This window comes from Roseburia intestinalis L1-82 (assembly GCF_900537995.1).
GTDB classification, from domain to species: domain Bacteria; phylum Bacillota; class Clostridia; order Lachnospirales; family Lachnospiraceae; genus Roseburia; species Roseburia intestinalis.
In genome coordinates this window covers 3738015-3795685 of sequence record NZ_LR027880.1, presented here as the reverse complement: position 1 = coordinate 3795685, position 57671 = coordinate 3738015, and the positions used below count along the sequence as shown (strand labels likewise).

General features: G+C 42.5%; 48 protein-coding genes (2 of these 48 cut by a window edge). 40 read left to right on the top strand and 8 right to left on the bottom strand.

Annotated features, from left to right (window positions below; all coding sequences use genetic code 11):
* A protein-coding gene (locus RIL182_RS17775; protein WP_006856231.1) for a hypothetical protein crosses the window boundary here: on the top strand, window positions 1–206 show its 3' portion. Its footprint begins 154 nt before the window's first position; the window shows 206 of its 360 coding nt (coding positions 155–360); its start codon lies beyond the left edge, outside the window; the stop codon is at window positions 204–206.
* Window positions 207–297: 91 nt separating this feature from the next.
* On the top strand, window positions 298–1266 hold the full coding sequence (locus tag RIL182_RS17770; protein ID WP_044998725.1) for a helix-turn-helix transcriptional regulator: 969 nt from the start codon (window positions 298–300) through the stop codon (window positions 1264–1266).
* Window positions 1267–1323: 57 nt separating this feature from the next.
* Here the strand turns inward: RIL182_RS17770 and RIL182_RS17765 are convergent, their stop codons facing one another.
* Complete coding sequence (locus RIL182_RS17765; RefSeq protein ID WP_006856233.1) at window positions 1324–1659, bottom strand: helix-turn-helix domain-containing protein; 336 nt, start codon at window positions 1657–1659, stop codon at window positions 1324–1326.
* Between the two features lie 186 nt (window positions 1660–1845).
* Between RIL182_RS17765 and RIL182_RS21810 the strand changes: the two genes are divergently transcribed.
* The 7 genes from RIL182_RS21810 to RIL182_RS17730 all read left to right on the top strand — a co-directional run bounded on the left by RIL182_RS21810 (window position 1846) and on the right by RIL182_RS17730 (window position 10041).
* Complete coding sequence (locus RIL182_RS21810) at window positions 1846–3732, top strand: hypothetical protein (protein WP_243128710.1); 1887 nt, start codon at window positions 1846–1848, stop codon at window positions 3730–3732.
* A gap of 29 nt (window positions 3733–3761) precedes the next feature.
* Window positions 3762–4124: a hypothetical protein gene (locus RIL182_RS17755; RefSeq protein ID WP_006856235.1), complete on the top strand. Its 363-nt coding sequence runs from the start codon at window positions 3762–3764 to the stop codon at window positions 4122–4124.
* Between the two features lie 561 nt (window positions 4125–4685).
* Complete coding sequence (locus RIL182_RS17750; RefSeq protein WP_006856236.1) at window positions 4686–5408, top strand: hypothetical protein; 723 nt, start codon at window positions 4686–4688, stop codon at window positions 5406–5408.
* Window positions 5409–5777: 369 nt separating this feature from the next.
* Window positions 5778–6551, top strand: a complete 774-nt coding sequence (locus RIL182_RS17745) for a flagellar biosynthesis protein FlgM (RefSeq protein ID WP_243128709.1) — start codon at window positions 5778–5780, stop codon at window positions 6549–6551.
* Window positions 6552–6994: 443 nt separating this feature from the next.
* Window positions 6995–7798 (top strand): flagellar biosynthesis protein FlgM, encoded by an 804-nt coding sequence (locus RIL182_RS17740; protein WP_243128708.1) that lies wholly within the window; start codon window positions 6995–6997, stop codon window positions 7796–7798.
* A gap of 25 nt (window positions 7799–7823) precedes the next feature.
* The gene (locus tag RIL182_RS17735; protein ID WP_006856241.1) at window positions 7824–8966 is read left to right on the top strand and encodes a phosphoribosyltransferase domain-containing protein; all 1143 of its coding nucleotides are present in this window, start codon (window positions 7824–7826) and stop codon (window positions 8964–8966) included.
* Window positions 8967–8991: 25 nt separating this feature from the next.
* The gene (locus RIL182_RS17730) at window positions 8992–10041 is read left to right on the top strand and encodes a cysteine protease StiP family protein (RefSeq protein WP_044998729.1); all 1050 of its coding nucleotides are present in this window, start codon (window positions 8992–8994) and stop codon (window positions 10039–10041) included.
* 121 nt (window positions 10042–10162) lie between these two features.
* Here the strand turns inward: RIL182_RS17730 and RIL182_RS17725 are convergent, their stop codons facing one another.
* On the bottom strand, window positions 10163–11125 hold the full coding sequence (locus RIL182_RS17725) for an HpcH/HpaI aldolase/citrate lyase family protein (protein ID WP_022112394.1): 963 nt from the start codon (window positions 11123–11125) through the stop codon (window positions 10163–10165).
* 216 nt (window positions 11126–11341) lie between these two features.
* On the opposite strand from RIL182_RS17725, the gene RIL182_RS17720 reads away from it, so the two are divergent.
* The 7 genes from RIL182_RS17720 (at window position 11342) to RIL182_RS17690 (ending at window position 20233) form a co-directional block, all read left to right on the top strand.
* On the top strand, window positions 11342–11932 hold the full coding sequence (locus RIL182_RS17720) for a rhomboid family intramembrane serine protease (RefSeq protein WP_006856244.1): 591 nt from the start codon (window positions 11342–11344) through the stop codon (window positions 11930–11932).
* Between the two features lie 15 nt (window positions 11933–11947).
* Window positions 11948–14224: a YceG family protein gene (locus RIL182_RS17715; RefSeq protein ID WP_006856245.1), complete on the top strand. Its 2277-nt coding sequence runs from the start codon at window positions 11948–11950 to the stop codon at window positions 14222–14224.
* A gap of 15 nt (window positions 14225–14239) precedes the next feature.
* Complete coding sequence (locus tag RIL182_RS17710; protein WP_006856246.1) at window positions 14240–15394, top strand: toxic anion resistance protein; 1155 nt, start codon at window positions 14240–14242, stop codon at window positions 15392–15394.
* 48 nt (window positions 15395–15442) lie between these two features.
* Complete coding sequence (locus tag RIL182_RS17705) at window positions 15443–16024, top strand: TerD family protein (RefSeq protein WP_006856247.1); 582 nt, start codon at window positions 15443–15445, stop codon at window positions 16022–16024.
* A gap of 117 nt (window positions 16025–16141) precedes the next feature.
* Window positions 16142–16756: a TerD family protein gene (locus RIL182_RS17700; protein WP_006856248.1), complete on the top strand. Its 615-nt coding sequence runs from the start codon at window positions 16142–16144 to the stop codon at window positions 16754–16756.
* Between the two features lie 37 nt (window positions 16757–16793).
* Window positions 16794–19430 (top strand): cation-translocating P-type ATPase, encoded by a 2637-nt coding sequence (locus RIL182_RS17695; protein WP_006856249.1) that lies wholly within the window; start codon window positions 16794–16796, stop codon window positions 19428–19430.
* A complete protein-coding gene (locus tag RIL182_RS17690; RefSeq protein WP_006856250.1) occupies window positions 19427–20233 on the top strand; it encodes an HAD hydrolase family protein in 807 nt (268 codons plus the stop codon). The genes RIL182_RS17695 and RIL182_RS17690 overlap by 4 nt, the downstream gene beginning before the upstream one ends.
* A gap of 51 nt (window positions 20234–20284) precedes the next feature.
* Here the strand turns inward: RIL182_RS17690 and RIL182_RS17685 are convergent, their stop codons facing one another.
* Together RIL182_RS17685 and RIL182_RS17680 are read right to left on the bottom strand one after the other, a co-directional pair.
* Window positions 20285–20989: an AIM24 family protein gene (locus RIL182_RS17685; protein ID WP_006856251.1), complete on the bottom strand. Its 705-nt coding sequence runs from the start codon at window positions 20987–20989 to the stop codon at window positions 20285–20287.
* A gap of 31 nt (window positions 20990–21020) precedes the next feature.
* Complete coding sequence (locus RIL182_RS17680) at window positions 21021–21743, bottom strand: TerD family protein (protein ID WP_006856252.1); 723 nt, start codon at window positions 21741–21743, stop codon at window positions 21021–21023.
* Between the two features lie 127 nt (window positions 21744–21870).
* Between RIL182_RS17680 and RIL182_RS17675 the strand changes: the two genes are divergently transcribed.
* The 18 genes from RIL182_RS17675 to RIL182_RS17585 all read left to right on the top strand — a co-directional run bounded on the left by RIL182_RS17675 (window position 21871) and on the right by RIL182_RS17585 (window position 43866).
* Window positions 21871–22173 carry a hypothetical protein gene (locus RIL182_RS17675; RefSeq protein WP_006856253.1) on the top strand — a complete coding sequence of 101 codons (303 nt, stop codon included), beginning with the start codon at window positions 21871–21873 and terminating at the stop codon, window positions 22171–22173.
* Window positions 22174–22423: 250 nt separating this feature from the next.
* Window positions 22424–22888 carry a YaiI/YqxD family protein gene (locus RIL182_RS17670; protein WP_006856254.1) on the top strand — a complete coding sequence of 155 codons (465 nt, stop codon included), beginning with the start codon at window positions 22424–22426 and terminating at the stop codon, window positions 22886–22888.
* Window positions 22875–25445, top strand: coding sequence for a glycoside hydrolase family 2 protein (locus RIL182_RS17665; RefSeq protein WP_006856255.1), 2571 nt, complete (start codon window positions 22875–22877; stop codon window positions 25443–25445). The genes RIL182_RS17670 and RIL182_RS17665 overlap by 14 nt, the downstream gene beginning before the upstream one ends.
* A gap of 312 nt (window positions 25446–25757) precedes the next feature.
* Window positions 25758–26579: a hypothetical protein gene (locus tag RIL182_RS17660; protein WP_006856256.1), complete on the top strand. Its 822-nt coding sequence runs from the start codon at window positions 25758–25760 to the stop codon at window positions 26577–26579.
* Window positions 26580–26798: 219 nt separating this feature from the next.
* Window positions 26799–28094 (top strand): phosphopyruvate hydratase, encoded by a 1296-nt coding sequence (gene eno, locus RIL182_RS17655; protein WP_015560170.1) that lies wholly within the window; start codon window positions 26799–26801, stop codon window positions 28092–28094.
* Between the two features lie 378 nt (window positions 28095–28472).
* Complete coding sequence (locus RIL182_RS17650; RefSeq protein WP_006856258.1) at window positions 28473–29177, top strand: ABC transporter ATP-binding protein; 705 nt, start codon at window positions 28473–28475, stop codon at window positions 29175–29177.
* Between the two features lie 15 nt (window positions 29178–29192).
* Complete coding sequence (locus RIL182_RS17645) at window positions 29193–32297, top strand: FtsX-like permease family protein (protein ID WP_006856259.1); 3105 nt, start codon at window positions 29193–29195, stop codon at window positions 32295–32297.
* Between the two features lie 76 nt (window positions 32298–32373).
* Complete coding sequence (locus RIL182_RS17640) at window positions 32374–32976, top strand: cytidylate kinase-like family protein (protein ID WP_044998753.1); 603 nt, start codon at window positions 32374–32376, stop codon at window positions 32974–32976.
* A 3-nt stretch (window positions 32977–32979) separates the two neighbouring features.
* On the top strand, window positions 32980–33855 hold the full coding sequence (locus tag RIL182_RS17635; protein ID WP_006856261.1) for a magnesium transporter CorA family protein: 876 nt from the start codon (window positions 32980–32982) through the stop codon (window positions 33853–33855).
* Window positions 33856–34013: 158 nt separating this feature from the next.
* Window positions 34014–34844 (top strand): ABC transporter ATP-binding protein, encoded by an 831-nt coding sequence (locus tag RIL182_RS17630; RefSeq protein WP_006856262.1) that lies wholly within the window; start codon window positions 34014–34016, stop codon window positions 34842–34844.
* Window positions 34825–35682 (top strand): ABC transporter permease, encoded by an 858-nt coding sequence (locus RIL182_RS17625; RefSeq protein ID WP_006856263.1) that lies wholly within the window; start codon window positions 34825–34827, stop codon window positions 35680–35682. Before RIL182_RS17630 ends, RIL182_RS17625 begins: the two co-directional genes overlap by 20 nt.
* Before the next feature lie 122 nt (window positions 35683–35804).
* Complete coding sequence (locus tag RIL182_RS17620; RefSeq protein WP_243128707.1) at window positions 35805–36812, top strand: ABC transporter substrate-binding protein; 1008 nt, start codon at window positions 35805–35807, stop codon at window positions 36810–36812.
* 211 nt (window positions 36813–37023) lie between these two features.
* Window positions 37024–37257 carry a hypothetical protein gene (locus RIL182_RS17610; protein ID WP_242655502.1) on the top strand — a complete coding sequence of 78 codons (234 nt, stop codon included), beginning with the start codon at window positions 37024–37026 and terminating at the stop codon, window positions 37255–37257.
* Between the two features lie 20 nt (window positions 37258–37277).
* The gene (locus RIL182_RS17605; protein WP_044998757.1) at window positions 37278–39521 is read left to right on the top strand and encodes a glycoside hydrolase family 31 protein; all 2244 of its coding nucleotides are present in this window, start codon (window positions 37278–37280) and stop codon (window positions 39519–39521) included.
* Window positions 39522–39598: 77 nt separating this feature from the next.
* Window positions 39599–40096, top strand: a complete 498-nt coding sequence (locus tag RIL182_RS21395; protein WP_006856268.1) for a hypothetical protein — start codon at window positions 39599–39601, stop codon at window positions 40094–40096.
* Window positions 40097–40317: 221 nt separating this feature from the next.
* Window positions 40318–42843, top strand: coding sequence for a hypothetical protein (locus RIL182_RS17595; RefSeq protein WP_006856270.1), 2526 nt, complete (start codon window positions 40318–40320; stop codon window positions 42841–42843).
* A gap of 198 nt (window positions 42844–43041) precedes the next feature.
* Window positions 43042–43296 (top strand): HPr family phosphocarrier protein, encoded by a 255-nt coding sequence (locus RIL182_RS17590; RefSeq protein WP_015560179.1) that lies wholly within the window; start codon window positions 43042–43044, stop codon window positions 43294–43296.
* Window positions 43297–43320: 24 nt separating this feature from the next.
* Window positions 43321–43866, top strand: coding sequence for a DUF6465 family protein (locus RIL182_RS17585; RefSeq protein WP_006856272.1), 546 nt, complete (start codon window positions 43321–43323; stop codon window positions 43864–43866).
* Window positions 43867–44034: 168 nt separating this feature from the next.
* On the opposite strand, the gene RIL182_RS17580 is transcribed toward RIL182_RS17585, so the two are convergent.
* The 4 genes from RIL182_RS17580 to murC all read right to left on the bottom strand — a co-directional run bounded on the left by RIL182_RS17580 (window position 44035) and on the right by murC (window position 49178).
* Window positions 44035–45213 (bottom strand): ribose-phosphate pyrophosphokinase, encoded by a 1179-nt coding sequence (locus RIL182_RS17580; protein ID WP_006856273.1) that lies wholly within the window; start codon window positions 45211–45213, stop codon window positions 44035–44037.
* Between the two features lie 90 nt (window positions 45214–45303).
* A complete protein-coding gene (locus tag RIL182_RS17575; RefSeq protein ID WP_006856274.1) occupies window positions 45304–46284 on the bottom strand; it encodes an ATP-binding protein in 981 nt (326 codons plus the stop codon).
* Between the two features lie 69 nt (window positions 46285–46353).
* Window positions 46354–47475, bottom strand: a complete 1122-nt coding sequence (locus RIL182_RS17570) for a DnaD domain protein (protein WP_015560182.1) — start codon at window positions 47473–47475, stop codon at window positions 46354–46356.
* A 323-nt stretch (window positions 47476–47798) separates the two neighbouring features.
* Window positions 47799–49178 carry a UDP-N-acetylmuramate--L-alanine ligase gene (murC, locus tag RIL182_RS17560; RefSeq protein WP_006856277.1) on the bottom strand — a complete coding sequence of 460 codons (1380 nt, stop codon included), beginning with the start codon at window positions 49176–49178 and terminating at the stop codon, window positions 47799–47801.
* Between the two features lie 266 nt (window positions 49179–49444).
* On the opposite strand from murC, the gene RIL182_RS17555 reads away from it, so the two are divergent.
* The 6 genes from RIL182_RS17555 to mfd form a co-directional block, all read left to right on the top strand.
* On the top strand, window positions 49445–50719 hold the full coding sequence (locus RIL182_RS17555) for a glucose-1-phosphate adenylyltransferase (RefSeq protein ID WP_172606723.1): 1275 nt from the start codon (window positions 49445–49447) through the stop codon (window positions 50717–50719).
* Complete coding sequence (gene glgD / locus RIL182_RS17550; RefSeq protein ID WP_006856279.1) at window positions 50716–51834, top strand: glucose-1-phosphate adenylyltransferase subunit GlgD; 1119 nt, start codon at window positions 50716–50718, stop codon at window positions 51832–51834. The genes RIL182_RS17555 and glgD overlap by 4 nt, the downstream gene beginning before the upstream one ends.
* Before the next feature lie 50 nt (window positions 51835–51884).
* Entirely contained in the window at window positions 51885–52151 is a 267-nt protein-coding gene (spoVG, locus tag RIL182_RS17545; protein WP_006856280.1) for a septation regulator SpoVG, read from the top strand.
* 1295 nt (window positions 52152–53446) lie between these two features.
* Complete coding sequence (locus tag RIL182_RS17540) at window positions 53447–54190, top strand: sugar phosphate nucleotidyltransferase (protein ID WP_006856282.1); 744 nt, start codon at window positions 53447–53449, stop codon at window positions 54188–54190.
* A gap of 60 nt (window positions 54191–54250) precedes the next feature.
* On the top strand, window positions 54251–54829 hold the full coding sequence (pth, locus tag RIL182_RS17535; protein WP_022113338.1) for an aminoacyl-tRNA hydrolase: 579 nt from the start codon (window positions 54251–54253) through the stop codon (window positions 54827–54829).
* An 11-nt stretch (window positions 54830–54840) separates the two neighbouring features.
* A protein-coding gene (mfd, locus tag RIL182_RS17530) for a transcription-repair coupling factor (RefSeq protein WP_006856284.1) crosses the window boundary here: on the top strand, window positions 54841–57671 show its 5' portion. It continues 700 nt past the right edge of the window; the window shows 2831 of its 3531 coding nt (coding positions 1–2831); it begins with the start codon at window positions 54841–54843; the stop codon falls past the right edge of the window.

The following is a 57671-nucleotide window of genomic DNA, read 5'->3' as shown; positions in this document are numbered from 1 at the left end:
TCAGAATCTTAGCTTTTAAAGAAATTTTGAATGCAAAAGAAGAACTGCATGTTGATTTTAAAGCAGATGGGATCATTCCAGTTGCAGACTGTGGTGAGAATGATTTTATTGTGTACCATTTTAAAGAAACATTCTGGTCTAAATTTAACATTATTGATGAGATATCTTTTAAGAAAGAAAAAAGTATCGAAGCATTGATAAAATAAGGGTGAAACAATATTCTGGCTGCAGAAAACAAAATAAAAGTATTAAGGATAGATATGATAATGTTTTGAGATGAAAAATGGAGATGAGGTTATGGAAAAAAAGGAGCCGATAGATAAAAGATCAAAAGCAGATCGTGTTCTGCGGATGTACGACCTTTTGATGCGTGGTAAAGTGATTAACAAAGCCGCTGCTGGACAAAAGTTCGGTGTGGATGAAAAAACGATTCAAAGAGATTTAGATGACATCCGCTGTTATCTGAACGAACGTGTCAATGATTTTGGTATCCAGAATGAGCTGATCTATGACAGAAGGAAGAATGGTTATCGGCTTGAGCAGGAAGAAGGAATGCGTTTTTCCAACGAGGAAGTGCTTGCTATTACCAAAATATTGTTAGACAGCCGTGCATTTACCAAAGACGAAATGATGCAGATGTTAGATAAGCTGATCGAGTGCTGTGTGCCGCCGCAGAACCAGAGCCTTGTCAGTGAACTGATTGCCAATGAGCGTTACCATTACATTGAACCGCAGCATCACAGGGTATTCATTGATAAGATGTGGCAGATCGGACAGGCAATTCATGAGAAAAAATGCATTGAGATCGGTTATGAGCGTACAAAAGATAAAAAAGTTGTGAAGCGGAAGGTAGAACCGCAGGCAATCCTTTTTTCCGAATTTTATTTTTATCTGGCTGCAAATATTGAAGGGATCGATAAAGAAAAAGCATTTGATGTGGCAAATGATGCGTTTCCAACCATTTACCGGATCGACCGGATCCTAGAACTTCAGGTGTTGGATGAACACTTTAATATTCCGTATAAAGACCGGTTTGAGGAAGGAGAATATCGAAAACGAATACAGTTCATGTATGGCGGGAAATTACAGCGTACGAAGTTCTGGTATAAAGGAACCAGTGTGGAGGCGATATTAGATCGCCTGCCGACTGCAAAGATCCTGAAGGAGGAAAACGGAAAGTTCTTAATTTCGGCTGAAACATTTGGCAAGGGCATTGATATGTGGCTGCGAAGCCAGGGAGATTATGTTGAAGTTGTAAAAAATTAAAAAAGTTTTTGAGATGGACAGATGGTGTCTTAGGTACAAGCTATAATAAAAGAAAAATTATTCACCGGATAAACGTAAAAATTCATCCATAAATTGTTGTACTAAAGCACGGGAGGAAGGATTGATCGAACGATATTTTTTTAAAAAGGCAAGCTCATCTTCATTGAGAGCCGTCTCGGACACTTCCTCTACTTTATGGGCACACGAAGAATAGCCAATCAGATAATCAACAGATACGTCAAAAATATCTGCCATGGCTTCTAACATGTCGATATTCGGTTCATTGGTATTATTTTCGTACTTACAGATGGTCTGCTGGCTGACGTTCAATTTATCAGCAAGAGCCTGCTGGCTTAACCCCATCTTTAGTCTCAAATCTTTTAATCGATTCATGATTTGTAATCTCCTAGGTAATACTTTTATTTTATCAGTTGAGAAGAAATATATACAACGCGGGAAAAGGGTTGAAATATACATTTTAATAGAGTGAAATAAAAATGTTACAGAGTATTTATCAAATATCTAAAAATATTAATTGAAAGGAAACATATGGATCAACATCAAGAAAAAATAGAGTTATTGAAAAAATACTATACTAAAATTCAAACAATATCTGGATTTCAGATAGGAAATGATATTTCTCGAAAAAAATTAGACAATGCAAAAAAGAAATTTGCATCGGGATTAGATGAGAGTACGGTAATTGGATTTTATGACACCACAGTTGCAGGAAGCGGAAAATCCGGATATTTATTTACAGATACAAAGGTATATTATCTGGAAGTATTAGAGAAACCAAAGAAAATCTGGTATGACGACATCGAAGATATTGAGTTATATGACATAGCGAATAAAGACTGCAATAATGAATTGCAGATAAAATTGTATGATGGAACAAAAATAGATTGGACAAGTATTTATCTTAATAAAACACCATTGTATCGTTTTTTTAAAGAATTGCTTGCGTTGATAAGACAGCCTGCAGAAGATAATATTGAGAAGTTAAATGTACAGACTGATAAATCAGAAAATTATGGAGCAATGGCGGGTGGAATTTCGAGTGCAGCATATGGTCAGATAAATAAATTATATGAAGAAGAAAAATTCCATGGAAGACAGGGACATGGATTTGCTGCAGAGAGAGCCAACAATTTGTATGATAATTTGACAGGACATGATGCAAAGATAGTTGGTGATGATAATGTGAAAAATGGCGCAGACAGAATGGTAGATGGAATATTTATTCAATCAAAATATTGCCAGACAGGTTCTGCCTGTGTTAATGAATGCTTTGATGAACAGGGAAATTTCAGATATCTGAAAGATGGAAAGCCAATGCAGATTGAAGTCCCATCAGATAAATATGATGCTGCGGTAGAGGCTATGCAAGATAAAATACGAAAAGGGAAAGTACCAGGTGTAAAGGATATTAATGAAGCAGAAAATATTGTTCGAAAAGGACATTTTACTTATGAACAGGCTAGAAATATCGCAAAAGCAGGAACTGTGGAGTCTATAACATATGATGCTGCTAATGGAGCAGTTGCTGCAAAATCAGCATTCGGTGTGACGGCGATGATTGCATTGGCAACTAATTTATGGAACGGGGAAGAACTCGAGAAGTCTTTAAAGATAGCGACAGCTTCAGGATTAAAAGTTGGAGGAACTGCATTTGTTACATCTGTTCTTGCAGGACAGCTGTCAAAAGCAGGATTGAATAGTGCACTTGTCGGAAGTTCGGAAGCGATAGTTTCTGTTATGGGACCGAAGGCATCAGCACTGCTTATTAATGCTTTTCGTGATGGTGGCAATATTTATGGTGCGGCAGCTATGAAAAGTGCAGCTAAATTGCTGAGAGGAAATGTAATAACTGCAGGTGCAACAGTGGTGATACTATCGTCATTTGACATTGCAAATATATTTCAGGGACGTATATCTGGAAAGCAGTTATTTAAAAATCTTGCTAATACAGCAACCACGGTTGCAGGAGGAACAGGTGGATGGATTGGTGGTGCAGCAGTGGGGTCAGCAATTTTGCCTGGAATCGGGACAATTGTGGGAGGATTGGTTGGTTCTGTTGTAGCAGGGGCTGCAGCAGGAAAGGCAACGGAAACAGTTCTTGGAAATTTTATCGAAGATGATGCTGATGAGATGGTTAGAATTATTCAGAAAGAATTTGAGAAACTTGCAAAAGATTATTTATTAAATCAAAAGGAGGCAGAAAAATCAGTTGACAGACTGGGAGAAAAATTAGATGGAAGTATATTGAAAGACATGTATGCATCTTCAAATAGAAGAGAATATGCAAGAAATCTTCTGGTACCCATTATTGAAAGTGAAGTAGCAAAACGTAAATATGTTGCAGCAGTAACCAATCAACAGATGGTTCAAAGTCTGAAAGATGTTCTTGAAGACATGTCGGAACATGTGAAAGAGGATGATTTAGAGAATATTGCATTTACATAGAATACCAAATTGCTTTATGGGAGAAGAATATGGAGAGGAATATTGAAATAATTGATAAACTGCATTCGTATGTTTGGGCTAAGGAGAATGAAATTGTCATAAAAGAATATTTTGTAGACAATATAACATTTGATAATTTAAGAGATTGTCTTATTGGAAATGCAAAAATTCTTGAGGAGGATTTTGAAAAACAGATATATGTGGTAACTGTTGATAGTGGTATCAATAATATGAATGGGGCATTAATTGTAATACAACGAGTAGATAACAATAAACTAAGTTTGGCAGGCTATGCAAGAGAGGGTTGGATTAACCAACATACAGCAGAAAAAGCAATTTTAAAGATAATAGAACAAATAAAATCTAAGTATAAAGAATGTGCTTTATTGTAGAGAGTAGATGAAAAACATATCACTACAGAGCATGAGTGGGAAAAAGGAAGTCAGCGGTTCTAAAACTAAGTAGAAAATCAGTACACACATTTTGTGCAGATATTACAAAAATAATAAAAAATATGTGATACTACTGACAGATATATGTCGGCATGTTACAATCTATTTAAAGCATTACATTCTAACAAAATCTATAAGGTAACATACGCCGTTTCAAAACAAATCAAAACCACGTTAAAGGCTGCATATTAACATGCGAGCCACTCAGAATTTTCAATGCTTTTAAATCACCAGTAAATCAAAATAAAAGCAGGGAGAATTCGAAAATATCAGACGGTTCTCCCGAATAAAAGGGAGGAAACGATTATCGCGCAAAGGACAAAGAAAGCGTTAGCAGACAAGGTAAAAAAGATCCAGTGGCATCCTGCATTTTATGCGGCGGCGGAACTGGAATTAAAGGAAAACATCGAGGAACTTGATTTAATATCAGAGTATCACCTAAGTAAAGAACCGATCCGTATTGATCTTCTGATCATAAAAGAAGAAAATGCAGAAAAAGTGATGAAAAATGAAATCGGTCATATCATGCGAAAGTACAATGTGTTAGAATACAAAGGACCGGGAGATGAACTGTCGATAGACACTCTTTACAAAACACTTGGATATGCCTGCCTTTATAAAGGATATGGGAAAACGACCAATGAAATTCCAGCAGAAGAATTAACAGTATCCTTATTTCGAGAGGCATATCCAAAAGAACTATTTTTGGAATTGAAAAGGAAAGGATATACCTTAGAAGAAAAATATCCCGGCATTTATTACGTGGGAGGGAACATTTTATTCCCAGTGCAGATCGTGGTGAGCAGCAGGTTAAGCCGGGTTATGCACAGCAGTCTAAGAATCTTATCTGCAAATGCCGATATAGAGGATATCAGGAAGTTCTTAGAACAGACAGAAAATATGAAGACACCGCGGGAGCGGAATAATATAGACGCGGTATTACAGGCGAGCGTCAGTGCGAACTATGAAATATATCAAAAGGTAAGGAGGGCTAATGGTATGTGCGAAGCATTACGGGAATTAATGAAAGATGAAATAGAGCAGGATGTAGCGAGAGGAGAAGCGAGAGGAGAAATGCGTGGCAAAGCCGAAGGTATTGTTGAAATGGGATATGAGTTTGGCCTCTCTGAAAGTGCTATTTTGGAACGGTTGCAGAAAAAACTAAATATATCATTACAGACTGCACAGGAATATCTCAAAACTTTTGGAAAACAAGTGGTATAAGTTTAGAAAATATATTAAAAAAACAAAGCATTACATTCTAACAAAATCTATCAGGCAGCATACGCCGTTTCAAAACAAGTCAAAACCACGTTAAGGGCTTTGTATATCAATAAGCAAGCCACCACGTCGGATATCAGAATTTTCAATGCTTTTAAATCACCAGCCAAATAAAAGTAAAAGCAGGGAGGATTCGAAAATATTAGACGATTCTCCCGAATAAAAAGGGAGGAAACGATTATCGCGCAAAAGACAAAGAAATCGTCATCAGACAAAGCCAAAAAGATCCAGTGGCATCCTGCGTTTTATGCAGCAGCGGAACTGGAACTAAAGGAAAACATCGAGGAACTTGATTTAATCTCGGAGTATCATTTGAGTAAAGAACCGATCCGTATTGATCTTCTGATCATAAAAGAAGAAAATGCAGAAAAAGTGATGAAAAATGAAATCGGTCATATCATGCGAAAGTACAATGTGTTAGAATACAAAGGACCGGGAGATGAACTGTCGATAGACACTCTTTACAAAACACTTGGATATGCCTGCCTTTATAAAGGATATGGGAAAACAATCGATGAAATCCCGGCGGACGAACTGACCGTGTCATTGTTCCGTGAAGCATATCCAAGAGAACTGTTTTTGGAATTAGAACGAAAAGGATATGTACTGGAAGAAAAATATCCAGGTATTTATTACGTGAGAGGGAATATTTTATTCCCGGTGCAGATTGTGGTGATCAGCAGGTTGAACCGGACTATGCACAGCAGCCTAAGAATCTTATCTGCAAATGCCGATATAGAGGATATCAGGAAGTTTTTAGAACAGACAGAAAATATGAAGACACCGCGGGAGCGGAATAATATAGATGCAGTATTACAGGCAAGCGTCAGTGCAAACTATGAAATATATCAGAAGGTAAGGAGGGCGAATGGTATGTGCGAAGCATTACGGGAATTAATGAAAGATCAAATAGAGCAGGATGTAGCAAGAGGAGAAGCGAGAGGAGAAGCACGTGGAATTATAGATACATGTTGTGATTTAGGGTTGCCAGAAGACGCTATTTTAGAGCGGTTGCAGAAAAAACTAAATATATCATTACAGACTGCCCAGGAATACCTAAAGACTTTTGGAAAGCAGATGGTATAAGTTAAACGCACACATTTTCACGAAAACGACCAGATGCGTTTAGAATACATATTTTATGGATATGTTGTTTCTACGCTTATGTATAAAATTTATAAAAACAAAGCATTACATTCTAACAAAATCTATCAGGCAGCATACGCCGTTTCAAAACAGGTCAAAACCATGTTAAGGGCTTTGTATATCAATAAGCAAGCCACAACGTCGGATATCAGAATTTTCAATGCTTTTAAATCACCACTAAATAAAAATAAAAGCAGGGAGGATTCGAAAATATTAGACGATTCTCCCGAATAAAAAGGGAGGAAACGATTATCGCGCAAAAGACAAAGAAATCGTCATCAGACAAAGCCAAAAAGATCCAGTGGCATCCTGCGTTTTATGCAGCAGCGGAACTGGAACTAAAGGAAAACATCGAGGAACTTGATTTAATCTCGGAGTATCATTTGAGTAAAGAACCGATCCGTATTGATCTTCTGATCATAAAAGAAGAAAATGCAGAAAAAGTGATGAAAAATGAAATCGGTCATATCATGCGAAAGTACAATGTGTTAGAATACAAAGGACCGGGAGATGAACTGTCGATAGACACTCTTTACAAAACACTTGGATATGCCTGCCTTTATAAAGGATATGGGAAAACAATCGATGAAATCCCGGCGGACGAACTGACCGTGTCATTGTTCCGTGAAGCATATCCAAGAGAACTGTTTTTTGAATTAGAACGAAAAGGATATGTACTGGAAGAAAAATATCCAGGTATTTATTACGTGAGAGGGAACATTTTATTCCCGGTGCAGATCGTGGTGATCAGCAGGTTGAACCGGACTATGCACAGCAGCCTAAGAATCTTATCTGCAAATGCCGATATAGAGGATATCAGGAAGTTTTTAGAACAGACAGAAAATATGAAGACACCGCGGGAGCGGAATAATATAGACGCAGTATTACAGGCAAGTGTCAGTGCGAATTATGAAATATATCAGAAGGTAAGGAGGGCGAATGGTATGTGCGAAGCATTACGGGAATTAATGAAAGATGAAATAGAGCAGGATGTAGCAAGAGGAGAAGCAAGAGGAGAGGCAAGAGGAGAAATGCGTGGCAGAGCGGAAGGAATTGTAGATACATGTTGTGATCTAGGGTTGCCAGAAGACGCTATTTTAGAGCGGTTGCAGAAAAAACTAAATATATCATTACAGACTGCCCAAGAATATCTAAAGACTTTTGGAAAACAGATCGTAAAAAATTAACGAACGTCAGGAAAATCAAAAACATATGAACTATCAGCAAAAAGATTTAGTGAGAATAGCAAAACGGGAAAACAATACCAAAAGAAGTTATCTGGTAGTAGATCCACTGCAGGGAAAACATGTTCCGGTCGAACCTTCGAAAGCACTGAATTTATTTAAAAGTCTTGCAGAGAAGTTTCAGGGAAAATATGAAGGTGAGAGGCTGCTTTTGATCGGTTTTGCAGAAACCGCGACAGCAATCGGTGCACAGGCTGCGATCACATTGGGAACAAAGTATATCCAGACAACACGGGAAGTAATACCGGATGCCAGATATTTATTTTTTTCGGAAGCGCACAGCCATGCGACTGAGCAGAAATTGGTAAAAGATGATATAGACCGTGTGATAAATGATATTGACAGGATAGTATTTATAGAGGATGAGGTGACCACTGGGAATACGATCATGAATATCATTAAGATCATAACAAAAGAGTATCAGAAAAAAACAAAATTTGCAGTTGCTTCATTGTTAAATGGAATGACAGAAGAATACTTAAAAATTTATCAGGATGAAAAAATAGAACTTCATTATCTGGTAAAAACGGATCATTCCGGATACGGTACGGTTGCGGAGCAGTATAGATGTGATGGTTTATATATTTGTGCGATACCGGAGAATCATACGCATGAAAGCGCGGATATTGATGTGCAATCAGAGAAGAATATGCGGGAACATATCATATCAATTCCCGGATGGATGAATGCAAGACGTTTCGTTGACGCAAAACAATATGAGGCTGCATGCAGAAAACTTGCGGAAACTGTAATCGTGGAAACGAGTGTGAAACAGGGTGAGCGCGTACTTGTGATCGGCACGGAAGAGTTTATGTATCCCGCACTTCTGACAGGTCAGGAAATAGAAAAAATAGGATGTGATGTCCGCTGCCATTCTACGACTAGAAGTCCGATCGCGGTCAGTACCGAGGAAGAGTATCCACTGCATTGCAGATATGAACTGTGCAGTTTATATGATCCGGAACGAAAGACTTTTATTTATGATCTGGAAAACTATGACAGGGTTATCGTTATGACGGATTCGGCATTAGCGTCGTTAAAAGGATTAGAAACGCTGATTTACGCACTTCGGATGAAAAATGAAAATATATCTGTGATCCGTTGGTATTAAAGAGAATATAGGAATGAGGACAAAAATGAGAAGTTCATACAGCGATGAGGATGTGATCCTTTTACTAAAAGATATCACCGGCATGGTGCAGCCACAGCCGACCGAAGAGAGAGAAAAACTGATACAGGCGGGAAAACATTACAGTGAAATGCTGCCGGTCGAATATGTCCCGACAGAAAAATATATGCAGGTGTACCGGGAAGCGTTGAAAAATTATGCAAAACCGGTAGCACTTGCTGTCGGAAGACTTGCAGATAAGATCGTTGAAAAAAAGGGACAGGACATTGTGCTCGTCTCACTGGCTCGCGCCGGTATTCCAATCGGAATTTTAGTCAAAAGATATATTGCAAAAAAATATCAGGTCAATGTACCGCATTATTCCATTTCCATTATCCGCGGCAGAGGGATTGATGACAATGCGATGAAATATCTGTTAAGCCGGTATGAACCGGGACAGTTATTGTTCGTGGACGGATGGATCGGAAAGGGCGCGATTTTAAATGAATTAAAAAAGGATCTTGCGCAGTATGAAGGTGTGTCATCCGATATCGCAGTCATAGCAGATCCTGCTAATGTGACAGAACTGTGTGGCACGCACGATGATATTTTAATACCGAGTTCCTGTCTTAACAGCACTGTGTCAGGACTGATCAGCAGGACATTCTTAAGGAGTGATATCATTAGAAAAGATGATTTCCACGGAGCCGTTTATTATGGAGAATTAAAAGATTCGGATCTGTCCTATGAATTTATCCATACGATCGAGAACGAGTTTGAGATGGATGTGGAAAAAGAAAATAAGTGTGTGGAAAGCTCTGGTATTGACGAGGTAAAACAGATTGCAAAGACATTTGATATTGATGATATCAATCTGATCAAACCGGGAATCGGAGAGGCGACAAGAGTATTGCTGCGAAGAGTTCCATGGAAGATCCTGATTGATGAGAGGTACAAGGGAGATCCTCAGCTTGGACATCTGGTGAGATTAGCTGAGGAAAAAAATGTGTCGATCCAGTATTATCCGATGAAACATTATAAATGCTGCGGTATCATTAAAAAAATGTCAGATATATAAAAAATACTGCCGGTTTCCAGGAAAATTTATGCATACGTCAGTTTGGTCTCGTCATGCCAAAGAAATTTATGTATACATCAGTCTGGTCTGTCATGCCAAAGAAATTCGTGCATACATAAGTTTAGTCTGTTATGCCAAAGACCTCTGCAAGAAATAAGATTTTTTCTGCCCAGTTATGGTGGGTTTTGTATTCGTTCATGCGTTCACCCGCAAGATTTCCGGAGACAAGCGAGTCTGATTTTTTATCCCAGTTTAAAATTGCTTTTGCATCGTTAAAATCTGATCTTGTAACCTGATAAACTTTGTTTACGACAGAAATCTGATTTGGATGAATGACTGTTTTTCCGGTAAAGCCGCAGAGTTTATCATCTTTTAGTTCCTGAATCAGGCCATTTTCCCAATTATACCCGGAATAATATTCCCATACCGGTCCGGAAACGACGTAGTCCATGCCGTAAACAGTTATGATATCAGAAAAAATATCAGCGACAGGTCTGATCCGGTGAATGGACTCGTCACAATGACGGCGGAATCCAAACATGTGACACAGATCATTTCCTCCGACACGGATATTTAAAACGAGATCTTCCACATGGGAAAGCCTGTCTTTCAGATCATACAGGATATCGATACGGTGCCGCAGGTCAATGATAGAAGAACTCTCATAGATCGGCATCATATATAATTTCCTGGAAGCCTGTTCGTTAGCCCGGATCATTTCTTCTATATAAGAGCTGGCGTTGTCAGCAGTAAATTTCGGTATGATATAACCGGTGATCACCTTTATGCTTTCCCCAAAAGCCTTCGTTAAACGTTCAATCTGGCCGGCATTGCGGACACGGATAAAGATTTTCGGAAGGTAAAAAGGATGATCCTGAAAACTTTCAAATATCTGATGGATGGAAGAGATAAGATCCTGCTCTGCTTCTGTCACATAGTTGTCATTGATCGTATCTTCAAGGCATAAAGCCAGAGAATATTTAGTTCCAAATTTTTCATGAATCACAGAGTCGGCAATCGTTTTTTTATTGGCGGGACAATAGAGCAGTGCACCGACACTGTAATAAATCATATCGTTTTTCAATTTGTAAAAATCCCCCTGAGTGTATAAAAACTCTTCAAAATAACACAAGTTTAACAACAGATTGCAAATTGAATTATAGCATTAATATAGGCAAAAAGATAGATAGATTCGATGCCGGACGTTTTCTTGAAAACAGGATGCCGGTATGCTATACTTTTAGATGATTTTTATAGAATATTGTGCTCTGTGAAACAGGGTTTTTGAGGAAGGAATAGTATGGGTAACGGTGGTAAAAAGATACGGCTGTCATTTAACTCTCCGGTTATTTTGGGATTTACGCTTGCCTGTTTTATCGTACTGATTTTAGATAAAGTAACAGGCAGTGCATCCACGCGTGCATTTTTCAGTGTCTACCGGTCATCGTTAGCAAGTCCGTTCACATACATCCGGTTTTTCGGACATGTGTTAGGACATGCCAGCTGGGATCATTTCTTTGGAAATATTATGATGTTACTGGTTGTAGGACCGCTTTTGGAAGAAAAATACGGTTCGGCAAATATTCTCTTTGTGATTTTAGCGACAGCGCTGGTAACGGGTGTGATCAATTTCATATTTTTCCCACATGTCCAGCTCCTTGGGGCAAGCGGTGTTGTATTTGCGTTCATATTACTCGCATCTTTAACAAGTATTGAGGAGGAAAAAATCCCGCTGACCTTTATTCTGGTTGCGCTGATCTATATCGGGCAGCAGGTGTATGATGGTATCTTTATCAGGGATAACGTCTCGAATCTGACACATATATTGGGAGGCATTGTCGGGTCAGGCCTTGGCTATGTGATGAACAAAAACAAAATGAACAGATATTGAAGGTGAGAATGCGCTATGTTAGAACACAAAAAGATTCGCAGCCTTGATGATTACTTTGTCGATCTAAACGGAAGACAGAGCAGAGAGGTGTATTTTTACCGGATCAATGGATACACGGAAAAAATCGGGGACTTTATAAAAAAATATTATGATACGGCAAGAAGAGCGGGTGTGGTGATCGAGGGAAAGATCCCAAATCCCGATGAGAAGAACCTTGCGTATTATTCTGAGATCATGGGGATGGATTTTCAGATGGATCCGTCATTTATATCGAATGGTTTAAAAAAATGGCTTCCGCGCATGAACGATCTGCAAAGACAGAATGTGGCAGATTCGATCTATGACTCGCTTGATACCATGAGGCGGAATGGAAAAACAGAAAATATGTTGAAAAATGCATATATTAAGTTTATGTGCTGGCTGTACTACAAATTTGAACGGATTGTAAACCAGCTTGGGGCAAATGAACTGCCCAAGATCCTTTATGAGGGGGATATCAGTAATTACGAACTGATGCTGATATCGATCCTGTCCAATGCCGGGAGTGATGTGGTGCTGCTGCAGTATCATGGTGATGCCGGATATCTGAAATCAGATCCCGCTTCCGTTTTATCAGATGATCTGCAAATGGAGAGGATGACAGCTTTCCCGGAAGGATATTGCTTAAAGAAAGTCCGGGAGGCAATACAAAATGATTTTGAAAAGGAACGGCTGTATGGAAGTCTGCCTTCTGTCAATAACTGTACCAATGCATGGATTGATGGAAAAGGATTTGAAGATATCAAAAAGAGTGTGTTGACCAGAGGAACAGATCCCCGCTTCTTTTATAACTGTTTTTACCGGATCAACGGTGCAGAGGACAAGCTGACATATGCGAACGAATTGTTTCAGCTGCAGCTTGAACTGAAAAATGCCGGGCGGAAGATGGTGATCGTAAACGGGGAGATCGAAAGACCGACACCGGATGAAATCGCAGAGATCCGGCGCAGAAATTATGCAAAAACAGATCAGCTTATCATGGATCTTTCCACGAATATAAAGTATCCGGCAAATTTAGAATTGCAAAAGATCATGCACAAAACATTTGTGGATATTCTTCTTGCAGAATCAGGCAAAGAAGGCGATAATTTAAACAGGCTCACCAGCAAGGCGGTTTACCTGTTGTGCTGGCTGAAAAGGTATCTGCCGTTTTTATTTTCCAATTGGAAGATGCCGGAGATCGGATGTTTTATCCATATGGGCGGGTGCCAGAATGAAAATGAAGCGTTGTTTCTCAGGTTTTTAGCAAGGCTGCCGGTCGATGTGGTGATCCTTTGTCCGAACCGGAATATACCATGCCAGCTTACGGATCCGCTGTTGTATGAACTGAATTATGAGGAAAGCCTTACCATGGACAGGTACCCGGAGGAGAGTTCCCAGGTCAAAATGGGAACGGTTGCCTACCATGCGGAGAGGGAACTGGATACGTTAATGTATCAGGATACCGGCATGTACCGGAACATGCAGTATGGAAAGGCGAACATTATCAGTCTGCAGACCATGTACGAGGAGATTAAGATCCTGTGGGATCAGGAATTAAAATACCGGCCGGATTTCAGCGTGGTCGATGGTGTCGTGAACATACCGGTCATTTTTGCAAAAGTTTCCGGAGTCAAAGACGGACATACCGCTGGCTACTGGACATCCGTAAAAGAACTGGTCACGGAAGATACAGTCGTGATAAAAAGAGCGCCTTATATAGAGCCGATGGCACCGAATCCGATGAAAATGTATGCTGCTGAATTTTTCAAAAATGGAAAACTGCAGCGGAATAAGATCAAGGCACATCCAAAATACCCGTACGGTATCTTGCGGGAAGATATTCAGGAGATGATACTTGATAAGATGCAGCTTCTGATCGATCAGAAACGGATCAAAGGAATCGGGGAAAATGGTATGGAATACACCGTGATTGCGCAGGTGTTAAATCTGCCGAAAGATATCGTAAGACTGATCCAGAAATTTGATCTTACCCAGAAAAATCCGAAACTGATTTATATCAATACATCGGAGACGGTCATTTCACTGGAAGACTCGATCCTGACAGTATTTTTGCATCTGATGGGATTTGATATTGTATTTTTTGTGCCGACGGGATATCAGAGTATTGAAAAATATTTTAACGGGCAGCTAATGGAAGAACACCAGATAGGGGAATATAAATATGATCTGCAAGTCCCTGACCTGAATAGTATTTCATTTAATAATACACGCCACACCTGGCGGGATAAATTTTTTAAGAGAGGTAATTAGAAATGGAGGAATCGTATGGGACTTGATTTTAGCAAAACAACGACTGCGGCAGCACCTGCAGCCACAGTGGTACCGGACACAAAAGATGAGATCGCTGTTGTGGAACAGTATGACATTGTTGCCGACAGGGAAAAAATGAATTCAGAACTGGTCAATTCGGATGAGGTTGACCGGATCGTCAGTACGATTGAGGTCAACAATCTTGAGACAATCGTCACATTTGGAGCGGAGGTTGCAGAAGAAATTTCGAAAGCATCGGATGTCGTGTTAAACAGCATGAATATGTCACAGCTTGATGATACCAGCGAAATGTTAAAAACATTGGCAAAGATCATGGATCAGTTTGATATTGACGAGATCAGGGAAAATCCGGGACTGTTTGGAAAATTATTTGGAAATATGAAAAAACAGCTCGACAAGATCCTTGCAAAATATCACACGATGGGCGAGGAAGTCGACAAGATCTATGTTCAGCTCAAAGGCTATGAATCAGAGATCAAACAGTCAAACCGTAAATTAAATACGATGTTTGAGGCAAATGTAAATTATTATCATGAACTTGTGAAATACATTCTTGCCGGAGAGCAGGCATGTAAAGAGATTGAAGATTACATTGCAAAGAGACAGCAGGATATGGCGGCTACCGGAGACGAGTCGATCCAGTTTGAACTTACCAGCTTAAATCAGGCACTGATGATGATGGAACAGCGTACACAGGATCTTCGGACAGCAGAAAACGTTGCAATGCAGTCCATTCCGATGATCAAAACGATGGAGTTCAGCAACTATAATTTGGTCAGAAAAATTAACTCCGCATTTATTGTAACACTTCCGGTATTCAAACAGGCACTTGCACAGGCAATTCTGCTGAAACGCCAGCGCATTCAGGCAGAAGCAATGTCTGCTCTGGATAAGAAGACCAACGAGATGCTGATTAAAAATGCACAGAATACTGTGGAAGTTTCCAAGGCTACCGCTAAGATGGCATCCGGAAGCTCAATCCAGATTGAAACACTTGAGACGACCTGGAGAACGATTACCAGTGGTATTGAAGAAACGAAAAGAATTCAGGAAGACTGCAGAAAGAAACGTGTGGAAGATCAGGCAAGACTTGAGGCGATCAAGGCGGATTTCAACAGACAGTATCATATGCCGCCGGCAAACAAGTAAGTTATTTCTAATAACTATAGATTCATTTATTCTAAGGAGGGTAATACTATGCCAATTAATTTATCAAAAGGACAGAAAGTAGATTTAACAAAAGGAAATCCGGGACTGAAAAATATCATGGTTGGTCTTGGCTGGGATGTCAATGCATTTGATTCCGGTGTAGATTTTGACCTGGATGCAGCAGCATTTATGCTGGGAGCAGATGGAAAGTGCCCGACAGACAAAGAATTTGTATTTTATGGAAATCTGGCTCATCCGAGCGAGTCTGTAAAACATATGGGCGATAACTTAACCGGAGAGGGAGAAGGCGATGACGAGCAGATCCAGATCGATCTTTCCAAAGTACCGGCAAACATTGAGAGAATTGCATTTACCGTAACGATCTATGAGGCGGAGGCAAGACGCCAGAATTTTGGACAGGTATCTAATTCTTTCATTCGTCTGGTGGATGAGACAACCGGAAAAGAAATGATCCGCTATGACTTAGGAGAGGATTTCTCCATTGAGACAGCAGTCGTTGTCGGTGAATTATACAGACATAACGGCGAATGGAAATTTAATGCGATCGGAAGCGGCTTCCAGGGCGGACTCGCAGCACTTTGCGGACACTATGGAATTGAAGTGGCATAAGAGGAGTAAAATCCTCTGCTCACCAGAGGGTTCGCATTTTGCTCCGCAAAACAAGGAGTAAAATCCTCTGCTCACCAGGGGGTTCGCATTTTGCTCCGCAAAACAAGGAGGATTATAATGTCAATTAGTTTACAGAAAGGACAGAAGGTCAGTCTGTCAAAAGATAACGCAGGATTGTCAAAGATTATTGTCGGTCTTGGATGGGATGAAGTGCAGCAGTATTCATCCGGAGGTGGATTCTTAAGTGCTTTATTCGGGGGCGGATCAAAGCAGCAGCCGATCGACTGTGATGCATCCGCACTGATGTTAAAGAATGGAAAACTGGTGGATAAATCAGACATCGTTTATTTTGGTAATTTGCACCATAAATCAGGTACCGTAAATCATCAGGGAGACAACCTGACAGGAGCCGGTGATGGAGATGACGAGCAGATCGTGATCGACCTTGCAAAAGTACCACAGGAGTATGACAAAATCGTAATCGTTGTAAATATTTATCAGGCGGTTCAGAGACATCAGCATTTTGGCATGATTGAGAATGCATTCATCCGTTTAGTTGATGCAAGAAACAATAATGAAATGTGCAAGTACAACCTGACTGAAAATTATTCCGGTATGACGGCAATGATATTTGGAGAAGTGTACAGACATAACGGAGAATGGAAGTTTAGCGCTGTTGGCCAGGGTACAAATGACCCGGGACTGGGAGAACTGAGCAGAAGATTTGTATAAAAAAGATTGATACATTAGAGGAGGTTAACTACCCAAAATGAGTAACATAAATAAAGAAGAGCTTATGAGAGGTCTGTCAGACTCACAAGTAAACAAGAGCAAACAGGATTTTGGAACAAACGCTCTTGCAAAAAAAGAGACAGAATCACTGTGGTCGATGTTCATCGGAGCATTTGATGACATTTGGATCAAAGTATTATGTGCAGCACTGGTCATGAAAATCGTCATTTCTGTTATCGGTGTGTTTGTACCGGCATTAGCAGGAGAAAACGATGTTGTTGAGATTATAAGTATTGTTTTAGCAATCGCACTGGCAACCGGATTCAGTACATTATCCGAGTACCGCAACAGTTCCAGAAGTGAGGCATTACAGGAAGAATACAACAAGACTTATGCAAAAGTCATGAGAAATGGAAAACTGGTCAATATCCTTACCAGTGAGATTGTAAAAGGTGATACGATCCTCGTTCAGGCTGGTGATAAGGTGCCGACCGACGGTGTGTTATTTGAAGGACACATCAAAGTTTCACAGGCTGCATTAAACGGTGAGTCAAGAGATGAGAATAAAACGGCTGCTGATAATCTTGATGAAGCGGAATCTACAGATTATGCATCTGCAAACAAAGTATTTATGGGATCAGTAGTGACCTCCGGTGAAGGGTATATGGTTGCAACCGTCATCGGTGATGCATCCGAGCTTGGAAAGATCAACAAGGCTCTGACGGATGATAATGAAGAGGACGAGAGAAAAGATACTTCAAGCCTGAAACTGGAAGTGGTAGCTGCCGGTATCGGTAAACTTGGTGTGTCCGCGGCTGCCATTGCAGGCGTATTAGATGTTGTACTGAACCTGATCCGTACGGATGAACCAATCACAGTTGTTTATGTTCTGCTTTTGGTTGCAGAGGCAGTTATGTTGATGGCATCTATCGTTATCATGGCAGTGCCGGAAGGTCTTCCGATGATGAACAGTCTGGTGCAGTCCATGAACACAGAGTCCATGTACAAGAAAAATATTCTTGTCAGCCACAAGGCAGCATTTTCCGATTCTGCGTATATGAATGTTTTATTCAGTGATAAAACAGGAACGATCACACAGGGTAACTTATCTTTGGTAGAATTTATCACCGGTGACGGTAAGATCGCAGAGAACATTCCGAATCAGGAATTTATCGAGGCAATTACATTAAACAACCTTGCAAAAGTATCCGAAGGAAAGCCAATCGGAAGTAATAACATGGACAGGGCTCTTTTGGGATATGCCCTAGAGCATGGTTATGATGATTCGAAAAACGATCCGGATAAAGTCGCTGACATCAGCGGATTTGATTCGGAAAAGAAATGCGCTACCGTTACATTGAAAAACGGACTGGTTTACTGGAAAGGTGCAACCGAAAACATCATTGATAAAGTAACACATTATATGCTTCCATCCGGTGAAGAAAAAGAATTTACTGCAGCAGATAAAAAAGCTGTGGAAGATCAGATGCTCGCCCAGGCAAAGAGAACGATGAAATTGCTTTCTGTTGCCAAAATCGCAGATGGAAAAACAGTTCTGATGGCAGTGCTCTGCTTAAGAGATAACGTAAGAACCGATGCGGTTGAGACCGTTGAGATTTTAAACAATGCCGGTATCCAGGTTGTCATGGTAACCGGTGATGCGGAGGAAACAGCAGTTGCCATCGCAAAGGAAGCTGGTATCTTAAAAGACGAGCAGAACGATGTTGTTCTCACACATGAAGAGTTAGAGCAGATGTCAGATGAAGAGTTAAAGAAAAAACTTCCGAATCTCCGCGTGGTGAGCAGGGCAAAACCGCTTGATAAAAAGAGACTTGTTTCTATTTCACAGCAGCTTGATAATGTCTGCGGTATGACCGGAGACGGTGTTAATGATGCACCGGCATTAAAACAGGCAGATATCGGATTTGCCATGGGAGACGGTACAGCAGTTGCCCAGGAGGCAGGTGACGTTGTCATCTTAAATAACAGTTTGACTTCCATTAAGGACTGCGTATTGAACAGTAGAACAATGTCAAAATCAGTTGGTAAATTCTTAATCTTCCAGCTGACCGTCAATATCAGTACCCTGTTGATGAACATTATTGCGCCGATCCTGGGATGGACCGAGCCATTCTCCATTGTCCAGATTTTATGGATCAATCTGATCATGGATACTTTGGCAGCCATGGCATTTGGCGGAGAGCCGATTCTCGACCGATACATGAATGAAAAACCGGCACTCAGAAAAGATAACATTTTAACAACTTATATTAAATCTGCAATCGGAACAAGCTCTGTATTTATCACACTTGGCTCCATCCTGATCCTGGAAAACATTGGTGGGATTACAGATTTTGTAACACCGGCAGGCTGCGCGGATCCGGAATTATATGAAAAAACATTTATGTTTGCTTTTTTCATTTATTCAATCATTTTTAACAGCTTAAATACCAGATCTGAGAGATTTAATGTATTTGAACACATTGAAGAGAACAAGAATTTTATCATTGTTATGGGTGTGATCTTTATACTTCAGACCATCATCATTGAGATTGGTGGTCAGGTATTCAGCACAACGACATTGAATGCAAAAGCATTATTTGTTTCCATGCTGTTAGCAGTGCTCATTATCCCGGTTGATATGGTAAGAAAAGCCATTGTTTCGAAAAAATGATCGCCTTTCATACCGATTTGGATAATACACTCATCTATTCCTATAAACATGACATCGGGCCGCGGAAGCGAAATGTGGAACTCTATCAGGGAAGAGAAATATCTTACATCACAGAGGAAACATATCATCTCCTGCAGCTCGTAAAAAATGAAATGCTCATTGTTCCAACGACCACTAGGACGTTGGAACAATATCAGCGCATTGATCTGGAAATCGGACCATTTCCATATGCATTGGTCTGCAACGGTGGTGTTCTTCTGATAAATGGTGTGCCGGATGAAGCATGGTATCAGGACTCCCTGCATCTGGTGTCGGATAGCAGGGAAGAAATGAACCTTGCCATGGAACTGTTAGAGCGGGAACCACGCAGAAAATTTGAACTCCGATACATTGAAAAGCTGTTTATCTTTACAAAATGCAATGATCCCGAAACAGTTGTAAATGATTTAAAAACATCTCTCGATACAAAATATGTAGATGTATTTTCCAACGGTGAAAAAGTATATGTAGTACCGCAAACCCTGAATAAAGGAATGGCAGTAGACCGACTCAGAGAAAAACTAAAACCAGAGTTCGTAATTGCAGCCGGAGACAGCACCTTTGATATCCCCATGCTATCGACCGCCGACCGCGGACTTGTCCCATCGGGATTCATACAAAAATATGAAATCCCGAAAACATCCGGAGCCCGGAAAAAAATAGATGAAATGACATCTAAAAAAATATTTTCCGATGCCCTATTAGAAAAAGTTCTAAAAATAAAAACGGAGTCTGTTGCAGCAGGTATTATTCATACAGGATAATACCATTTGCAACAGACTCCGTTTTTGGTATGTGAGGTAAAGTGCCAGCCACTAATCCATACTCACACTGATTCCGCCCTTCCTCTCCGAAGGCTGAATAATCACTGTAACCGGACAATTCCCATGCCACTCAAACTGGTAAGACTCCCCGGAAGCCTGTCCGATAAACGTTTTCCACGAAATATCAGCCGTCACCTGCGGATCACAATGTCCATTTCCAACCCAGCATACAACAGCGTCCGGATCAACAGAGATCGTATCCTGAGACATCACATTGCTTAAAACGATCGGGTTGCCGTCACAAAGCACAGCAACATATGCATCTTTTCCACGTGCAATCAGAGTGGAAGTTGCAAGACCTTTCTGGGAAAGCACACCGACACCGATAAAACGGACACTGTAATCACAATCCTGGGAGAAAGCGAGAATATTTTCGGATTCCACTGAGATAGTTTCCCCCTGCTCTAAGTGATAGACCACAACATGCTGACCATAATTTGCGTAATATGTAACAGAATCACCATTTAAAGTTACCTTCATAAGTGGGAGATTTTCTCCGGTCACTCTTCGTGCAAGCTGACCAAGCAGAGCCTGCCCGATATTATTCTGCGGTCCAAGCAAGACTTTTTCAAATTTGTAATTCTTTCCACCGGCATTTTCTCCGGCGATAAATGCACCTGCTTTTGTAAAGAGTACATCACTGCCAGTGCAGGTAACCTTTAAAGTAAGTTCGTTTACTGTTTCAAATGTTAACATAACAAATTTCCTCCAAAATATAATCCTTTGTTTAAATAACCTGAACGCCGTACAAACTGCACAGTCCTGCGAGATCTTTTGCCACGCCGTTTCCGATGGCATTAAATTTCCATGCGCCGTTATGCAGATACAGTTCACCGATCATCATGGATGTCACGTTCGTATAGTATTCATCCATTTTAAAGCTGACCAGCTCGGTGCCGGCAGGATCCATAATACGGATATACGCATCCTCAAGCATTCCGAAATTCAGATTTTTTTCAAATGCTTCATTGATCGTCAGCACAAATACGATTCTGGCAACGGATGGATCTAATCTGGTAAAATCCACGGAAATGATCTCGCGGTCTGCGCCGCCGTCAGCGTGGAAAACCGTGCTGTGATCCGGGCTTTCGGTCTGCCCGTAAAAGACAAACCAGGAATCACCGATCACTTTACCGGATGAGCCGAGCAAAAATGCGGATACATCCACATCACAGGCAGGATTTTTGACATTCCATCCAAGGCATGCCTTTATAGAAGTGAGCTTCCCGGAATTCTCCAGCGGTGTTTTCTGACCTTTTTGCACCATATGTACCAGTGGAGGTAAAGGTTTTGACGCCGGTGTGGATGCGTTTGATACTGCCTGAGATGACGTGTGGTTGATCGAAGTGATGGTTCGTGTTGTTTTTGCCCCCTCAACTTTGCGTTCGTTGATGGAAAGAACGGTCTGTCTGGTGACGGGAGCAGAGGATCTCATTGGAATATCTACCATAATAAAAAACCCCTTATCGTTTAGTAAAATAATAGAATGTACGCTTCGCGGGCAAATCTATTGTTATGAATTAATAAGTCTCTGGATTTCATTTTAAGTGATTCTGATAGAGGTGTCAAATTGCGAAATGTTGACATATAAGTCAACAAAAACATCGGTTGCAAAGGTTTCATCAAAAGGAAAAATCGTTGCAGTAGCGCCGGGAAGCTGTAAGATTTCCGTAAAATCACAAGGTGTAACCAGCAATATAACTGTTATTGTACTCCCGAATAAAGTAAAGACGGTAGCATCTGATTTTTCATCTGCAAACATTATACAGTTAAAGAAGGGGACAACGTATAAGTTCCGCGTTCGTGGATTTGTGAAATCAGGTTCTAAAAAATATTATGGCGAATTCGGAAAAACATATAAACTGAAGACAAATAAGTAATTATTGATCGAAAAACAGGAAATAGAAATCAAACATTTTATATGAGAAATAAGTTAGGGAGGTCGGATGGGCTTCCCTAATTTTTTTAATCGGATTTATTTGGAAATTATAGAAGATCCTTGTTATAATACAACTGGTAAGCAGAACAAACAGCTTCTATGGCATACAGGAATTTGAGATACAAATAATGGAATGTATGTTTGACAGATCATTTTATTATGATGAATAAAAATGCAGGAATGGAGAATTTATGCAGATCTATGTGGATGCGGATGCCTGCCCGGTGGTGGGAATCGTGGAAGAACTTGCAATCAAATATAAGATACCGGTGACGCTGTTATGTGACACGAACCACGTTTTGTATTCTGATTACAGTGAAGTAAAGATCATTGGTGCCGGGGCAGATGCGGTGGATTTTGCGCTGGTTAATTTATGCCGGAAGGGAGATATCATTGTGACACAGGATTATGGGGTAGCGGCGATGGCACTTGGAAAAGGTGCATTTGCGATCCATCAGTCCGGAAGGTGGTACACGGATGATAACATCGACCGGATGCTGTTAGAGCGCCATATGAATAAAAAGGCGAGGCGGGCATCCGGGAAGAATCATCTGAAAGGACCAAAAAAGAGAAACACGGAGGATGATATGCATTTCCGGGAAAGTTTTGAAAAAATGATTCGAAAGGGAATGGAGAATATTTATGGCACAACATGAAAAATTTTATTTAAATGGTACCTGGCAGTTAAAAAAAGCGGATGAAACACTGCTCTGCCCGGTGGAGATTCCGGGTTCGGTACTTTCCGGACTGACAGAACACGGTTTACTTGAAGATCCATTTTACCGGATGAATGAGTACCCGACAAGAGAGCTGCTGAAAAATGATTTTATTTTTTCAAGGGAATTTGAACTGAAAAAAGAAGAGGGAAGAGTGTATGCACTCTGCTGTGACGGAATCGACACGGTGGCAGATATTTTTATCAACGGCATGCTGATAAAGCATGTGGATAACATGCACCTTCGTTATCGGATTCTGTGCACAAATGTCCTGAAAAACGGGACAAACAATATCACAGTGAAAATCCATTCTGCAATCGCATATGTAAACGAACATGTGCCGGCAGCGGGAAAAGAGATTCATTACACGGCATGCGGTGCGATGGAAGGAAATCAGTATATCCGGAAAGCACATTCCATGTTTGGCTGGGACTGGGGTCCACAGTTACCGGATATGGGGATCTGGCGTGATATTTTTATTGACAGCTATGAGAAGGCAGAACTGTCTGATCTGCATATCAGACAGGAACACATAGATGGAAAAGTTTTTCTGTCGGCAGAAACAAAAGTGATGTTGCCGGAAAAGGCACAGGACGGTGAAATTGCGGAAGCTGAGTATCTGGTATTGCCACAGAGTGCGGAAAGTAATGCCCGGATATTGAAAGAAAGTGTGGGAAACAATGATTCGACACTGGCAGAGAATGCAGATAATCTTGAGGTAAAAATCACGCTGCAGACACCGGATGGAAAACAGATTTCTTTTTCGGATGGAAAATGTCTGGTTGAAGATCCGAAACTCTGGTGGCCGAACGGATACGGTGCACAGCCGCTGTATACGGTGCGTGCGGAACTTTTTCTGGGCGGAGAATTTCTGGATGCAAAAGAACTGCGCATTGGTCTGCGCACATTGACGGTCAGCCAGGAAAAGGATGCATGGGGCGAGGAATTTGCTTTTTGCATCAATGGGGTAAAGATTTTTGCAAAAGGTGCAGACTATATTCCGGAAGACTGTATTTATTCAAAAATTACTCCGGAGCGCATTTATGAGTTGTTAGATACGGCAGTGGCATGTCATTTTAACTGCATCCGCATCTGGGGCGGCGGTTATTATCCGGCGGATGTTTTCTATGATTACTGTGATGAACATGGTCTGATCGTATGGCAGGATTTTATGTATGCCTGCAATGTCTATGAGCTGACGGAGAAACTGCGGGAGAGCATTATAGAAGAAACGAAGGATAATGCGGGAAGGTTGAGACATCATGCAAGTCTTGGACTCTGGTGCGGTAACAATGAGATGGAATCAGCATGGGACCACTGGGGCGGTTTTAATGATCATTCGGATACGTTAAAACAGGATTACCTGACCATGTTTGAAAAACTGATCCCGGAAGCCTTAAAGAGCGAGGATGATGTGACGTTTTACTGGCCGTCGTCTCCGTCATCCGGCGGTAATTTTAAAGACCCGGACAGTGATGATGTCGGGGATCGTCATTACTGGGATGTATGGCATGGAGAAAAGCCGTTTTCCGACTATGAAAATTACTATTTCAGATTCTGTTCGGAATTTGGATTCCAGTCGTTTCCATGCAAAAAGACGATCGACACATTTACCCTGCCTAAGGATCGCAATATCTTTTCAGAAGTTATGGAAAGTCATCAGAAAAACGGTTCTGCAAATGCGAAGATCCTGCATTACATTGCGGAGAACTTTTTATATCCAAAAGATTTTGAGAGTCTGATCTATATCAGCCAGGTGCTGCAGGCGATCGCAATCAAGAGCGGTGTGGAGCACTGGCGCAGAAACAGGGGACGCTGCATGGGTGCAATTTACTGGCAGTTGAACGATAACTGGCCGGTCGCATCCTGGGCAAGTATCGATTACTTTGGAAGATGGAAAGCGCTGCAGTATTTTTCGAGACATTTTTATGCGGATGTGCTCGGCAGTTTAAAGGTATCTGCGGATGCTGTTTATACGCCTTATCTGCAAAATGAGACGATGCAGGAGGTGTCGTCTGATGTCACGGTTTTTGTGAAAAATATGCGTGGGGAAGTGCTGTTTGAAACTTCACAGCGCACAGAGTGTGCACCATTGTCCGTGGAAGCCATGGAACCGGTATCTTTGAAAGAAGTGATAGAGGGCAGAGAAAGCGAGGTCTTTGTGGAGGCGGTATTTACACATTCTGATGGAACTGTGAGCCGCCAGGTGGAAATGCCAAAACCGTATAAACATATGCAGATCGAAAAAGCAGAGATCACGTTCGATGCAAAAAGAGAGGGAAATCTGTTGACACTGCAGTTAAAATCAGATGTTCCGGCATTTTTTGTCTCGGTGGAGAGCGATGTGGATCTGGTCTGGTCGGATAATTTTATGCATCTGACCGGAAAGGAACCTTATGAGATTACGGCTATTCTGCCGGAGTGCGTGGAAGGCATGCCTAAGATCTGGGTACGGTCACTGTGCGATTCGTGGGTTACGGATTATTCGCAAGCTTGACACCTGTTGTCAGGCTGTGAGCCAGAAACTAAAGTATGTGAGGTGTTACTGTTCACTCGCAAGCTTGACACTTGCTGTCAAGCTGTGCGCCAAAGACTATATCATGCCAGATTACAGCCCCATGCATCGAAGATGCATTTAAAATAGGCTGTAATCGTTACTGCTCACACAGTATGTGTGAACAGTAACTGTGAGGTTACAGAAGAATCACTCCAAAACAGAATGACTTTACACCACCCGATACAAGTGCTATCATAAAAATAGTTAGAAGTAACTAACAAATGAGAAGCATTTTAAAGAAGGTGGAATCCTATGAAAGTATATTGTTTTGGTGAGAAAGAAAAACCGGTTATTTTTCTTTTCCCCGGGACCTGTTGTCACTGGAAGGGCAATTTTGGAAAAGTAATAGAGCCGTTGGAAGAATATTTTAGGGTGGCATGCGTTTCCTATGACGGGTTTGATGAGACGGAACAGACAGAGTTTCCGACGATGACGGAGGAAACGGAAAAAATTGAACAGTATATAAAGAAAGAATTTGGCGGACATATCTGTGCCGCATATGGCTGTTCACTGGGCGGTTCTTTTGTCGGACTGCTTGCAGCACGCGGAAATATCCACATGGAGTATGGTATTTTAGGTGGTTCCGATTTAGACCAGTCGGGAAAGTTTTTGGCAAAGCTGATGACGAAACTGATGATGCCGGTTTTTTATCCGTTTATCGCGAATGGTGAGATGAAAATTCCTTTCATGAAAAAGAAAATGGACAAGATGCTGGCGGAGGACAATGGCTATATCAGAGCGTTTATGGATATGATAAAGACGCCGGATGTCGATATGAGCCATATTACAAAAAGAAGCGTCGAAAATCAGTTTTACTCAGACCTCATTACACCGCTGCCGGATCAGATCGACCCGTCCGGAACGCAGATACATATTTTATATGCCCTTAAAATGGGTGAAAAATATCGTGCGCGTTACAAAAAACATTTTGCAGGACCGATCCTGCATGAACTGGATCTGCAGCACGAAGAACTGCTTGCGGTTTATCCGGATGATTGGGTAAAAGTGATCGCGGAGATCTGTAACAGAAAACAGGGAGATTGTGCGGCAAGATTTAAAATTAAGGGAAGCTGATGAAGTGGGGAAAGTTGAATCATCAGAGAAAACAAGAAGAGAAAGTGAGAAAGAGTCTCAATTTTTCTTCTTGTTTTTTTAATTGATGTTCGGTATACTGAACGATAGTTAGACAAAACTAACAATAGTGTAAATCATGCAGACTCCGGAACCGGAAAGTTGCTACCTTTCCTGCTCCGGTGGGATTGTCTGCAAACGAAGAAAAAGGAGACAGCGGGAATGAATTATTTAGAGATTGAAAAAGTAATTGGAAGGGAGATTTTAGACTCCAGAGGTAATCCTACCGTGGAAGCTGAAGTATATTTAGTGGACGGTACCATTGGAAGGGGAATGGCACCAAGCGGTGCGTCGACCGGAGAATTTGAGGCATTAGAGCTTCGCGACGGCGATAAGTCAAGATATCTTGGCAAAGGTGTTACCAAGGCAGTTGAAAATATTAATACAATGATCAACGATGCGATCGTCGGAATGGATGCCAGCGACATTTATGCAGTGGATGCAGCGATGATCGCAGCGGACGGAACAAAGGATAAATCAAAACTGGGAGCAAATGCGATCTTAGCAGTGTCGATTGCAGCGGCACGCGCAGCTTCCATCTCACTGGATATTCCGCTTTACCGTTTCTTAGGCGGCATCTTGGGCAACCGTCTGCCGGTTCCGATGATGAATATTTTAAATGGTGGTGCTCATGCGGCAAACACAGTAGATGTGCAGGAGTTCATGATCATGCCGGTCGGTGCACCGAGTTTTAAAGAGGCACTCCGCTGGTGTGCAGAGGTGTTCCATGCGCTTGCAGCTCTGTTAAAGAGCAAGGGACTTGCAACCTCTGTTGGTGATGAGGGTGGTTTTGCACCGGATCTTGCATCCGATGAAGAAGCAATCCAGTACATATTAGATGCTGTGAAAAACGCAGGATATGAGCCGGGCAGAGATTTCCGGATCGCCATGGATGCAGCTTCCTCTGAGTGGAAGAGCGAAAAAGGAAAAGGATTCTACAAACTTCCGAAGGCAGGCACCGAGTTTACTTCCGCAGAGCTGATCGAACACTGGAAGAAACTGGTTGAAAAATACCCGATCATTTCCATCGAGGATGCACTTGACGAGGAAGACTGGGAAGGCTGGAAACTTCTGACCAAAGAACTTGGTGATAAGGTACAGCTTGTCGGAGACGATTTGTTTGTAACCAATACGGAGCGCCTGAAAAAAGGTATCGACAACGGCTGCGGCAATGCCATTTTGATCAAGTTAAATCAGATTGGTTCCGTATCCGAGACTTTAGAGGCAATCAAGATGGCTCACAAAGCAGGTTATACGGCAATTTCTTCCCACCGTTCCGGCGAGACGGAAGACACCACGATTGCAGATCTTGCAGTGGCATTAAATACCTGCCAGATCAAGACCGGTGCACCGAGCAGAACTGAGCGTGTTGCAAAATACAACCAGCTTCTCCGCATAGAGGAAGAACTTGGAAATGCAGCAGTGTATCCGGGAATGGGTGCATTTAATGTAAAATAAGGAATTTACGCACATTATAGTTTATTTTCTCCTCTATCTCATGGAAAGAACGCGAAAGGTCAGGGATGGCTTTTGGCGTTCTTTTTTAATTCATAGGAAAGTACGTCCTATGAATTAAAAAGCCCTCCGGGCGGGATGCGCGGAAAATGGTCTGAGGCGCGCTCCATGATCGTCAGCGGATTTGCGGATGATGTATCGAAGGAACTGCCGGATTTTTTAGAAACATTTTATTTGCAAAATAATCCCTGACGGTCTACACTTGCTATAGCAACAATACACAATACCGAACAACAAAGATGCAGAAACGGTAAAGTTCCGCAGGCAGGCCCGCCAACAAAACCTTATCGTTTCTACACCCCACAAGAGAGGACACCACCCATGCCATCATTCGTAACATTTTCCAACGTCGGCAAAATCTACCACACCGGCGAACTCGACATCACCGCCCTCCATGACGTCAATTTTGAGATCGAAAAAGGAGAATTCTGCGTCATCGTCGGTGCATCCGGTGCCGGCAAAACGACGATTTTAAATATATTAGGAGGAATGGATACCTTAACCAACGGACAGGTATTCTTAGACGGACAGGAAATCTCAAACTATGACAAAAAACAGCTCACCTCATACCGGCGTTTCGACATCGGATTTGTGTTCCAGTTTTACAATCTCGTGCAGAACCTGACAGCACTTGAAAATGTAGAGCTTGCGGCGCAGATCTGTAAAGATCCGCTTCCGGCGCCGACAGTGCTTGAGGAAGTCGGGTTAAAAGACCGTCTGTCAAATTTCCCGGCACAGCTTTCCGGTGGAGAACAGCAGCGTGTCGCGATCGCGCGTGCGCTTGCAAAAAACCCGAAACTTCTGCTCTGCGATGAGCCAACCGGAGCTCTCGATTATAATACCGGAAAAGCGGTTTTAAAATTATTGCAGGACACCTGCCGCGAAAATGGAAAAACAGTCGTGGTCATCACGCATAACCAGGCACTTACAGCGATGGCGGACCGCATCATCACGGTAAAGAGCGGCACAGTCGTTTCCATGGAAAAAAATGAACACATTGTAGACATTGCAGATATAGAGTGGTAGACGGTTATGAGATCAATGATTTGGAAATCAACATTCAGGGAAATAAAGGAAAGTCTCGGCCGTTTTCTCGCTATCCTGGCGATCGTTGCATTGGGTGTCGGATTTTTTGCAGGACTGAAGGTCACACAGCCTGCCATGTTAAAAACGGCGCAGCGTTATTTTGATAAGACAGCTCTTTACGACTACCGCCTGATCTCCACGGTCGGTTTTTCCGAGGATGAAGTAGAGACCATAAAAAAACAAAAAGATGTAAAAGCGGCAGAGGGAGCAGTCACGTTTGACATTATCTGTGAGAGCGGCGGCAAAGAGCGCGTGCTAAAAATGCACAGCATCACAGAGGATGTTAACCGGCTGGTGCTTGTGGACGGCGAATTGCCGGAAAATGCAGGGGAGTGTGTGGTGGACTCTAATCTTTACGGCGCATCCATGATTGGAAAAACGATCAAATTGTCCGACGGCAATGACGAGGACGATCTGGAACATTTTTCAAACCGCGAGTATAAGATCACCGGAATCGTGCAGTCTCCTCTGTATTCGCAGTTTGAACGCGGAAGTACGTCGCTTGGCAATGGCAGGGTGAGCGGATTTGTCTATCTTTTGCCGGAAGGATTTGCAGACGATTATTATACGGAAGTTTATGTGAAATTTGCCTGCGATTTTCCTTTGTACAGTGAAGAATATGATGCTTACATAGAACAAAAACAGGATGCGTGGGAAGCACTGACGGAGGATCTTGCAGCAGAGCGTTATCAGACAGTGCGTTCGGAGGCAGAGACAAAACTTGCAGATGGAAAAAAACAGCTTGCAGAGAAAAAAGAGGAGACAAAGAGCCAGCTTGATGATGCAAAAAAACAATTAGAAGATGCAAAAAGCCAGATCGAAGACGGCGAAAAGCAGCTTGCAGATGCAAAGAAAAAATTGGAATATGCCCCGGATGAATTAGAAAAAAAAGAGGCAGAACTGACGGAAGCAGAAAAGGCGATTCAGGAGAAAGAGACACAGTTAGATCAGGCGGAAGTTGCACTTGGAATCGGTTATGCGCAGGGAGTCGGACAGATCCAGAAAGCATTGAACGGAATTTCTGAGGGGCTTTTTTCCGAAAATGGAGATCAGGGAAATGGTGCGGCAGGCAGTTTTTCTTCGGGAGATGCATTAGCGGATGCAGGATCACAGATTGCAGATGCAAAGGCACAGATTGCAGATGGAAGAGCGCAGATCGCGGAAGCCCAAAAGCAGATCGAGAGCGGAAAGAGCGCCATTGCAAAAGCGAAAAAACAGTTGGAAGAGTCCAAAACACAGATAGCAGAAAAGGAAGCAGAATTATCCGATGCGAAAACGCAGTATGAAGATGGGAAAAAGGAATATGAGGACGGACTTTCAACTTACAATGAGGAAATAGAAAAAGCGGAGAAAAAGATCAGTGATGGCGAGAAAACTTTAAAGGAATTAAAAGATCCTGATACCTATGTGCTCGGACGCGATACCAATGTTGGGTATGTCTGCTTTGAGAGCGATTCCGGTATCGTGGACGGAGTTGCCGATGTATTTCCGATCTTCTTCTTTCTGGTAGCGGCACTTGTGTGTGTGACGACGATGAACCGTATGGTGGAGGAACAGCGGACACAGATCGGTGTGTTAAAGGCACTCGGCTACAGTGAACATACCATTATGGCAAAATATATGTTTTATTCCGGCTCCGCGGCGCTGACCGGATGTGTGGCCGGATTTGCACTTGGGACATTTTTATTCCCGAAAGTGATCTGGTATGCATACGGCATGCTCTATAAGATGGATTCCCTGGTTTATGTGTTTGACTGGAAATTAGCAGTCATTTCCGTGATCGTATCACTGCTTTGTTCTATCGGTACAACCTTTGTGTCTGTCCGCCGCGAACTGACGGAGGTTGCGGCAGAGCTGATGCGTCCGAAAACACCGAAAGCCGGGAAACGTGTATTCCTTGAATATATACCGTTTGTATGGAAGAGGCTTAAATTTTTGCAGAAGGTTTCCATGCGGAATATTTTCCGGTATAAAAAGCGGTTTTTCATGATGGTCGCAGGCATCAGCGGATGCAGCGCACTTTTGGTGACCGGATTTGGGGTGAGGGATTCTGTGACGGGAATTGTGACGCAGCAGTATACACAGATCCAGACCTATGATATCGGTGTGACTTATTCATCGTCCGTCACACCGGAGCAAAAAAGTGAACTGGAAAGCAAAGAACAGGACGGTGTGGAAAAATCTGTGTTTGTGGCAGAAAAGAGCATGGATTTAGTTGGCAGTGAAAAGACAAAATCCGTCAGCCTTATCATTGCAGATCCGGATTCGGATATGACGCCGTTTGTCAATTTGCATACGGAAAAAGGAGTACCGATCACATTCCCGAAAAAGGGAGAGGCGGTTATTTCCGCAAAAGTGGCAGATGAACTTGGGATAAAGACCGGAGATACCGTGACGCTGCAGGATTCCGACATGAAAACCATATCCGTGACGGTAAGCGGGCTGTGTGAAAATTTTGTATATAATTATGTCTATTTGTCTGCGGATACTTATGAAGAACAGATGAAAACGGAACCGGAATACAAAAACGCATTTGTGTGTGTTTCTGAGGGCACAGATGCACATCTGCTTGGAACATCCCTGATGGCAATGTCGGATGTGGCAGCGGTCAATATTTCACAGGATGACATGGAACGTTTTTCTGGCATGATGGGCAGTATGGATCTGATCGTTGTGGTCATTATTTTGTGTGCAGCGGGACTTGCTTTTATCGTTTTATATAACCTGACAAATATTAATATTACGGAGCGTGTGTGCGAGATCGCAACGATCGAGGTGCTCGGGTTTTACGAAAATGAGACAGCCGCATATGTGTTCCGGGAAAATACGATTCTGACATTTCTCGGCGCACTTGCAGGGCTTGTGCTCGGTGTATTTTTGCACCGGTTTGTCATGAGCCAGATTGTCGTGGATATGGTGGCCTTTGATGTACATGTAAAACCGATCAGCTTTGTATATAGTGTGGTGCTGACTCTGGTGTTTACCTGGTTTGTGGACCGGCTGATGCGAAAGAAAATTGATGCGATCAGTATGACAGAGTCGTTAAAGAGTGTTGATTAGAAAATAGAATTGGACGTTAACGCGGGAAAGTGCTATAGTTTACTTATAGAAAATGATGAATCAGGAGATGATACATATGGGAAAAATTATAACAATCGGACGTGAATTTGGCAGTGGCGGACGAGAGGTTGGAAAGAGACTTTCCGATGAACTTGGAATTGCCTATTATGATAACGAGATTATAACAGAGATTGCAAAGAGAACCGAACTTGCAGAAGGTTATGTGCAGCATGTAATGGAAAATGGTCCGACTGCCCTGATGCCGATTACGATCGGAAGAACTTTTTATATGGGCGCGGATCCTGTGATGGAACAGAACAATGCGATTTACAGAGAACAGAGCCTGTTAGTACAGGAACTCGCGGAGAATTCAGACTGTGTGATCGTCGGAAGAAGTGCAGATTATATCCTGCGCGACAAAAAGCCGCTGCGCCTGTTTATTTATGCAGATATGGAATCGCGCATGGAGCGATGCAGAAAGCGTGCACCGGAGCAGGAACATTTTACAGACAAAGAGCTGAGACGTCATATTCAGGATGTGGATAAGAGACGTTCCAAATATTATCAGTTCTTTACCGGACAGACCTGGGGCGAGAAGTTAAATTATGACCTGTGCATCAATACTTCCGGTGCCAATATCGAGGATCTGGTGAAAGTGATCGCAAAATTGGTAAAATAAAATATGCAGGAATATTATCTAAACAGTGAAAAGAAAATCTGTCTGATGGAATTGTCTGAGTTTAAGGAATTAGAGGGTGCGTATCCACATAAACGGAATTTGTTCCGCAGCATGAATCCGGTACAGTACTGCAAGGCAGAAAGTTACGGGGACTGCCTGTTTGGGACGATGAAGATACCGCGTGCCCTAAAGGGCAGAGTGACGTATATCGTATTTGGATTTTATCTGAGAGGCGAAGAACTGCTGTTGATCGAGGATGGCAGTTTCCTAAAGACGTGTCTTGGAAGGCTGGAAAAAATTATACCCACAGAGTGCAGCATGCATCAGTTCCTCGTTATGATTTTTGAGATGCTGATCGAGGATGATGTGATCTATCTGCAGCAGCAGGAGGAAAAATTAGCCTCCATTGAGGAAGAGCTTTTAAAAAAGATCCCGGAGCATTTCTATGAGATCATTCTGCAGTACAGGAAACGTTTTTCGGCATATCATGCATATTATGAGCAGCTTGTCAATCTGGCAGATGCCATGCAGAGTGATTTCGGACAGATACTGACAGACAAGGAGCGATCGCTCTGGCAGCTTTATGCAAACCGTGTGGAACGCCTGCATGATCATGTGGAACTCTTGCGGGAATATTTAGTACAGATCCGTGAGTTATACCAGTCACTGATCGATGTACAGCAGAATAAGGTCATGAGTATCTTAACGGTAGTAACGACGATATTTCTCCCACTGACCCTGATTGCCGGATGGTATGGCATGAACTTTCCAAATATGCCGGAGTTCGGATGGAAATATGCGTATCCGGTCGTTATTGTAGTCAGCATCTGCATCATTGCGGGAGAGATCATTTATTTTAAGAAAAAGAAAATGCTGTAAGCAGGAGAGATTCTGCGCGTAAAATAAAATATGTTTGACAGAAATCCGGAAATGGAGAGAAATCTTTGTTTCCGGATTTTCTTGTTTTCAGAACGATATGTCAAAGTGTACCAGACCGGAATATATTAGAATAAGAATAGATTAAAGAAGCTGTCAGTATGGCTTATGATATAAAAAGACTGCCGAGCGAAGCGAGTGTAGATCACGATCATGAAGCATCGCTTCATGATATAAAAATTTCGGGCATTACAAAAAGTTTTTATAATAATGGAGAGATGCGTCAGGTTCTCCGTCCGGTCGATATTTTGATACCGCATGGAAAATTTGTGTCGATCATTGGGCCGAGCGGGTGTGGGAAGTCGACGTTATTTAATATTGTGGCGGGACTTCTGCCGCCGACATCGGGAGATATTACGATTGGAGAAAAAAGCATTTTAGGGGAAAAAGGTTACGTTGGATATATGCTGCAAAAAGATATGCTTCTCCCGTGGCGTACGATCATCGACAATATTATTTTGGGACTTGAGATAAAGGGCGTGCCGAAGCGGGAAGCGAGAAAACAGGCACTGCCACTGATGGAAAAGTACGGACTTTCGGGATTTGAGAAAAATTATCCGTGCGAGCTGTCCGGTGGAATGAGGCAGAGAGCGGCGCTCCTCCGCACACTTTTGTATGACAGGGAAATTATCCTGTTAGATGAACCGTTTGGTGCATTGGATGCGCAGACGAGACAGTCTATGCAGAACTGGCTGTTAGAGATCTGGGAAGATTTTCATAAGACGGTTTTATTTGTGACACATGATATGGATGAGGCAATTTATCTGTCAGATATCATCTATGTATTTTCCGGTCGTCCGGGGTATGTGAAAGAAAAAATTACCGTTCATTTGAAACGGCCAAGAAAACAGGAAGATATGCTGGAGACGGATTTCTGGGATCTGAAACAGCACTTGATGGGAGGGATGAGTGATGAAAAAAGAAGCGTATGAGGTGGAGTATTATGAACCTAAATCCGTTTTGGCGATGCAGGCAGACAGGCGGGAAGAAAAACACCGGAGAAAACAGAAAAAAGGGATAAGGGCAGGACGTATCCTGCTTGGGGTCGCCATCCTGCTGTTTTGGGAGGTAAGTGCACGTCTGGGGTGGATCGATGACTATTACTGGAGCTCACCGTCCCTGATCGCACAGACTGCGATCGTACAGTGGAAAGAGAAAAATCTTGCATATGATATCTACTTTACCTCGATGTCGACGATCGGCGGTTTTTTAGCGGGAACATTGGGCGGCGCAGTTTTAGGATTGTCCTTCTGGTGGTCAAAGACGTTTGCAAAGATTTTTGAGCCGTATCTTGTGATGTTTAATGCAATTCCGAAACTGGCACTTGCACCAATTTTAATTGTACTGTTTGGAATCGGTTTTTCATCTAAAGTGATGCTGGCATTTTTAATGACGGTAATATCCTGTGCGCTTGCAACGGTCAGCGGGGTGGAGAATGTGGATGAGTCGATGGAAACCTTACTTTATTCTCTGGGGGCTGCCAGATGGCAGGTGTTTGGAAAAGTCGTGGTTCCGGCAGTGCTTCCGTGGATGCTTGGAAGCCTCCGAATCAATATTTCACTGGCGCTTGCGGGAGCAATCGTCGGCGAATTTATCGCATCGGGGCACGGACTTGGCAGAATGGTCATTTATGCGGGAACTATTCTGGATACCACGTTAGTGTGGGTTGGTGTGATCGTTCTGTCGCTGCTTGCGATGGTGATGTATTTTGCGGTGGTGGAACTGGAAAAATGGATGACGGAACATCTGGCGATTTATCGTAAGGCGTGAGGAGGACACCAGCCGCTATGTTGTGATACACCTTTGGGCACCTGAGTCCATATTATATTAAAAAGTGAAAATGGGTCGAAATGTTTAAAAGGAAAATGTTAAAGAGAAAATTGTTCAGTTGTTTGGCTTACGTTGTATTTGCAGCAAGTTTATTTGCGACAGCATGCAGTGGAAGAAAAACGCAGCAGGAGAGTGTGGAACTCAAAAAAATCGTGATTGCGGAGCCGTTACATTCGATCGGGTATCTTCCACTTTATATCGGGCAGCAGGAGGGATTTTTTGCGGAGGAAGGCCTTGATGTGGAGGTGATCCAGGCTACGGGCGGCTCGCATGTGACGTCGGTGATGAGCGGGGATGCGTGGGGAGTAATCGGTGGAGTGGATTCAAATGCAATTCCGAATGCATCCGGGAACTGCCCAGATCCGGTGATTGCTGTCTGCAACTGTGTGAACCGCGCTAATGTGTATCTGTGTGCGGCAGTTGGCGAGGAATACACAGGAAATACAGATGAAGAACTTGCACAGTATTTCAAAGGAAAAAAGATCAACTCCGGCAGATTTGGCGGCAGCCCGAATCTGTGTGTGCGCTATCTTTTACTGTCAATTGGACTTGATCCGGATAAGGATGTAGTGATGGTGGAACCGGCAGATATGTCCACCTCAGTTGCCGTGGTACAGAGCGGTCAGGCAGATATCTCCTGGGCAGCGGAACCACAGATCGTTGACGGTATGAAATCAGGTGTATGGACGGATGCATTTTACCAGTTTACAGATCTTGGAGACTACGCTTACTCCGTACTCAGTGTGTCACAGTCAACTATCCGGAATGACCCGGAGACAGTACAGCACTTTGTCAATGCAATGTTAAAATCGCTTTCTGCTGCACAGGATAAAAAAACTGCGGTCCGCACTGCCGGAAAGGAATTTCCAACCACACCGACCGAAGACATTGAAGCAGCGATCGACCGTGCCTATAAAGATGGACTCTGGAGTGTCGATGGAATCATCACACCGGAGGCGGTAAAAAATGATATGGAAGTATCCATTGCATCCGATGTATATCAGGGTACCTATCAGTACGATGAACTGGTAGATATGCAGTTCGTCGAAAACGCACAAAAACAAAATTGAAGAGAGTATTTAGTAGAATAGAATGTATGCAGATTTCCGGTGCTTTCCTAAGGTGCCGGGGAATCTGCCATTCACAACACACCGATACACCTTTTCCACCAAATTTGTGAAAATAAATTTCGCAAATTTTCGGGACAAACCATCCATCTTATAGTATAATAACCGTACTAAAGTAATATAACCACCCCCACACAGGAAAAGGAGAAAAGCGATGATAAATCCGGCATCAATAATGAAGATCATGAATGCAAAAAATAAATTCACGGCAAATCACCCGAAATTTGCTGCATTTCTAAACGCAGTATTTCCCACCGGCATCACGGAGGGAACAATCATTGAGATTACCGTGACAAAACCGGGTGAGGAACCGATCACGACGAACATGAAGGTGCAGCAGTCGGATCTTGAACTGTTACAGGAATTACAGGACATTGCAAAAATGTAAAAATAGAAATGGAGAAGCATATGTTAGGAAAAAAACTTTCTTATCAGACCAATGGAAGTACAGTAGAATTTGAATTTGAACATGGAACGGCGTATGTCACGGCAGTCACGGACACGATCATGAATGTATTTGTTCCGTACCAGTCGAAAGACCACCGTTCAAAAGCAATCGAGGGAGATAAAAGACTTCCGGTTACCGTAGATGTCTCTGAGGAAGGCGGAGCAGTACAGATTAAAACAGATAAGCTGACAGCCAAAGTATACGATGATTTTTTGATCGATTTTTATAAAAAAGACGGTACACTTTTATGTGCAGATTTCAGGGGAGAGCGAAAGAAAAAAAAGAAATTAAGCGATGAAGCACTTGCAACGTTAGAGTCTGAGGGACATGCCGTATCTGCGGAGGGTGAAAAAGAAGATCCTGTTATGGTCGTAAAGCAGATGAGCGGGGATGAAAAGTTCTATGGACTCGGAGATAAAACAGGCGTTTTAAATAAAAGAAATTATGAATATGAAAACTGGAATTCCGATCTGCCACAGGCACACACGGACGATTTTAAGGCATTGTATAAATCCATTCCGTTTTTGATCACATTAAAAGATGCGGGCGTATTTGGAATGTTCTTTGACAACACTTACAGATCACATGTCAATTTGGGAAAAGAGAACAGCGCCTGCTATTATTACAGTGCAGAGAACGGAAATCTCGATTATTATTTTATTTCCGGGGAAAAAATGACGGATATTGTGGAAGGCTATACTTATCTGACCGGAAGAACCCCTCTGCCGCAGCTTTGGACATTAGGACATCATCAGTCAAGATGGGGCTATATGTCAGCTGATGATATCAGACGTGTGGCACACAAATACAGAGAACTGCAGATTCCATGTGATACGATCCATTTTGATATCGATTATATGGATGGGTACCGCGTATTTACCTGGAATGAAAAGGGGTTTGGAGCACCGGGTGCAATCATAAAAGAGATCGCAGAGGATGGTTTTAAGGTTGTCTGCATCATTGATCCGGGTGTGAAATTAGATCCGGGATATGCAAAGTATGATGAGGGAATCGCGAATGATTATTTTGCAAAAACACCGGAAGGGGAAGTATACGTCAATGAAGTATGGCCGGGCGAAGCGGTATATCCTGATTTTGGAAAGCCGGATGTAAGAAAATGGTGGGCAGAAAATCAGAAATTCTTAGTGGATCTTGGTGTGCGAGGAACATGGAATGATATGAATGAGCCTGCAAGTTTCCGTGGAGAACTTCCACAGGATGTCGTTTTTACGGACGAGGATCAAAAGACAGATCATGCGGCAATGCATAATGTTTATGGACATCTGATGTCAAAGGCAACTTATGAAGGATTAAAGGAAGCCGATGGAAGAAGACCGTTCGTGATCACAAGAGCATGTTATGCAGGAACACAGAAATACTCTACCGTATGGACCGGAGATAACCAGAGCCTCTGGGCACATCTTAGAATGGCGGTTCCACAGCTCTGCAATCTCGGTATGAGCGGAATTGCATTTGCGGGAACGGATGTCGGCGGATTTGGTGCAGACTGTACACCGGAGTTAATGTGCCGCTGGGTTCAGGTTGGTGCATTTTCCCCACTGTTCCGTAACCATTCTTCCATGGGAAGTACATTCCAGGAGCCATGGCAGTTTGATGAGGAGACGATCCGCATCTACCGCAAATTTGTGGAATTAAGATATCAGTTACTTCCATACCTGTATGATCTGTTCCGCGAATGTGAACTGACCGGACTGCCGATTATGCGTCCTCTGGTTTTACATTATGAGAATGATCCGGAAGTCTGGAACTTAAACGGTGAATTTTTAGTCGGAGAAAATCTTTTAGCTGCACCTGTTTTAGAGCAGGGAGAGACGAAAAAGATCGTATATCTTCCGGAAGGTGTCTGGTATGATTATGAGACAAAGAAACCATATCAGGGCAGACAGTATTATATGGTAGACGCACCGCTTGATACCTGTCCGATGTTCGTAAAAGAGGGAGGCATGATCCCAACTTATGAACTGGCACAGTACGTCGGTGAAAAGCCGTATGATACCTTGAAAATGCGCATGTATCCGGGCAATGGAACTTATCTGCATTATCAGGATAACGGAGCGGATTTTGCCTACCGTGACGGTGCTTATAATGTGTATGAGTTTACGCATGAAGGGGACAAAAAAGAGGCATCCGTGCAGATGAAAAAAGAAGGTTATACGAAATACAAAAATATTTTGTTTGAATAATTCTAACGCATAATGGAACCCGCACAAAAGTATTCCTCACGCATATGATATAGAGATGTTAGCGACAGGAGCAATGTGTGGACTATAATCAGGAACAGTTTTTCCGTATGCAGATGGATGTGCCGAAAATGCCTTTTTATATGAGCTATCCGATGCAGAATCTGTATCTGACGGAAATGGAATATGAAAAAGATATGGAACGCATGAAGGAGCTTTATCCGAAAGAGGTGAAGACAATCCTTTCTTATGTGGAAGATGAGTGCGACAAGATGGAGTATGAGGGGAGCCTGATGTTTGACGAGTATCCGGACCGCCTGATGTTAGAACAGGTGGCAGAGCGGATCTACCGCAATGTGACAGGGGAAGAAAAGAATGTTGAGGCAGAACAGTACTGGGGCGGAATGAATCCACCGCCGGGACCCGGGATGCCGCCCCCACCTCCACCGGGACCCGGGATGCCGCCTCCACCGCCCCCTGGAGGACGTGATGATATGCGGAGCCTGATCGGGGTATTATTAAATAATGAGATGTACAGACGGCGCTGCAGGCACAGAAGATGCAGACGCTGGTGGTAAAACAAATGTTACAGAAAATGGGCAGGTCATAGGTACACTGCCCGTTTTTTAATTCTCTTTCTTAAAATTTCAAAAAGAATCAGTGATAGGCATTGCGGATTTGAAAAAAAATGCATACAATATATCTGTCGCTTTTTTTCGGGTTTCAGAAGAAATTACAAAGATGGCGGTTTTAACAGGGAAAATGATATTTCATTCACATAGAGTAAGGAGACAATATCGTGCAGAAAGGTGCAATTAAGGCAGTCGTACTGACCGTCATTTTTTTTGTGGCAGTCGGAGTATTTAGTATGATGACAAATCATGTCAATGAAGATCTGACAACAGAAATGAAAAATGCCACATTACCGGTCATCACATTAGAGAGCAGTGAGCAGGAAGTCAATGAATTATATGGATATCGTACAAAGATGAATGCTGCGAGTATGCGCGATACGATCACACCGATTGGAAAAGACAGAAAACTTCCGGTTACGATCCAGACATACGAGACAAGCGTGGATGCGATCTCGTATGAAATACGAAGCCTTGATGGGGAGAGACTGATCGCCAATGCAGATGTCAATTCCTATGATGAGAAAAAAGGTACGATCAAAGCAGAACTTGAAATCCAGAATCTGCTTCAGGAGGGAGAAGAGTATTTACTTCTTATTAATTTAGAGAGCGGAAATGATGTCATTTATTATTATACAAGGATTGTGGAAATGCCAAATGCGCATGTAGACGAATCCCTGAAATTTGTAAAAGAGTTTCATAATACCACGTTCAACAGTGAGACATCGGGAACACTGTCAACGTATATGGAAAAAACAACCGGCGATAACACAACATTACAGTTTGTTTCATTAAATTCTTCATTAAAACAGCTTGCATGGGCAGATTTTAACGGAGAGCAGTTAACGACGCCGGTGCCATCCATAAAAGAAATTACGGATACCTATAATGTGATCGTGCTGGATTATGTTGTGACGAGTATCGGTGAGGGTGGCGAGAGTGAATATTATAATGTAGAAGAATATTACAGAGTGCGCTATACAAGCAGCCGGATGTATCTGCTCAATTTTGAACGCCGGATGAATCAGATTTTCCGCGGGGAAAATGCAAGCTTTTTTGACAATTATATTGAGCTTGGGATACGCTCCGGAAATGTGGAGTATCAGGCGAATGAGACCGGAACCACGGTCGCTTTTGTACAGGAGGGCGAACTCTGGAGTTACAATGAGACGGAGAATACACTCGCAAAAGTGTTCAGTTTCCGTGGATATGAAGGAATTGACAACCGTGAAAATTACGGGGAACATGATATCAAAATTGTCAGGATCGATGAGGCGGGAAGCCTTGATTATATCGTATATGGCTATATGAACCGCGGAAACCATGAGGGGGAAGTGGGAATTGAGGTCAATCATTATGACAGTCTTTCAAACACAAATGAGGAGCTTGCATTCATATCTTCGGATAAGGCATACGAGGTCATGAAATCCGAACTTGGTCAGATGATGTATGTGACTGAGGGCGGAGAATTATATCTGATGGTCGATGGCAGTGTGTATGGAATCGATCTTAGTACATTGGAAATGAAAGAGCTGATCAAGGGACTGGATAAAGAAATATATGCGGTTTCAGAATCCGACCGTTATTTTGCATGGACGAAAGACAGCCAGAACGGACAGAGTGATACGATTTCGCTCATCAACTTTTCCAGTGAAAAAACATTTACCATAACAGAAGGCAGTGGAAAGTATGTAAAACCGCTTGGATTTATGGGAGACGATTTTGTATATGGCGTAGCGAATGCGGCAGATGTATCAACGGAGGCTGCGGGAAATGTAATCTTCCCGATGTATCAGATTAAAATTTTAGATGTGTCATCCGATACGCCGTCCGTTTTAAAGACATACGAAAAAAATGGATATTATGTTTCCGGGGTTGATATTGAAGATTACACTATGTACTTAAACCGTATTCAGTATAATGGTACGGCATATGTGGACGCAGATCAGGATATGATCATGAACCGGGAGGGAGATGGAAATAAAATAGTTTCCATTGTAAGCAGCAGTTCTGACAGTAAAGAGACCCGGTTTGAAATATCCTTGCCGGAAAATGTGGGGGAAAAGGCTCCACGACTGCTGACTCCGAGAGAAACCATATTAGAGCAGGATCGCACGCTCACACTTGAAGATAAGGGTGGTAACGGAAAATATTATGTTTATGTAAAAGGTGATGTGGTTTATACCACAGATCAGGTGGCAGGTGCGATCACAAAGGCAAATGAAAAGATGGGAGTCGTAGTAGGCGAGGATCAGGAGTATATCTGGAAACGTTCCAGAGATGCAATCAAACCGGCACTCTCTGACATCGCAGTCGGCGCGGAAGATGCTTCTTCCGGCAGCATTGCTCAGTGTATCAATGCAATGCTTGAGAAAGAAGGAATTAATATCAGTGTCAGTGCATTGATTGCAGGCGGTGAGACACCGAAGAATATTTTGAGCAATACAATGAAAGATGCAAGAATTTTAGATCTGACCGGATGCAGTGTGGAAGAAGTCCTTTACTATGTAAGCTGCGGTAATCCGGTATTTGCAATGACGGGAAGCAATGAAGCGGTTCTGGTGGTAGGATATGATGCCAATAATGTCATTATTTTTGATCCTTCATCCGGAAACAATTTTAAACAGAGTATAACGGAAGCAGAAGAAGTGTTTAAAGGAGCAGGAAATGTTTTCTTCACATATCTGAAATAAAGCAAATGCAGAAAAAGGCAGGTTTTACAGATACATTTCCAATATAAATACATGAAAAAAAAGAGAAAACTGCATAAAAAAACAGTGCTTCCATAGAATAGTTCGTTGAACTTTAACAGATTTAAGTGAGACGTATTGCAAATTAAAGTCGAATGGGTTATATTTTGAGAAGTACTTGAAAAGAGGAAGAGGATGAATATGAGCAGAAAAGAAGTAGTGGTTTCGAATGTTTCAAAAGAACATGATAATCCAATTGCAGAACTGGTTCAGGTGGCTTGCCGCTATGACAGTGAGATTATCCTTGAGAGCAATAACCGCAGGATCAATGCAAAGAGTATCATGGGAATCATGGCATTTAATCCTTCAAAGGGTATGACAGTGAATATTGTCGCTGAAGGAAGCGATGAAGAAGAAGCATTAGACGCAATGGAGAAGTTTTTAGTTTGTGAGTAAGTTTTGTTGAGGAGGGAATTCATTATGGCAAAAGGAACTGTAGCGAAAAATAATGCAATCAAAGCAGAAAAAACAAATCAGGTAAAGGAAGCAGAGCCGAAGACAAATGAGAAGGCCAGTGATGTTTTACAGGCAGCAAAAAATGCAGCACAGGATGTGAAGACAGCAGTCAAAGAGTCTGCATCTGAAGTAAAAGCAGCAGTAACAGAAAAGACAGCAGCAGTCAAAGAAGCTGTAGAAGAAAAAGCAGCAGCAAAGGCTGAGACAGTCAAAGATACAGCAGCTGAGACAAAAGAAACAGCAAAACCGGCAAGAGAAAAGAAACCGTCAAGAGCAGCAAAGAAAGCAGCAAAGGCAGCAAAAGAAGAATTAAAACCGGAAGTATTTATCCAGTATCAGGGGAATGAAGCGATTGTTGCAGATGTGATTGAGAAAGCAAAAAATGAGTTTGTTGCAGATGGTCACAGAGCATCATCCATCAAGAGCCTTCAGGTATATTTAAAACCGGAAGAATTTGCAGCGTACTATGTGATCAACCAGAAGTTTGCAGGAAGAGTTGATCTGTTTTAGGAGCGTTTGCCAGACGGACTTACATAGAAATGAGATAAGAAGAAACCGTTATACGAAAGTGTATGATGGTTTCTTTTTTTGATGCCAGAATGTTTATAGACATGCATTCCATTGTATAAGAAAAGCCGGCACGAAAAAGTACCGGCTTTTTTGATATTTCAGAATGAATTATTTCTGCTCTGCCTTGTATTTAGATACCAGACGTTCGATTCTGTCATACGGGTTTAACAGATCGCTGATGGAAGAATCATGGTTTAAGGTATCAATGATATAAGCGATGTATTTGCTCATATCACAGCTGATGTAATATGGTTTGGATAAGAGTTCCGGTGTCTGATAGGTAAGGTTTGTGGTAACGACTTTGTAGATCGTTCCATCTGCAACTGCCTGATCAAATTTCTCTAAACCGTTTGTGAAGAGTCCGAAAGTTGCAACGACGAAGATACGGTTTGCTTTACGTTTCTTTAACTCTGTTGCAACATCGATCATACTTTCACCGGAAGAAATCATATCATCGATGATGATAACATCTTTTCCCTCTACGGAGGAACCTAAAAACTCATGCGCAACGATCGGGTTGCGTCCGTCTACGATACGGCTGTAATCACGTCTCTTATAGAACATACCGACATCTAATCCGAGAACGCTTGCAAGATATACAGCACGGTTGGTACCACCTTCATCCGGGCTGATTACCATCATATGATCGGAATCGATCTTTAAGTCGGTTACTTCGCGTAAGATACCTTTTACAAACTGGTAAGCAGGCTGTACGGTCTCGAAGCCTTTTAACGGGATCGCATTCTGTACACGCGGGTCATGTGCATCAAATGTGATGATGTTATCTACACCCATTGCAGTCAGTTCCTGTAATGCTAAAGCACAATCTAAAGATTCGCGGGAAGTACGTTTGTGCTGACGGCTTTCATATAAGAAAGGAATGATGACGGTGATACGTCTTGCTTTACCGCCAACGGCTGCGATAATACGTTTTAAATCTGCATAGTGGTCATCCGGTGACATGTGGTTCTCATGGCCGCATACGGAGTAGGTAAGGCTGTAATTTGTCACATCGACCATCAGGTACAGATCGTATCCACGGACAGACTCTTTGATCACACCTTTTGCTTCGCCGGTTCCAAAACGCGGAACAGCGGTAGAGATGATGTAGGAATCGCGGCGGTAATCTTTAAAGGCAAGATCAGATGCATGCTGATGCTGTCTTTTTTCTCTCCAGCCGACCAGGTACTTGTCTACTTTCAGACCAAGCTCTTTGCAGCTCTCAAGCGGGATCAGACCGAGTGCTCCATCAGGTAAGGTTTCCAGGTTTCTTTCATCGTTTGGCATTGAATGGTTCCTCCATAAAAATTTGTTTACATGTATTTCAATAGATTGCTCTAATTGAAGGCAGAAAATGTATTTTGTGTTTATAGAACATCAGCGTCTTCGTTTCTGCATCCGGATATCTTCCCCGAATAATTTGATCAGAACATAATTGTCCATAATTCTTGATAAGATTCGCTCCGAATACAGATCGGTAAGCTGGGACAATCCGAGGTTTGTGGAAATGATGGTTGATTTCCGGTGCAGGATCCTTTCGTTTAAGCACAAAAACAACTGGGAAGTCGTAAAAGAATTTGTAAGCTCTGTGCCGAGATCATCGATGATCAGAAGATCGCAGGTAAAAATATTTTCATTTGCGGCAATCGCTTCCTCATCTTTTGCAAATACACCCTTGCTTAATATATCAAATAATTGGAACGCCGTAAAGTAAATTACAGAATGACCGTGATCCATCAGCTCTTTTGCAACACAGTTTGACAGAAACGTTTTGCCGATGCCGGTATCTCCGTAAAAGTACAGATTGGAAAATGTATCATCAAAGTGATCAATAAAATCATGACATTTCGCAACGGCATCTTTTGCTGTTGCCAAAGATGATAACCCGGTTGCAGGATTTATGTCTTTATCAGAATAATAGTCAAAAGAAAATGTGGAAAAATTCTCACGGAGCAGGATGCTTTTTAAATTCGACTGGGTATAGACTAAATCGATCGCAGCCTGTGTAAAACAGTGGCAGCGTTTCCCGTCGATAAAACCGGTGTCCTTACAATCCGGGCATTCATAAGAAGTCTCCAGATAATCAGCAGAAAGCCCTGCTTTTTTCAGAAGATCCTTTTTTTCACTGCGGTAGGAGGCAATCTGTTCTTTCAGGGTATTAAGAGCCATGGTATCACCGTCTAAGAGCTTTTTTGCCTGTGCAACGGAGCAGGTCGCAATGGCATCATCGATCTCACGGAGACGTGGGATCTTGATGTAGGCATAACGGGTCCGTTCTTCCCTGTCATGTTCATTTTTTAACTGTCGGGCATCATATGCCCGTATAATCTCATCGTATTGTGAATTTGTCAGAGGCATGTTCTTATCCTAATCTCCATTTTTGCCTGTTTTAGTATGAAGACAATGTTTTCACACTACTCTATGGTATCAATGTTTTGAATTGGTTGTCAGTAACATTTTTTCAAGCTCATCATATTCATAGGAGCGCTGCCCGATGCTTGTAAACTTGTTTTTCGGACCGGCAGCCTCCTGTGCCGATGCTTTGGTGCGTTCTTTATGTTCAAGATTTAAACGTTTTACATCTTCCATGGTATGTACGTTTAATTTACGCCAGTTCGAGAGCATTTTGTCAGTGTAAGGAAAACTCGGCTGGTGGATGCTCTGGATGGTCTGCTGACATGCCGCACAGATGATATCGATCGAAAAACCATATTCGGAACGCCATTTTTCAATATAGTCTGTCTCGGATGGAACCAGATTTCTTCCTGTAATGCCAAAGGAGCGCATCACCGCATAGTAAGCCGGACTGTGGATCTTTGCCTCCTGTTTGGCAGCGGTTACCGTCCGGATGCCGCTTTCTGCCCATTTTAGCGCCGTGGCTTCGATGTAGCGGATAGCGGTGTGGTTTTTGCTGACACAATATTCCACCAGATATGCGATCAGATCCGATGAAAATGAAAGCTCATCATATAAATAAATAAAAGTATTCATATCCGTCTGGCTGAGAGGGCGTCCAAGATAACGTTCCGCGACAAAAAGAAGTTCCGCAATCTGGTCATTTTCCTGAAACTGTTTTAATTCATCGCGGGTGTAATCCCTTTTTGGAGGGAAGGATTCTGTATTTACCGAAGAAATGCCGTCATCCGGGGAATGATATGTGTCTTCTAAAGAGGAGACACTGTCTGCTTCAGGTGTTTCCGCAGCCGTTTCATTTTCCGGAAAATCATCGCCTGTGCCGGTTTTATCCCTGGATGCAGAATCAATCAGGCAGATACCGGTCAGGTTGTGCTCAGTATCATATTCTAACCGTAAAAGATGCATACGTTCCCAGTAACTTAGGGCGCGTTTGACATCCTTTTCCGTGTGTTCAAATTTATCTGCAATCGAAGAAATCGAAAAAGCGGAATCCGGGGCATTCATCAGACGCAGCAGGTACAGGTAGATCTTTACAAATTCCCCGTTTGCGTCAGACATATATTCATCAATAAAAATATTCGATACACTCGTGGCAGAAGATGCACTGTCACTGTGGATTAGTATTTTAGCCATGAAGGAAACCCTCTTTCGATAATATTCTAAAAGTATAAGTATAAATATTTGCTGCGCCACAAATTATAGCATAGGAAAAGAAAAAAGAGAAGAACATTTTTGAATACAAACGCTGTAAAATCAAGGGTTGCGGGGAATGTGGATAATGTGGATAAAAAAGTGGATTCATAAAAACGGAAGTTATGGCAAATGTGCCGGAATACAGAAAATAAGGGACATAAAAGAAAACGGAATCCGAAAATGGATATGTGTTATGTTAACAAAAAAAATCCACATTCGATGGTTGAAGTTTTCCCCAATCGAATGTGGATAATGTGGATAACTTATCGACCAAGAAGATGTTCACCCACGTTTACGATATCTCCGGCCCCCATAGTTATCAACAGATCACCGTTTATACAATTTTTCAGTAAAAATTTCTCGATCTCTTCAAAGGAAGGAAAATAATAGCATTCTGTTCCTTTTTCCTTTAATTTTGCAAGGATATCCCTCGAACTGATGTCGTAAGTATTTTTCTCACGGGCAGCATAGATATCAGCAAGAACGACCACGTCTGCCATGGACAGTACATCTGCAAAATCATCTAAAAATGCTTTTGTCCTGGAATAGGTGTGTGGCTGGAAAGCCAAGACCAGGCGCTTGTGTGGATAATTTTTGGCTGCGGTTAATGTTGCACGGATCTCTGTCGGATGATGTGCGTAATCATCAATGATAGTAACCCCGTCCACACATCCTTTGTACTGGAAACGGCGGTCTGCACCTCCGAAAGCGGATAATCCGGCAAGAATCGCATCCGTTGAAATGCCAAGATCAAGCGAGAGTGCGATTGCTGCAAGTGCATTTGATACGTTGTGCATGCCCGGAACGTGAAGTTTTACATCCATGACCGGGGTACCGTGATGCATTGCCGTAAAGGAAGCGCATGCTGTTTCGTCAAAGGTAATATCAGAAGGATAATAGTCACAGGAGTCATTCAGTCCGAAAGTGATTACCTGCGGATCTAAGCCGCTGGTGAGCTCTGTGTAGTTTTCAATCTCTCCGTTTATAATGATCGCACCGTCTTTTTTTGTATTTCCTGCAAATTTTCGGAATGAATTGCGGATGTCCTGAATATCTTTAAAGAAGTCAAGGTGTTCCGCTTCCACGTTTAAAATAACACTGTATCGTGGATAAAAATGGAGAAAACTGTTGGTATATTCACACGCTTCGGATACAAAAATATCGGACTTGCCTACTTTTATATTTCCTTCAATGGCTTTTAAGATTCCGCCGACGGAAATGGTAGGATCAGCCTTTGCTGCGAGAAGAATCTGGCTGATCATGGATGTGGTCGTCGTTTTTCCGTGGGTACCGGCAACGGCGATGGAATTGTTGTAATTGTCCATAATCTGACCAAGCAGTTCTGCGCGGCTTAACATTGGGATGCTGCGCTCCTTTGCGGCCGCGTATTCCGGATTGTCTTCCCGGATGGCAGCGGTGTAGACGATAAGATCAATGCCGTCGGTAAGATTTTCAGCCTTCTGACCGTAAAAAATACGGGCACCCATGTGCTCTAAATGTCTGGTCAGTTCGGATTCTTTTGCGTCGGATCCTGAGATGGCAAAATGTTCTTCTAAAAGTATCTCAGCAAGACCACTCATGCTGATGCCGCCGATTCCGATGAAATGGATGTGCAGCGGCTGGTTGAAATTGATTTTATACATTTATTGATACCTGCCTGTTTTATGAATTATTCTGTTTGTTTCATTATACCCGTATGAAATTAATTTGCAAATTCTTTTGGGGAAAAATCTTTTCGACAGAAAAAACGAATTGTAGATAAAATTTTATCAATTTGTGCAATGTGTCAAAAATATGTAAAATCAGTAAAAAATATTGTGGAAAATGATGTACATGGGATTTGAAGTGTGGTATAATTAAAAATACCAAAAGGAATAGATTGACTAGAAAGTGACGAGAGGTGATTGACGTGATTCGAAAAGAAATGATAGCTATGCTATTGGCTGGAGGACAGGGCAGCCGTCTTGGAGTGCTTACAGCAAAGGTTGCCAAACCGGCAGTTGCGTTTGGAGGGAAGTACCGCATTATCGATTTTCCACTCAGCAACTGTATTAATTCAGGAATTGATACTGTTGGTGTTCTGACACAGTATCAGCCGTTACGTTTAAATACCCATATCGGAATTGGTATTCCGTGGGATCTTGACCGTAACAATGGCGGTGTAACGGTTCTTCCACCTTATGAGAAGAGCAACAACAGTGAGTGGTACAGTGGAACAGCAAATGCAATCTACCAGAATATGAATTATATGGAGAGCTATAATCCGGAATATGTCCTGATCTTATCAGGCGACCATATTTATAAGATGGATTATGAAGTGATGCTCGATTTCCATAAAGAAAATCATGCAGATGTGACGATTGCAACAATGCCGGTACCAATTGAGGAAGCAAGCAGGTTTGGAATCGTGATTGCAGATGAAAATAAAAAAATCCAGGATTTCGAGGAGAAACCGGCAGAACCGAGAAGTAACCTGGCATCCATGGGAATCTATATTTTCAGCTGGAATGTTTTAAAAGAAGCATTACATGCCATGAAAGACCAGAGCGGATGCGATTTCGGCAAGCATATAATTCCGTATTGTCATGAGAGAGGAAAACGTCTTTTCGCCTATGAATTTAACGGTTACTGGAAAGATGTCGGAACGTTAGGATCCTACTGGGAAGCAAATATGGAGCTCATCGATCTGATCCCGGAGTTCAATCTCTATGAGGAATACTGGAAGATCTACACAAAGAGCGATATCATTGAGCCGCAGTATCTGTCAGAAGATTCTGTGGTTGAGAAGAGTATCATTGGTGAGGGATCCGAGATCTATGGAGAAGTACATAGTTCTGTCATCGGTGCAGGTGTTACGATCGGTAAGGGAAGCGTAGTAAGAAACTCGATAATTATGAAAGGGACACAGATTGGTGAAGGTGTCACGATAGATAAGTCAATCGTTGCAGAAAACTGCCAGATTGGAAACAATGTGGTGCTTGGAGTCGGTGAGGAAGCACCGAACAAGCTGAATGCAAGCATATATTCTTTTGGTCTTGTAACAATAGGTGAAGATTCCGTGGTGCCGGATGGCGTTCAGATAGGAAAGAACACGGCGATTTCCGGAGTTACGGAAAAAGAAGATTATCCGGATGGAATTCTTGAAAGCGGTGAAGTAATTATTAAGGCAGGTGACTCAGAATGAAGGCAATAGGTATTATTTTAGCTGGCGGTAATAACAGCCGTATGCAGGAACTATCCAATAAGAGAGCGATTGCAGCAATGCCTGTTGGGGGCAGCTATCGAAGCATTGATTTTGCACTCAGCAATATGAGCAATTCGCATATACAGACAGTTGCAGTACTGACACAGTACAGCGCCAGATCCTTAAATGAGCATCTGAGTTCCTCAAAATGGTGGGATTTCGGAAGAAAACAGGGCGGTCTGTTCGTATTTAACCCGACAGTTACGGTGGACAACAGCTGGTGGTATCGTGGAACTGCAGATGCCATGTATCAGAATATCAGTTTCTTAAAGAAACGCCACGAACCGTATGTCATCATTACGAGCGGTGACTGTGTTTATAAGATTGATTACAATAAAGTACTGGAATATCACATCGAAAAGAAAGCAGATATCACGGTAGTGTGCAAAGATATGGCACCGGATGTGGATGTAAGCCGCTTTGGTGTGGTACGCATGAACGAGGATTCCAGGATCGTGGAATTCGAGGAGAAACCGATGGTATCCCAGTCGAATACGATCTCTACCGGTATTTATATCGTGCGCAGAAGACAGCTCATTGAGATGTTAGAGCGCAGTGCAGAGGAAGGACGCTGGGATTTCGTTACGGATATTCTGATCCGTTATAAAAATATGAAACGTATCTACGGTTACAAGATGAAAGAATACTGGAGCAATATCGCGACCGTTGAGTCTTATTACCAGACCAATATGGATTTCCTGAAACCGGAAGTGCGCAGATACTTTTTCCATGATGAGCCAAAGATCTACTCTAAGGTTGATGATCTTCCGCCTGCAAAGTACAATGCAGGATCCGACGTGCGCAACAGTCTGATCGCAAGCGGCTGTATCGTGAACAGCAAAGTGGAAAATTCGATCCTGTTCAAAAAAGTATTTGTTGGAAAGAACTGTGTGATCAAAAACTCCATTATTTTAAATGATGTATATATCGGAGATAACACACACATTGAGAACTGTATCGTGGAGAGCAGGGACACATTGAAAGCCAATACATATTACTGTGGGGACAATGGTATCAAGATTGTTTCTGAGAATAATGAGCGCTACGTGTTATAGAAATGCATTTTTAGGACAAGGGTAAAACAACTTAAAGGGGGACATAAGACATGCAGATAACGGACGTGAGGATCAGAAGAGTAGAAAAAGAAGGCAAGATGAAAGCGGTAGTTTCAATCACGATCGATGAAGAGTTCGTGGTACATGATATTAAGATCATTGAAGGGGAAAAAGGTCTTTTTATTGCAATGCCAAGCCGGAAGGCAGCGGATGGAGAATACCGTGATATTGCACATCCGATCAACTCCGGAACGAGAGAGCGGATCCAGAAACTGATCTTGGAAAAGTACGAGGAGACATTAGCTGCTGAAGAGTAAGGAGCTTTTGGCAGCAGGTCTTTGAGGAAGATTGTTGTGTCGGCAGAATAAAAAGAATGAGCGGCTGTAACAGGGGATTGTTGTTACAGCCGCTTTTTGGTGTGTGTTAAACAGTTGATTCGCCAAATGATGGTTTGTTGGGGACATGCGTCGCCCGTCCAAATGGTGTGTCGCAGGCTTGTGAGTGGAATCTTACGCAAAGCCGGAGTTAATTTTGGTTCCGTTGTACGAAAATAAGAAAAGTCTAAGTGTGTCTGGGTTAGATTTTCTCGGAGTGACGTGACCGGCAACAACGAGTCATCCATGACTCGATGCTGCCTTGTTCTGCCATCCGTGGCAGAACATCACTGTGTACCTATAGACACACTAAGATTTTCTAATTTTCTCCCAAAGTCACAAAATTAGCTTCGGCTTTGCGCAAGATGCCAGCCGTCAGGTTATGAACACCATTTGGGTGGGCGGTTCATCTCAAAACTGGGGGCGTAGGCGCGAATTTTTGATATTCGCTTGAATGAAAATATGCTTAAAATGCTAATGTGCTGTATCATTAATATTCAACCTAATGGCTTCCCAGAATTTTTATATGCTACATTGTATTACATGAATTATTTCGTAAAATGCCAGACAAAATAACACAGAATAATTTTTTCAAATGTGTATGGCAATAAACATAGGCATAACGGGATACATTGAGGTTTTTCCAGTATTATCAAACCAATAATAATCTATTAAACATAGTTATTTGGAAATATTTTTTTTTCAGATTCAGACATAAAACACTAAAAATTTACACCCGCCAAAGTTGTAAAATGAGTTCCCCGGAGAAGGGTGGTTCACAACTTAGTGGCTGGCAAATCGCATCAAGCCGGGATCCGTTTTGTGACTTTGGGAGAAAATTAGAAAGTCTTTGTATGCCTGTTCACAATACAGTGTTGTGCTGCCACGGACGGCAGCACAAGTCTTAATGTGCCCGGATGGCACATTTAAGACGCACACGTCACTCCGGCATAAAACTAAATCAGGCATACTTAGACTTTCTTATTTTCGGACAACGGAACAAAACAGTCCCGGCTTGATGCAATTTGCCAATCTAAAATCCCCAGAACCACCCTACACGAGGAAACTCATGTCACCCACAAACCATCATTTGGCGGCAGCTTATTATAATGACGGTGTGAAAAATACTTGTAAAATCAGGAAAGTCCTGTAAAATAAAACATAGACTGCAATGAGATAAACAGTATGGTATGGTGAACAATATCAGAAAAAAAGCACGAAGATGCAGGAGGATACATATGGAACAGTTAAAAGCGGTAATACTTGCAGCAGGTAAAGGAACGCGAATGAAATCGGATCTGCCGAAAGTGGTACATACAATCGAAGGAAAATGTCTGGTGGACTATGCGATCGAAGCTGCGATCGGAGCAGGTGCAGAGGACATCTGTCTGGTTGTCGGATACAAATATGAGGTGGTACGGGAGACGATCCTGCATCAGGAAGTAAACTTTGTATTACAGGAGGAGCAGCTTGGAACCGGTCATGCGGTGCGTTGTGCAAAAGATTTCTTAGGGGATGAGGGACAGACAATGATCCTGTTTGGGGATACGCCTTTAATCACGGCAGAAACCTTAAAGCGTTTAAGAGAATATCACACAGAGAATAAGAATACGGTTACTGTATTATCTGCCATGGTGGAAGATCCGACAGGATATGGAAGAATCATCCGTGATGCGGACGGTAATTTTGTGAAAAGTGTAGAGCATAAAGATGCGAGTGAGGAAGAGAGAGCATCGCATGAGATTAATTCCGGTATGTATATTTTTGATACAAGGGAATTAAAAGAGGCACTTGAAAAAATCCAGCCGAATAATGCACAGGGCGAATATTATCTGCCGGATACGCTGACAATTATAAAGGATAAAGGACTGAAAGTGGATGCGTTTGCCTTAAGTGATCCGGAGGATATCATGGGTGTGAATGACCAGGAGCAGTTGAAATCTGCAGCAGAGATCATTCGCAGACGGAATCAGGCAAAATAAATGGGATGGAAAGATTTATTCCGGTCACTGTGGATAAAAGATACAGAAATGGAGAAATACATGTTTTTGATCGTAGGGCTCGGAAATCCGGGGAAACAGTATGAGCATACCAGACATAATATCGGATTTGATGTCATGGATGCGCTTGCAGAGAAATATAATATCAGTATCAGTGAAAAAAAACATAAGGCACTCTGTGGAAAAGGTGTCATAAACGGGGTGAAAGTTGTGCTGGCGAAACCGCAGACCTATATGAACTTGAGCGGGGAGAGCGTGGCGGAGCTGGTCAATTATTACAAGATGGATCCGGAAGAGGAGATGATCGTGATCTATGATGACATCAGCCTTGCGCCGGGAAATCTGCGCATCCGCAAAAAAGGAAGTGCGGGTGGGCACAATGGAATCAAAAATATCATTGCGATGACCGGGACGCAGAATTTTTTGCGCATTAAAGTCGGTGTCGGGGAAAAACCGGCGGGATGGGATCTTGCAGATCATGTGTTAGGACATTTTGATGCCGCAGACCGCGCGGAAGTAGAGAAGGCGATCGGGCATGCCGTGGAGGCAGCAGAAATGATGATCACCGGTGAGACGGATGCAGCGATGAACCGTTATAATGTGAAAAAGAAGGAAGAGTGAAAAGGAGTATCATGAAAACTTTTACTGAACCTTTGAAAGAGCTCAAAGAATTTGAAACCTTAAGTGCGGGGGTGCATGATCTGCGTGGTATTGCACAGATCTCAGGATGTATTGACGCGGCAAAACCACATATCATGTATAGTGTAAACAATGGTTCTGGAAACAGAATCATTGTTACGTTTCAGGAGCAGAGAGCAAAAGAAATCTATGAAGAATATCGTTTCTTTGATCCGAAGGCAGCATATTATCCTGCAAAAGATATCCTGTTTTACCAGTCGGATATCCGTGGAAATGTGCTTACCGCGGAGCGTATCAATGCATTAAAAATGCTCGCGGAGGAGTCATCCTGCACCATAATAACTACGTTTGACAGTCTAATGAATCCAATGCCAATGCCGGAAAAATTTATCCAGGAAGTCAAAAAGGTTTCCGTCGGAGATATATTAAATCTGGAAGAACTCACAAAACATCTGGTGGAACTTGGTTATGAGAAGAACTATCAGGCGGAAACGATGGGAGAATTTTCCGTGCGCGGTGGAATTTTAGATATCTTTCCACTGACGGAAGACAATCCGTTTCGAATCGAATTCTGGGGGGATGAGGTTGATTCCATCCGTTCTTTTGATGCGGAAAGCCAGCGCTCGATTGAAAATTTGGAGGAGATTTCGATCTATCCTGCCTGCGAGCTTGTTCTGACGGCAGAGGAGCGGCAGGAGGGAATCAAAAGAATTTTAAAAGAAGCAGACAAGGTATCCGCAAAACTCCGGAAAGAAATGAAAACGGAGGAGGCGCACCGCACCAAAAGTGCTGCAGCACAGATCGCAGAGGAAGCTGGAGAACTGGGCATCAGCGCGGGACTTGACGCATATCTGTCCTATTTCTGTGAGGAGCGGGTGTCCTTGCTTGATTATTTTAACAGGGAGAACACCGTTATTTTTGTGGATGAGCTGGCACGTTCCATTGAGCGCGGCATGGTGACGGAAACGGAGTTTTCCGAGAGCATGAAACAGCGTCTTGAAAAAGGTTATATTCTGCCTGGACAGATGCGGGAACTTTTTTCCTGTAAGGAAATCCTGGCAAAAATTGAAACAATGGCATGTATTTCTTTGGTGGCACTGGATTTAAAAAACAGTCATGTGGATATCAAAGAAAAATTTACCATCAACTCAAAGACGGTCAATCCATATAATAACAGTTTTGAACTTCTGGTCAAAGATCTCACCCGTTACAAAAAAAACGGATACCGTGTGATTTTGCTTTCCGGATCAAGAACGCGTGCGAAGCGGCTGGCAGAAGATCTGATGGCAGAGGAACTGAATGCTTTTTATTCAGAAGACTTCGACCATGAGGTAAAACCGGGTGAGATCATGACCGGTTACGGTAAGATCAAAAAAGGTTATGAGTATCCGTTACTCAAATTTGTTGTGATCTCAGAGAGCGATATTTTCGGCAGTGAAAAGAAGAAAAAGAAGCACCACCGTACCTATGAGGGAGAAAAGATCGCAAGTTTTACCGACCTTAACATCGGTGATTATGTCGTGCATGAAAATCATGGACTTGGCATCTACCGTGGAATCGAAAAAATAGAGGTCGATAAGACGGTCAAAGATTACATCAAAATAGAATATGCAGGTGGTGGAAACTTATATATCCTCGCAACGCAGTTAGAGCTGATCCAGAAATATGCCGGCGCGGATGCAAAGAAGCCGAAACTGAACAAATTAGGCGGACAGGAATGGAATAAGACAAAGACAAAGGTGCGCGGTGCGGTAAAAGAGATCGCACAGGATCTTGTAAAACTTTATGCACAGAGACAGGATCAGGAGGGATTTGTATACGGGCCGGATACCGTCTGGCAGAGAGAGTTTGAGGAAATGTTTCCGTTTGAGGAAACGGAGGATCAGGAGCTTGCAATCGAGGCGACCAAAAAAGATATGGAGAGCACAAAGATCATGGACCGCCTGATCTGCGGGGATGTCGGTTACGGCAAGACGGAGATCGCAATCCGTGCGGCCTTTAAGGCAGTACAGGATGGAAAACAGGTCGCTTTTTTAGTGCCGACAACGATCTTAGCGCAGCAGCATTACAATAACTTTGTGCAGCGTATGAAAGATTTTCCGGTCAACATTGATCTTTTGTGTCGTTTCCGGAGCAGTGCGGAGCAGAAAAAGACGGTGGAGGCGCTGAAAAAAGGAAGTGTTGATATCATTATCGGAACGCACAGACTGCTTTCAAAAGACGTAGTATACAAAGATCTTGGGCTTCTGATCATTGACGAGGAACAGCGTTTCGGTGTGACGCATAAGGAAAAGATCAAGCAGTTAAAGACCAATATTGATGTTCTGACGCTCACGGCAACACCGATTCCAAGGACACTGCACATGAGCCTGATCGGGATCCGTGATATGAGTGTGTTAGAGGAACCGCCGATGGATCGTGTGCCGATCCAGACGTATGTGATGGAATATAATGAAGAACTGGTGCGTGAGGCAATATCCAGGGAAATCTCCCGTGGAGGACAGGCATATTATGTATACAACCGTGTACGGGAGATCGCAGATGTGGCAGCAAAGATCGCAGAGCTTGTGCCGGAGGCGAACGTTGCCTATGCGCACGGGCAGATGAAAGAGACAGAGTTAGAGAACATCATGTACCGTTTTATCAACGGAGAGATCGATGTACTTGTTTCTACAACAATCATTGAGACGGGACTTGATATCTCAAATGTCAATACAATGATCATCCACGATGCCGATAATATGGGACTGTCGCAGCTCTACCAGCTCCGCGGGCGTGTCGGCAGGTCCAACCGGACGGCGTATGCGTTTTTAATGTACCGCAG

Excerpts from the sequence above, each read along its gene's own strand:
- RIL182_RS17770 (WP_044998725.1), top strand. The coding sequence starts at position 298 with ATGGAAAAAAAGGAGCCGATAGATAAAAGATCAAAAGCAGATCGTGTT.
- RIL182_RS17765 (WP_006856233.1), bottom strand. The coding sequence starts at position 1,659 with ATGAATCGATTAAAAGATTTGAGACTAAAGATGGGGTTAAGCCAGCAG.
- RIL182_RS17755 (WP_006856235.1), top strand. The coding sequence starts at position 3,762 with ATGGAGAGGAATATTGAAATAATTGATAAACTGCATTCGTATGTTTGG.
- RIL182_RS17750 (WP_006856236.1), top strand. The coding sequence starts at position 4,686 with ATGAAAAATGAAATCGGTCATATCATGCGAAAGTACAATGTGTTAGAA.
- RIL182_RS17735 (WP_006856241.1), top strand. The coding sequence starts at position 7,824 with ATGAACTATCAGCAAAAAGATTTAGTGAGAATAGCAAAACGGGAAAAC.
- RIL182_RS17730 (WP_044998729.1), top strand. The coding sequence starts at position 8,992 with ATGAGAAGTTCATACAGCGATGAGGATGTGATCCTTTTACTAAAAGAT.
- RIL182_RS17720 (WP_006856244.1), top strand. The coding sequence starts at position 11,342 with ATGGGTAACGGTGGTAAAAAGATACGGCTGTCATTTAACTCTCCGGTT.
- RIL182_RS17715 (WP_006856245.1), top strand. The coding sequence starts at position 11,948 with ATGTTAGAACACAAAAAGATTCGCAGCCTTGATGATTACTTTGTCGAT.
- RIL182_RS17710 (WP_006856246.1), top strand. The coding sequence starts at position 14,240 with ATGGGACTTGATTTTAGCAAAACAACGACTGCGGCAGCACCTGCAGCC.
- RIL182_RS17705 (WP_006856247.1), top strand. The coding sequence starts at position 15,443 with ATGCCAATTAATTTATCAAAAGGACAGAAAGTAGATTTAACAAAAGGA.
- RIL182_RS17700 (WP_006856248.1), top strand. The coding sequence starts at position 16,142 with ATGTCAATTAGTTTACAGAAAGGACAGAAGGTCAGTCTGTCAAAAGAT.
- RIL182_RS17695 (WP_006856249.1), top strand. The coding sequence starts at position 16,794 with ATGAGTAACATAAATAAAGAAGAGCTTATGAGAGGTCTGTCAGACTCA.
- RIL182_RS17690 (WP_006856250.1), top strand. The coding sequence starts at position 19,427 with ATGATCGCCTTTCATACCGATTTGGATAATACACTCATCTATTCCTAT.
- RIL182_RS17685 (WP_006856251.1), bottom strand. The coding sequence starts at position 20,989 with ATGTTAACATTTGAAACAGTAAACGAACTTACTTTAAAGGTTACCTGC.
- RIL182_RS17680 (WP_006856252.1), bottom strand. The coding sequence starts at position 21,743 with ATGGTAGATATTCCAATGAGATCCTCTGCTCCCGTCACCAGACAGACC.
- RIL182_RS17675 (WP_006856253.1), top strand. The coding sequence starts at position 21,871 with ATGTTGACATATAAGTCAACAAAAACATCGGTTGCAAAGGTTTCATCA.
- RIL182_RS17670 (WP_006856254.1), top strand. The coding sequence starts at position 22,424 with ATGCAGATCTATGTGGATGCGGATGCCTGCCCGGTGGTGGGAATCGTG.
- RIL182_RS17665 (WP_006856255.1), top strand. The coding sequence starts at position 22,875 with ATGGCACAACATGAAAAATTTTATTTAAATGGTACCTGGCAGTTAAAA.
- RIL182_RS17660 (WP_006856256.1), top strand. The coding sequence starts at position 25,758 with ATGAAAGTATATTGTTTTGGTGAGAAAGAAAAACCGGTTATTTTTCTT.
- eno (WP_015560170.1), top strand. The coding sequence starts at position 26,799 with ATGAATTATTTAGAGATTGAAAAAGTAATTGGAAGGGAGATTTTAGAC.
- RIL182_RS17650 (WP_006856258.1), top strand. The coding sequence starts at position 28,473 with ATGCCATCATTCGTAACATTTTCCAACGTCGGCAAAATCTACCACACC.
- RIL182_RS17645 (WP_006856259.1), top strand. The coding sequence starts at position 29,193 with ATGATTTGGAAATCAACATTCAGGGAAATAAAGGAAAGTCTCGGCCGT.
- RIL182_RS17640 (WP_044998753.1), top strand. The coding sequence starts at position 32,374 with ATGGGAAAAATTATAACAATCGGACGTGAATTTGGCAGTGGCGGACGA.
- RIL182_RS17635 (WP_006856261.1), top strand. The coding sequence starts at position 32,980 with ATGCAGGAATATTATCTAAACAGTGAAAAGAAAATCTGTCTGATGGAA.
- RIL182_RS17630 (WP_006856262.1), top strand. The coding sequence starts at position 34,014 with ATGGCTTATGATATAAAAAGACTGCCGAGCGAAGCGAGTGTAGATCAC.
- RIL182_RS17625 (WP_006856263.1), top strand. The coding sequence starts at position 34,825 with ATGAAAAAAGAAGCGTATGAGGTGGAGTATTATGAACCTAAATCCGTT.
- RIL182_RS17610 (WP_242655502.1), top strand. The coding sequence starts at position 37,024 with ATGATAAATCCGGCATCAATAATGAAGATCATGAATGCAAAAAATAAA.
- RIL182_RS17605 (WP_044998757.1), top strand. The coding sequence starts at position 37,278 with ATGTTAGGAAAAAAACTTTCTTATCAGACCAATGGAAGTACAGTAGAA.
- RIL182_RS17590 (WP_015560179.1), top strand. The coding sequence starts at position 43,042 with ATGAGCAGAAAAGAAGTAGTGGTTTCGAATGTTTCAAAAGAACATGAT.
- RIL182_RS17585 (WP_006856272.1), top strand. The coding sequence starts at position 43,321 with ATGGCAAAAGGAACTGTAGCGAAAAATAATGCAATCAAAGCAGAAAAA.
- RIL182_RS17580 (WP_006856273.1), bottom strand. The coding sequence starts at position 45,213 with ATGCCAAACGATGAAAGAAACCTGGAAACCTTACCTGATGGAGCACTC.
- RIL182_RS17575 (WP_006856274.1), bottom strand. The coding sequence starts at position 46,284 with ATGCCTCTGACAAATTCACAATACGATGAGATTATACGGGCATATGAT.
- RIL182_RS17570 (WP_015560182.1), bottom strand. The coding sequence starts at position 47,475 with ATGGCTAAAATACTAATCCACAGTGACAGTGCATCTTCTGCCACGAGT.
- murC (WP_006856277.1), bottom strand. The coding sequence starts at position 49,178 with ATGTATAAAATCAATTTCAACCAGCCGCTGCACATCCATTTCATCGGA.
- glgD (WP_006856279.1), top strand. The coding sequence starts at position 50,716 with ATGAAGGCAATAGGTATTATTTTAGCTGGCGGTAATAACAGCCGTATG.
- spoVG (WP_006856280.1), top strand. The coding sequence starts at position 51,885 with ATGCAGATAACGGACGTGAGGATCAGAAGAGTAGAAAAAGAAGGCAAG.
- RIL182_RS17540 (WP_006856282.1), top strand. The coding sequence starts at position 53,447 with ATGGAACAGTTAAAAGCGGTAATACTTGCAGCAGGTAAAGGAACGCGA.
- pth (WP_022113338.1), top strand. The coding sequence starts at position 54,251 with ATGTTTTTGATCGTAGGGCTCGGAAATCCGGGGAAACAGTATGAGCAT.